The following is a 47,646-nucleotide window of genomic DNA, read 5'->3' on the forward strand; positions in this document are numbered from 1 at the left end:
CGTCTACAACATGTTCGGCGCGCTGAGTGCGGATTCGAGCCTGACCAACGTGGTCACCGAGGTGAAAACCCTGGTCGACAACGTGCAGCGCGCCAGCGAAGCCTTCGAACACTTCTTCAAGTAATCAACAGGGAAAATCCAATGACTCAGTCCATCTGGAGCAAGTTGTTCACCGCTCTGCGCGGCGGTGCCAATGAAGTCGGCGAAGCGATCGTCGACCAACAGGCCCTGCGCATCCTCGACCAGGAAATCCGTGACGCCGACAGCGCCCTGTCCAACGCCCGTCGCGAACTGGTCACCATCATGGCCAAGCACAAGCTGTCCGCCGACCGCGTGAGCGAGTACGACGCCAAGATCAAGGACCTGGAAGCCAAGGCTGTTTCGGCCCTGAACGCCGGCCGTGAAGATCTGGCGATGGAAGTCGCCGAAGCGATTTCGACCCTGACCAACGACCTGACCACCGAGAAGGCCCAGAGCGACGAATTCGGCACCTACGCCGAAAACATGCGCAAGGACATCAACAAGGCCGAAGCGCGGATCAAGAGCCTGCGCCAGCAAGTGGACATGGCCAAGGCCCGTGAAAGCGTGCAGAAAGCGCAGGTCAGCGCATCCATCGCCAGCGGCGGCGCCAATGGCAAGCTGGAAACAGCAGTCGGCACCTTGAACCGTCTGCAGGAAAAGCAAAAGCAACGCGCCGCCGAGCTGAACGCTCAGGACGAACTGGCCGATGCCACGACCGGCAACGATCTGGAACGCAAGCTGCGTGAAGCCGGCATCACGCCGAACGAGGGCAGCGCCAACGCGATCCTCGAACGACTGAAGCAGAAGTCGGCCCAGTAAGGGCACCCAGAGAAAAGAAGGGCACCGGGTGCCCTTCTTTTTTGCCTGCTCGTTTGTCACGAGGCCGGTACACTAGCGGCGTTTTGCCAACGAACACCTCCACCCGCTTCAAGGAATGTACCCATGGGATGGTTAAAGAACTTGCTGGGGAGCCCGGCTCCAATACCTGAAGCTGTCGGCGGCCCGCTTGGCCTGGCGCAGGGCAAAGGCATCCGGTTCGATACGACGCTCGGCCTGCTGCTCGATGGCAGCACCTCGGTACGAGTTCCCGATGCCCAGGCCATCTGGAGCGCCGGCTGGATCGACCTCGGCCAGTCGAACAAGCTGTATCGCTACTACCTGGACAACGAAGATTTCTGGCTGCAGGTCCACGTCACCGGCGACGATCAGATCGAATCGGTGACGCTGTTCAATTACGTCAGCTATGTCACGGTCAACAGTGACGCCGAGCTGCAGCGCCTGGCCGGCCCGAACAGCCTGATCGGCCTGCCGGCCTACACCCATGACGGCGTGTCCTACACCCGCGAATGGGGCACCGAACGCGGCCAGACCGAACTGGTCCCGCTCACCGAACAAGTGATCAATCCCGACGAGTCCTACACCATCGAGCACCATTCGATGCTGTACGCCCGGGAAACCGGCCTGACCGACCGTCGTGAGCTGCTGCTGTTCTCCGTCGAACAGGACGAAGAAGGCACCGTCAGCCTGAGCACATCGCTGGGCATCTCGCTGTACACCACCGATCTGAGCACCATTTAAAAGGAAGTTCCCCATGCTGGAAGTGCTGTCCGTTTCCCTGAACAAGGCCGCGCTGGTCGGTTTCGCCGCCTACCTGATCGGCGCCGTGCTGCTGTTCATGCTGTTTCAGTTCGTCTACACCCGCATCACGCCGCACAAGGAGTTCGAACTGATTCGCGGCGGCAACAACGCGGCTGCCATCGCTCTGTCGGGTGCGATCATCGGTTTCGCGATTCCGGCGAGCAACATCATCGCCCACTCGATCAACGTCCTCGATTTCGTCCTGTGGGCCGTGATTGCAGCGGCGGTGCAATTGCTGGCATTCCTGGCGACCGGCCTGGTGCTCAAAGGCACGTCCCAACGCATTGCCAACGGTGAAGTCGCCGCCGGTATCTACGTCGCTGCGGTGGCGATCAGCGTCGGCATGCTCAACGCTGCGTGCATGACACCGTCCTACTGACCGGCAGGAAGCCTGAGATGAAACGAAGCAAGTACGTTCAACTGTCCCTGGCGGCCTCGGTGGCGCTGGCGATTTCCGGCGAATTGGCCGCCGAGGAACAACAGCGCAACTTCCAGAGCGTGGAACAGTGCGTCGACGCCGAAGTCGCAGCCGACGCCTGCTCTAACGCCTACGTAGCGGCCCTGACCAAACATCGGCGCCTCACCCCTGTCTATGACGACAAAGAGAAGTGCGACGCGGACTTTGCCGCCGGCTGGTGTCAGAAAAATTCCGACGGCCGCTTCATACCGAAAATGAGTGGCTTCAAAGTGCCGCAGAATGTTGAGGCGCCACAGGATCTCGACGCACTCGCCAATGCCCAGATGCCGGCCGGTGAAGCCGCACCTGTGCAGACCACGCAGAGCACATCGCACAGTTCCGGTGGCTCAAGCAACGGCTGGCTCAGCGGATGGCTGATCGGCAATGCCATGAGCAATAACCGCTCGAACGATTCGCGGCCGGTCTACCGCGAGCGCGATACGCGTACGACGTACGAAACCTCGACACTGAACCGACGAATCGAATCGGCTCCGACAACTCGAAGCGATTCGGACTACACAAGCTCCCGGAGTAAACCGGTCAATGTGGCCTCTTCGACTTCCCGCGGCGGCTTCGGCAGCCAGTCCAGTGCGCGCAGCGGTTGGGGCGGCTGGGGCAGTTCGAGCAGCTGACCATGAAGAAGATCCATTGCGCCGAGCGCCACGACTGGAAACAGACTGCCGAAAGTCTCGGCTTCATGTTTCACACCATCGACGACCAACCCTACTGGGATGAACGCGCGTACTACCAGTTCACGCTCGCGCAGATCGAAAACGATCTGGAGGATCCGACCACCGAACTGCACGAGATGTGCATGGATCTGGTCGACCGTGTCGTGCACAGCGAGGAATTGCTCGATCGCCTGAGCATTCCACCGGCGTACTACGACATGGTCAGAACGTCCTGGCTGGAAGGCCATCCGCATCTGTACGGACGCATGGACTTCTCCTACAGCGGCAACGGCCCGGCGAAACTGCTTGAACTCAACTACGACACGCCCACCAGCCTGTACGAAGCGGCGGCGTTTCAGTGGGGCTGGCTGGAACAATGCATCGAGCGTGGGATGCTGCCGCGCCATGCCGACCAGTTCAACAGCATAGACACCCGTCTGCATGAGGCTTTTGCTCAGTTGAAGCTCAAGCGCCCGTTCTACTTTGCGTCGATGAAAGACTCGGTTGAGGACAGGGGCACCACGGACTATTTGCGACTGATCGCGGAAAAGGTCGGCATCGAATCACGGCACATCGATATCGAAGACATCGGTCTGACTGCCGAAGGGCGCTTCGTCGATCTTGAAGATCGCTGGATTCCTCACTTGTTCAAACTGCACGCCTGGGAGTTCATCTTCCATGAGCCGTTCGGCGCAGCCATTGCCGAATGCGACACGCAGTTTTTCGAGCCTGCCTGGAAATCCATCCTCTCCAACAAGGGCGCCCTGCCCCTGCTCTGGGAAATGCACAAGGGCCATCCGAATCTGCTGGCCGCTCATCGCGATCCGAACCCGGGCAGCGCAGTGCCGAAAGGCTGGGTACGCAAACCGTACTTCTCCCGGGAAGGTGCCAACATCGAGCTGCAAACTGCTGACGGTCTGATCGTCAAAGAGGATGGTCCCTACACGGATGCGCCCTTCATCCTGCAGGAATTTGCGCCGCTGCCGAAGTTCGATGACAGCTACACGCTGATTGGCTCCTGGGTGATCGGCGACCAGGCCGCAGGGATTGGCGTGCGGGAGGACAACAGTCTGATCACCAAGGATTCGAGCCGGTTCTTGCCGCATCTGATTCTTGACTGAAAAACCTGCGTACATGAAAAAGGCCCGTCGTGTTCAGCGACGGGCCTTTTTATTTAAAGCGGGTACAGCAGCGAATCAGAACGGGATATCGTCATCGAAGCTGTCGAAATCCGGAGCTGGCTGCGGCGCGGCCTGCTGTGGAGCCGGGGCCGGACGCTGCTGAGGAGCCGACTGCTGCGGACGCGGAGCCTGCTGGCGTGGCGCCTGCTGCTGGTAGTTGTTGCCACCGCCTTGTTGGTCGCCCTGTTGTGGACGGCCGCCCAGCAGTTGCATGGTGCCTTGCATGTCGACCACGATTTCGGTGGTGTAACGCTTGATGCCGTCTTTTTCCCACTCGCGGGTCTGCAGCTTGCCTTCGATGTACACCTGCGAACCCTTGCGCAGGTATTCGCCGGCGATTTCGGCAACCTTGCCGAACATCGAAACGCGGTGCCACTCGGTCTTCTCGACCTTCTGACCGGTCTGCTTGTCGGTCCACTGTTCGCTGGTTGCCAGACTCAGGTTGGTCACGGCGTTACCGTTAGGCAAGTAGCGAACTTCGGGATCCTGGCCGCAAGTGCCGACCAATATGACTTTGTTAACCCCACGGGCCATAACGTTCTCCTAGGCTTCGCAAGCAGCCTCGGCCGGGTTGTTCACCAGGCGTTCGAGGGTGTCGCGATCCACTAATTCTTTATCCAGTTTGATGTAAACAGCCGCTTCATCGGCGACTATCACTGCATCTGTTACCCCTACGAGGGCCCTGAGGCGCTCGACCAGACCCGCTTCGCGGATCGCCTCGGGCGACAACGGCAGGCGCAGGCTCGTCACGTAGGGTGGTTCGCGCATGGTAACAGCAAAGGCCAGCCAGATGGCAGCCAGCCCGGCACATCCGAGGAACACAACCGACAGACCGCCATGCTGGAACATCCAGCCGCCGAGAATCCCGCCGAGTGCCGAACCGAGGAACTGACTGGTGGAGTACACGCCCATGGCCGTGCCCTTGCCACCCGCCGGTGAAACCTTGCTGATCAGCGACGGCAACGAAGCTTCCAGCAGATTGAACGCGGTAAAGAACACCACCGTCCCGATCACCAGAGCCCGCAGGCTGTCACCGAACTGCCAGAAGAATAGCTCAGTGAGCATCAGCGTCATGACGGCGCCGAGCAAAACTCGTTTCATTTTGCGTTTCTTCTCGCCGTAGATGATGAACGGGATCATGGCGAAGAAAGAGATCAACAGTGCCGTAAGGTAGACCCACCAGTGCTGTTCCTTGGGCAGCCCGGCTTTTTCCACCAGGGCCAGGGGCAGCGCGACGAAGCTCGACATCAACATCGCATGTAACACAAAAATGCCCAGATCCAGGCGCAGCAGGTCCGGGTGCTTGAGCGTCGGCATCAACGCCTGACGTGCCACGCCGGACTCGCGATGGCTCAGCGGCCCGGTGGATTTCGGCACCATGAACAGCACGATCACGATCCCCACCAGCGCCATGCCGCCGGTGGCGAGGAACAGGCCGGAAAGACCGAACGCGCGAGTCAGCAACGGACCGACCACCATGGCCACCGCGAACGATAGGCCGATGGTCATGCCGATCATCGCCATGGCCTTGGTGCGGTGCTGTTCGCGGGTCAGGTCGGAAAGCAGTGCCATGACCGCTGCGGAAATCGCGCCGGCACCCTGCAGGATCCGGCCGGCAATCACGCCCCAGATCGAGTCGGCCTGAGCCGCCAGCACGCTGCCGAGGGCAAAGACGATCAGCCCCAGGTAAATCACCGGGCGACGGCCGATACGGTCGGAAATGATCCCGAACGGAATCTGGAAAATCGCCTGGGTCAGGCCGTAAGCGCCAATCGCCAGCCCGATGAGGGCCGGGGTCGCTCCCGCCAGATCCATGCCATAGGTCGCCAGTACCGGCAGCACCATGAACATGCCAAGCATACGGAAGGCGAACACCAGGGCCAGACCGCTCGCCGCGCGGGTCTCGCTGCCACTCATGCGTTCGCTGTGGGGATCGTGCATGGAAAAACCTCGTGTGAACCGGCGGCGATTCTACCAGTCCCATCGAAAGACGGGGTATATCGCGACGCTTTGCCACGTACAGATGAAACTCTCTTCATGTAAGGCGAAAAACCCTTCATTCGATAGTGTGCATCCATCCAGTATTTGGCCGTATACTCCTGTGTTTTCGACGCCCGCCGAGCGAGGCCATTTTGGACAAGATCCTGATTCGTGGGGCCCGCACCCACAACCTGAAGAACATCGACCTGACCCTGCCACGGGACAAACTGATCGTCATCACCGGCCTGTCCGGATCCGGCAAGTCGTCCCTGGCCTTCGACACGCTGTACGCCGAAGGTCAGCGCCGCTATGTCGAATCCCTGTCGGCCTATGCCCGACAGTTCCTGTCGATGATGGAAAAACCCGACGTCGATACCATCGAAGGTCTGTCGCCGGCCATCTCCATCGAACAGAAGTCGACCTCGCACAACCCGCGCTCCACGGTTGGCACCATCACCGAAATCTACGACTACCTGCGCCTGCTTTATGCACGCGTCGGTACGCCGCGTTGCCCGGATCACGACATCCCGCTGGAAGCCCAGACTGTCAGCCAGATGGTCGACCTGGTGCTGGCTCAGCCGGAAGGCAGCAAGCTGATGCTGCTGGCGCCGGTGATTCGCGAGCGCAAGGGCGAGCATCTGTCGGTGTTCGAAGAACTGCGCGCACAGGGCTTCGTCCGTGCCCGGGTCAACGGCCGGCTCTGCGAGCTGGACGAACTGCCGAAACTGGATAAACAGAAGAAGCACACGATTGAAGTCGTGGTCGATCGCTTCAAGGTACGCGCCGACCTGCAGCAGCGTCTGGCGGAATCCTTCGAGACCGCGCTGAAGCTGGCCGACGGAATCGCCCTGGTGGCGCCGATGGACGACGAGCCGGGCGAAGAAATGATCTTCTCCGCGCGTTTCGCCTGCCCTATCTGCGGCCATGCGATCAGCGAACTGGAACCCAAGCTGTTTTCCTTCAACAACCCGGCCGGCGCCTGCCCGAGCTGTGACGGTCTGGGCGTGAAGCAGTTTTTCGACATCAAGCGCCTGGTCAACGGCGAACTCACGCTGGCGGAGGGTGCGATTCGCGGCTGGGACCGGCGCAACGTCTATTACTTCCAGATGCTCGGCTCGCTGGCCGCGCATTACGGCTTCAGCCTGGAGCAACCGTTCAACGAACTGCCGGCCGATCAGCAGAAGCACATCCTGCACGGCAGCGGATCGCAGAACGTCGATTTCAAATACCTCAATGACCGGGGCGATATCGTCAAACGCTCGCACCCGTTCGAAGGCATTGTGCCGAACCTTGAGCGTCGCTACCGCGAAACCGAATCGGCCAGCGTGCGTGAAGAACTGGCGAAGTTCCTCAGCACCCAGTCGTGCCCGGATTGCCGTGGTACCCGTTTGCGGCGTGAGGCGCGGCATGTGTGGGTTGGCGAGAAAACCCTGCCGGCGGTAACCAACCTGCCGATCGGAGATGCCTGCGATTACTTCGGCGAACTGAAGATGACCGGTCGGCGCGGCGAAATCGCCGACAAAATCCTCAAGGAGATCCGCGAGCGTCTGCAATTCCTGGTCAACGTGGGCCTGGACTACCTGTCACTGGATCGCAGTGCCGACACATTGTCTGGCGGCGAGGCCCAGCGGATTCGACTGGCCAGCCAGATCGGCGCCGGCCTGGTCGGGGTTCTGTACATCCTCGATGAGCCGTCCATCGGCCTGCACCAGCGCGACAACGACCGTCTGCTCGGCACCCTCAAGCACCTGCGCGACATCGGCAACACGGTGATCGTGGTCGAGCACGACGAAGACGCGATCCGGCTGGCGGACTACGTGGTCGATATCGGCCCGGGCGCTGGGGTTCATGGCGGGCAGATCGTCGCCGAAGGCTCGCCGGCCGAAGTCATGGCGCACCCGGACTCGCTGACCGGCAAATACCTGTCGGGCCGGGTCAAGATCGAAGTGCCGGCCAAACGCACACCGCGCAACAAGAAGCAGGTGCTGTCGCTCAAGGGCGCGCGTGGCAACAACCTGCGCAATGTCGATCTGGAGATCCCGATCGGCTTGCTGACTTGCGTGACCGGTGTCTCTGGCTCCGGCAAGTCGACGCTGATCAACAACACGCTGTTTCCGCTCAGCGCCACAGCCCTCAATGGCGCGACGACACTGGAAGCGGCAGCCCACGACAGCATCAAAGGCCTGGAGCATCTGGACAAGGTCGTCGATATCGACCAGAGCCCGATCGGTCGTACACCGCGCTCCAACCCGGCGACCTACACCGGGCTGTTCACGCCGATTCGCGAACTGTTCGCCGGCGTGCCCGAGTCCCGCTCCCGTGGTTATGGCCCGGGGCGCTTCTCGTTCAACGTCAAAGGCGGTCGCTGCGAGGCTTGCCAGGGCGACGGCCTGATCAAGGTGGAAATGCACTTCCTGCCGGACATCTATGTACCGTGCGACGTGTGCAAGAGCAAACGCTACAACCGTGAAACCCTGGAGATCAAATACAAGGGCAAGAGCATCCACGAAACCCTCGAGATGACCATCGAGGAAGCGCGGGAGTTCTTCGACGCAGTGCCAGCGCTAGCGCGCAAGCTTCAAACACTGATGGATGTGGGCCTGTCGTACATCAAGCTGGGGCAGTCGGCGACTACGCTGTCTGGCGGTGAGGCGCAGCGGGTCAAGTTGTCTCGCGAGCTGTCCAAGCGCGATACCGGCAAGACCCTGTACATCCTCGATGAACCGACCACCGGTCTGCACTTCGCGGACATCCAGCAACTGCTCGACGTGCTGCATCGCCTGCGTGACCACGGCAACACCGTGGTGGTGATCGAGCACAACCTTGACGTGATCAAGACCGCCGACTGGCTGGTGGATCTCGGGCCTGAAGGTGGCTCGAAAGGCGGGCAGATCATCGCTACCGGCACGCCGGAGGAAGTGGCCGAGATGAAGCAATCTCACACTGGTCATTACCTCAAGCCGCTGCTGATTCGCGATCGGGCCTGATTGCCGGGCATGAAAAAGCCCCTGTCACTTCAACAGTGACAGGGGCTTTTTTGTAGCACCTGCGATCAGGACGCGTGGGATTGCAGGTAGTTCTGAATGCCGATCAGCTTGATCAGGCCCAGCTGCTTTTCAAGCCAGTAGGTATGATCTTCTTCAGTGTCGTGCAACTGAAGCTTGAGGATATCGCGGCTTACGTAATCGCCATTCTTTTCGCACAGCTCGATGCCTTTGCACAGTGCAGCACGTACCTTGTACTCAAGGCGCAGATCCGCTTCGAGCATGGTCTCCACCGTTGTACCGACGTCCAGATCGTCAGGACGCATGCGCGGCGTGCCTTCCAGCATCAGAATCCGGCGCATCAGCGCATCGGCATGACCGGCTTCTTCTTCCATCTCGTGGTTGATTCGTTCGTAGAGCTTGGTGAATCCCCAGTCCTCATACATCCGCGAGTGAACGAAATATTGGTCACGCGCGGCCAGTTCGCCGGTCAGCAACGTGTTGAGGTAATCGATAACGTCTGGGTGGCCTTGCATCGCCCTACATCTCCCTTCTTGAAAGTCTGTAGTTTGAACCAACATGACTGCAAGGTCACTTACTTCGCGCAATAAAAGCGAAGATATTCTGAGAAAAGCAGGCTAAATAACGCAAAAACCGCCCTAATGAGGGCGGTTCTGCTTCTCGTTTAGACTTCGTTAAGCTGTACGTTGAGCAGTTTTGCGATTGCTTCTCCGTACGCCGGGTCGGCCTTGTAGAAATGCTGCAACTGACGGTCGACGACATCACTCGACACACCCGCCATCGCGCCGGCGATGTTGCTGACCAGCAACGCTTTCTGTTCCTCGCTCATCAAGCGGAACAGCGCACCGGCGTGGCTGTAGTAGTCGGTGTCTTCGCGGTGATCGTAGCGATCAGCTGCACCGCTCAAGGCCAGTGCAGGCTCGGCGTAGTGTGGAGCTTGTTTCGGCGACTCTACGTAGCTGTTCGGCTCGTAGTTCGGGGCCGCGCCACCATTGCTGCCAAAAGCCATCGAACCGTCACGCTGGTAAGTGTTGACCGGACTGCGCGGCGCGTTCACCGGCAGTTGCTGGTGATTGGTGCCTACGCGGTAGCGGTGGGCATCGGCGTATGCGAATACACGCCCCTGCAGCATGCGATCCGGAGACAGACCTACGCCAGGCACCATGTTGCTCGGGCCGAACGCAGCTTGCTCGACTTCAGCAAAGTAGTTCAGCGGATTGCGATTCAACTCCAGCTCACCCACTTCGATCAGTGGAAACTCCTTCTGCGACCAGGTTTTGGTTACGTCGAACGGGTTCTCGTAGTGAGCAGCAGCCTGGGCCTCGGTCATGATCTGGATGCACACACTCCATTTCGGGAAGTCACCACGCTCGATGGCTTCGAACAAATCGCGCTGGGCGTAATCGGGATCTGTCCCCGCCAAACGTGCCGCGTCTGCCGGCGCGAGGTTTTTGATCCCTTGCTTGGTCTTGTAGTGCCACTTCACCCAGTGACGCTCGCCTTGAGCGTTGATAAGGCTGTAGGTGTGACTGCCGAAGCCGTGCATGTGGCGATAGCCGTCCGGGATCCCGCGATCAGAAAACAGAATGGTGACCTGGTGCAGCGCTTCAGGCGAATGCGACCAGAAGTCCCACATCATCTGTGCGCTTTTCAGGTTGCTTTGCGGCAGGCGTTTCTGTGTATGGATAAAATCAGGAAACTTCAGCGGATCGCGAATGAAGAACACCGGCGTGTTGTTGCCAACGATGTCCCAGTTGCCTTCTTCGGTGTAGAACTTCAGGGCAAAGCCACGAGGATCGCGCTCGGTGTCAGCCGAGCCACGCTCACCGCCCACCGTGGAGAATCGCAGGAAAGTCGGCGTCTGCTTACCCACAGCAGAGAACAGTTTGGCGCTCGTGTATTGCGTGATATCGCGAGTGACGGTGAAGGTACCGTAGGCGCCTGAACCCTTGGCATGCACACGGCGCTCAGGAATGTTTTCGCGGTTGAAGTGAGCAAGCTTCTCGATCAAATGAAAGTCATCGAGCAGCAACGGCCCGCGCGGCCCGGCGGAGCGAGAGTTCTGGTTATCGGCGACTGGCGCACCGCTGGCAGTCGTAAGCGTCTTGTTCTGGCTCATGCGATCTTTTTCCTCTGTCAGTCTTGAACTGCCGGCTAATCGGCTTGTCAGGGAGTATCAATCATCAATATGACAGCCACAAATTCATTAACTCATGGTCATCAATAGAGAATAACTAACGATAAAACCCAACACATAGTGCAGGCCCAAACAGGGTAGAAGCTTGTACGAACAGCGCATTTTCTTACAGGCACAAAAAACCGGGCACTAGGCCCGGTTCTCTGTTTCAGACTGACGTCTTACTCAGCGGATACAGCTTCACCGCCGACAGCACGATCAACCAGTTCGACGTACGCCATAGGCGCGTTGTCGCCAGCGCGGAAGCCGCACTTGAGGATGCGCAGGTAGCCACCCTCACGGGTAGCATAACGCTTGCCCAGGTCGTTGAAGAGCTTACCAACGATAGCTTTCGAACGAGTACGGTCGAAAGCCAGACGACGGTTAGCAACGCTGTCTGTCTTGGCCAAAGTGATCAGCGGCTCGGCAACGCGGCGCAGTTCTTTGGCTTTTGGCAGAGTAGTTTTGATCAGCTCGTGCTCGAACAGCGACACTGCCATGTTTTGGAACATGGCCTTGCGGTGCGAGCTGGTGCGGCTCAGGTGGCGACCACTTTTACGATGACGCATGGTTCATTCCTTACCAAACACTACGTTCGGTGATTACGACGATCAGGCAGTCGCCTTGTCGTCCTTCTTAAGACTTGCAGGCGGCCAGTTGTCGAGGCGCATGCCGAGGGACAGACCGCGGGAGGCCAGAACGTCCTTGATTTCAGTCAAGGATTTCTTGCCCAGGTTCGGAGTCTTCAACAGCTCTACTTCGGTGCGCTGAATCAGGTCACCGATGTAATAGATGTTTTCCGCCTTAAGGCAGTTAGCCGAACGTACAGTCAGTTCCAGATCGTCAACCGGGCGAAGCAGGATCGGATCGATCTCGTCTTCCTGCTCGACAACCACTGGCTCACTGTCACCTTTGAGGTCGACGAACGCAGCCAACTGCTGTTGCAGGATGGTTGCTGCACGACGGATAGCCTCTTCAGGATCCAGAGTACCGTTGGTTTCCAGATCAATAACCAGCTTGTCCAGGTTGGTACGCTGTTCGACACGGGCGTTTTCCACCACGTATGCGATACGGCGAACCGGGCTGAACGAAGAGTCAAGCTGCAAGCGACCGATGCTGCGGCTTTCGTCTTCATCGCTCTGACGCGAGTCTGCTGGCTCATAACCACGACCACGAGCTACGGTGAGCTTCATGTTCAGGGCGCCGTTAGACGCCAGGTTAGCGATTACGTGATCGGGATTAACGATCTCGACATCATGATCCAGCTGAATATCGGCAGCGGTAACCACCCCCGAACCCTTCTTCGACAAGGTCAGCGTAACTTCGTCACGGCCGTGCAGCTTGATAGCCAGACCTTTAAGGTTCAACAGGATTTCAATTACGTCTTCCTGTACACCTTCGATGGCGCTGTACTCGTGGAGCACACCGTCAATCTCGGCCTCGACTACTGCGCAGCCGGGCATTGAGGACAACAGGATGCGGCGCAGCGCGTTGCCCAGGGTGTGGCCGAAACCACGCTCGAGAGGCTCGAGAGTGATCTTGGCGCGGGTTGGACTGACAACCTGCACATCAATATGGCGGGGTGTCAGGAACTCATTTACCGAAATCTGCATGGATGCACCTATTTTCTAGCCCTTACTTGGAGTAGAGCTCGACAATCAGGCTTTCGTTGATGTCGGCGGACAGATCACTGCGAGCAGGAACGTTCTTGAAAACGCCCGACTTCTTCTCAGTGTCTACTTCTACCCACTCTACGCGGCCACGTTGAGCACACAGATCGAGAGCTTGGACAATGCGAAGTTGATTTTTTGCTTTCTCGCGAACAGCGACCACGTCACCAGCACGAACCTGGTACGAAGGAACGTTTACGGTCTGACCGTTAACGCTGATCGACTTGTGCGATACCAGCTGACGGGATTCGGCACGAGTCGAACCAAAGCCCATACGGTATACGACGTTGTCCAGACGGCATTCGAGCAGTTGCAGCAGGTTTTCACCGGTTGCACCTTTCTTGCCAGCCGCTTCTTTGTAGTAGCCGCTGAACTGACGCTCGAGAACGCCGTAGATACGACGGACCTTCTGCTTTTCACGCAGTTGGGTGCCGTAGTCGGACTGGCGACCGCGGCGTTGGCCGTGGATACCAGGTGCTGCTTCAATGTTGCACTTCGATTCGATCGCGCGCACGCCGCTCTTCAGGAAGAGATCGGTGCCTTCGCGACGAGCGAGTTTGCATTTTGGACCAATGTAACGAGCCATTCTTTACAATCTCCTGGATTACACGCGGCGCTTCTTCGGCGGACGGCACCCGTTGTGCGGGATTGGCGTCACGTCGGTGATGCTGGCGATCTTGTAGCCACAGCCGTTCAAAGCGCGGACTGCGGATTCACGACCTGGACCTGGGCCCTTGACGTTTACGTCGAGGTTTTTCAGGCCGTATTCCAGCGCAGCTTGACCAGCACGCTCAGCAGCTACTTGAGCAGCGAACGGGGTGGACTTGCGGGAACCGCGGAAACCCGAACCACCGGAGGTAGCCCAGGAAAGAGCGTTACCTTGACGGTCGGTAATGGTCACGATGGTGTTGTTAAAAGAGGCATGGATGTGGGCGATGCCATCAACCACTGTCTTTTTAACTTTTTTACGAGGACGAGCAGCAGGTTTTGCCATGATTAAATTCCTGTCGATTCGCTGGGGCGATTACTTGCGGATCGGCTTACGCGGACCTTTACGGGTACGCGCGTTGGTCTTGGTACGCTGACCGCGTACTGGCAGACCACGACGATGACGCAGACCGCGATAGCAACCGAGGTCCATCAAGCGCTTGATTTTCATGTTGATTTCGCGACGCAGGTCACCTTCAGTGGTGAACTTCGCCACTTCGCCACGCAGCTGTTCAATTTGCTCGTCGCTCAGATCCTTGATCTTTGCTGCTGGGTTTACCCCAGTCACTGCACAGATTTTCTGCGCAGTAGTGCGACCAACACCATAGATGTAGGTCAGCGAGATAACAGTATGCTTGTTATCTGGAATGTTAACGCCTGCAATACGGGCCATTCAGTGGGACTCCAATTGACAGCTACCTACGCCCCGGAAGCCAAGAAATAGGGCGCGAGATAATATCGCTGTAATAACAAATAATCAACCCGGCAGCGCACTAGCTGCCGGGCTTGAAGCACAATCACACTCAGCCTTGGCGCTGTTTGTGACGCGGTTCCGCGCTGCAAATTACTCGAACAACACCTTCGCGGCGAATAATCTTGCAGTTACGGCACAGCTTTTTCACCGATGCACGAACTTTCATCACCAACTCCTCGAACCTTATGGGTACTCAGCGCAACATGCCGCTGCCGTAACCCTTCAGGTTGGCTTTCTTCATCAGGGATTCGTACTGGTGCGAAACGAGGTGCGATTGTACTTGGGACATGAAGTCCATCACAACCACGACCACGATCAGCAACGAGGTCCCGCCAAGGTAGAACGGAACGTTTGCTGCAACCACCAGGAACTGGGGCAACAGGCACACGGCCGTCATGTAAAGAGCACCGAACATGGTCAAGCGAGTCAGAACGCCATCAATGTAGCGCGCAGACTGCTCACCTGGACGGATGCCCGGAATAAAGGCACCGGACTTCTTCAGGTTTTCCGCTACGTCTTTCGGATTGAACATCAACGCCGTATAGAAGAAGCAGAAGAAAATAATCCCTGCACTAAACAGCAGAATATTCAACGGCTGACCAGGAGCGATCGACTGCGAGATGTCCTGCAACCAGCCCATACCTTCAGACTGACCAAACCAGGCACCCAACGAAGCCGGAAACAGCAGAATGCTGCTCGCGAAAATAGCCGGAATAACGCCGGCCATGTTCACCTTCAGCGGCAAGTGGCTAGTCTGCGCAGCGAAAACCTTGCGGCCTTGCTGACGCTTGGCGTAGTGAACAGCGATACGACGCTGACCACGCTCAATGAACACCACGAAACCGATAATCGCTACTGCCAGCAAACCGATGGCAACCAAGGCGAAGATGTTGATATCACCCTGACGCGCAGACTCGAAAGACTGCCCGATTGCTCTCGGAAGACCGGCGACGATTCCCGAAAAAATCAACATCGAGATACCGTTGCCTACACCACGCTCAGTAATCTGCTCACCCAGCCACATCATGAACATCGCACCAGCCACAAACGTGGATACCGCGACGAAATGGAAGCCAAAGTCACCAGTGAACGCAACGCCCTGCCCCGCCAGACCAATGGACATGCCAATGGCCTGGACGAGAGCGAGGACGACGGTGCCGTAGCGGGTGTACTGGCTGATCTTGCGACGGCCAGCTTCACCTTCCTTCTTCAACTGCTCCAGCTGCGGGCTGACGGCGGTCATCAGCTGCATGATGATCGATGCCGAAATGTACGGCATGATCCCCAGTGCAAAGATGCTCATCCGCTCCAGCGCGCCGCCGGAAAACATGTTGAACAAGCTAAGAATGGTCCCCTCATTCTGTCGAAACAGGTCCGCGAGTCGGTCCGGGTTGATACCTGGAACCGGGATGTGTGCGCCTATTCGGTAGACGATAATCGCCAGGAACAGAAAACGCAGACGAGCCCAGAGTTCAGACATACCGCCTTTGCCGAGCGCAGAGAGAGCACCTTGCTTAGCCATTTATTCCTCGAACTTGCCGCCAGCTGCTTCGATAGCCGCACGCGCACCTTTGGTGGCGCCGATTCCCTTGCCGATAGTGACAGCGCGAGTCACTTCACCGGACAGCATGATTTTCACACGCTGTACGTTGACGTTGATCACGTTGGCATCTTTCAGGGACTGCACGGTGACGATGTCGCCTTCCACTTTAGCCAGCTCGGACAGACGCACTTCTGCGCGATCCATGGCTTTCAGGGAAACGAAACCGAACTTCGGCAGGCGACGATGCAGCGGCTGTTGACCGCCTTCAAAGCCTGGAGCAATGGTGCCACCGGAGCGGGAGGTTTGACCTTTGTGACCACGGCCACCAGTCTTACCCAAACCACTACCGATACCACGGCCCGGACGATGCTTTTCGCGACGGGAACCCGGCGCTGGACTCAGATCATTGAGTTTCATCGATTAACCCTCGACACGCAGCATGTAGTAAGCCTTGTTGATCATCCCGCGATTCTCGGGAGTATCCTGGACCTCTACAGTGTGACCGATGCGACGCAGACCCAGACCCTTAACGCACAGTTTGTGGTTAGGGATGCGGCCGGTCATGCTTTTGATCAGCGTAACTTTAACGGTAGCCATGATTACTTGATCTCCTCAACACGCAGGCCACGCTTGGCTGCAATGGATTCAGGAGACTGCATGGCTTTCAGACCCTTGAAAGTGGCGTGAACCACGTTTACAGGGTTAGTCGAGCCGTAGCACTTGGCCAGAACGTTCTGAACGCCAGCAACTTCGAGGACAGCACGCATAGCGCCGCCAGCGATGATACCGGTACCTTCAGAAGCAGGCTGCATGTACACCTTCGAAGCGCCGTGAGCGGACTTCATTGCGTACTGCAGGGTAGTGCCGTTCAGATCAACCTGGATCATGTTGCGGCGAGCAGCTTCCATTGCCTTCTGGATCGCAGCAGGCACTTCACGCGACTTGCCACGGCCGAAGCCAACACGGCCCTTACCATCACCAACCACGGTCAACGCAGTGAAAGTGAAGATACGGCCGCCTTTAACGGTTTTGGCTACGCGGTTAACTTGAACCAGCTTCTCGATGTAGCCTTCGTCGCGCTTTTGGTCGTTATTTGACATAACTTAGAACTCCAGCCCAGCTTCACGAGCAGCATCAGCCAGCGCTTTTACGCGGCCGTGGTACTTGAAGCCAGAGCGGTCGAAAGCCACCTGCGAGACGCCTGCGGCCTTAGCACGCGAAGCGACCAGCTGGCCAACCTTAGTGGCCGCGTCGATGTTGCCAGTGGCGCCATCACGCAGTTCTTTATCCAAAGTCGAGGCGCTTGCCAGGACTTTGTTGCCGTCGGCCGAAATGACCTGGGCGTAGATGTGCTGCGAAGAGCGGAACACGCAGAGACGCACGACTTCGAGTTCGTGCATTTTCAGGCGTGCTTTGCGAGCGCGACGCAGTCGAGTAACTTTTTTGTCGGTCATTTGCTATGCCCTACTTCTTCTTGGCTTCTTTACGACGGACGACTTCGTCCGCGTAGCGCACACCTTTGCCTTTGTACGGCTCTGGTGGACGGAAGTCGCGGATCTCGGCGGCCACTTGACCTACCAGCTGCTTGTCGATGCCCTTGATCAGGATATCGGTCTGGCTAGGAGTCTCAGCGGTGATGCCTTCCGGCAGTTCGTAATCCACTGGGTGCGAGAAGCCAAGAGCCAGGTTCAGCACCTGACCTTTTGCTTGCGCTTTGTAACCAACACCGACCAGCTGGAGCTTGCGCTCGAAGCCTTGGCTTACGCCCTGGACCATGTTGTTTACCAACGCACGAGTGGTACCGGCCATTGCGCGAGTCTGCTGATCGCCATTGCGAGCAGCAAAACGCAGCTCACCGGCTTCTTCAACGATCTCAACGGACGAATGGACGTTCAGTTCAAGAGTACCCTTGGCACCCTTCACCGAAAGCTGTTGGCCTGCGAATTTTACTTCGACACCGGCTGGCAGCTTAACGGGGTTCTTAGCGACGCGAGACATGCTTATCCCCCCTTAGAACACAGTGCAAAGAACTTCGCCGCCGACACCGGCAGCGCGCGCAGCACGATCAGTCATCACACCTTTGTTGGTGGAGACGATAGACACGCCGAGACCGCCACGTACTTTTGGCAGCTCTTCGACGGACTTGTACTGACGCAGGCCTGGACGGCTAACGCGCTTGACTTCTTCGATAACCGGACGGCCTTCGAAATATTTCAGCTCGATAGACAGCAGTGGCTTGGTTTCGCTGCTGATCTGATAACCCGCGATGTAACCTTCGTCCTTCAGGACTTTAGCTACAGCCACCTTCAACGTGGAAGAAGGCATGCTTACGACGGACTTTTCAGCCATCTGGGCATTACGGATTCGAGTTAGCATGTCCGCTAACGGGTCCTGCATACTCATGGGCTAGACGCTCCTAATACAGAAAAATTAGCCTTGCGGCTACTACTTGTCGCCGAGAAATTCCGGGCAGAAAAACACGGGCTCAGGCGAGCCGGTCATTCTAGACACACCCCAGAAATGAATCAAGCCCCAAAAGGGGCTTGATTCATGTTCAAGGCCACCGATGGTCAGGTTCTTGCGATCCCGACCATCGAGACTTTGACAGCAATTACCAGCTGGCTTTAACCAGACCTGGAACGTCACCACGCATTGCAGCTTCACGCAGTTTGTTACGGCCCAGGCCGAACTTGCGGTAAACGCCGTGCGGACGACCAGTCAGGCGGCAGCGGTTACGCATGCGCGAAGCGCTTGCGTCACGTGGCTGCTTCTGCAGAGCTACAGTAGCTTCCCAACGCGCTTCTGGACTTGCGTTCAGATCGACGATGATAGCTTTCAGCGCTGCACGCTTGGTGGCGTACTTGGCAACGGTGAGCTGACGCTTCAGCTCACGGTTTTTCATGCTCTTCTTGGCCATTTTCCTACTCCAATCAGTTGCGGAACGGGAATTTGAAAGCACGCAGCAGAGCGCGGCCTTCGTCATCGTTCTTGGCAGTGGTGGTCAGGGTAATGTCCAGACCGCGGAGAGCATCGATCTTGTCGTAGTCGATTTCCGGGAAAATGATCTGCTCTTTCACGCCCATGCTGTAGTTGCCACGACCATCGAAGGACTTGGCATTCAGGCCGCGGAAGTCGCGAACCCGAGGCAGGGAGATCGACAGCAGACGATCCAGGAACTCGTACATACGCTCACGGCGCAGGGTCACTTTGACGCCGATCGGCCAACCTTCACGGACTTTAAAGCCAGCGATGGATTTGCGAGCGTAGGTCACAACGACTTTCTGGCCGGTGATCTTTTCCAGGTCAGCAACAGCGTGCTCGATGACTTTTTTGTCGCCGATCGCTTCGCCCAGACCCATGTTCAGGGTGATTTTGGTAACGCGCGGAACTTCCATCACGTTCGAAAGCTTAAGTTCTTCCTTAAGTTTCGGAGCGATTTCCTTCCGGTAAATCTCTTTTAGTCGTGCCATGGTCTTCTACCTAGCAGTGTTCAAGCATCAACCGCTTTTTGGGTCGACTTGAAGACACGAATTTTTTTACCGTCTTCTACTTTGAAACCAACGCGGTCAGCCTTGTTGGTTTCGCCGTTGAAAATGGCGACGTTAGAAGCGTGCAGTGGCGCTTCTTTCTCGACGATACCGCCCTGTACGCCCGACATCGGGTTAGGCTTGGTATGACGCTTGACCAGGTTCAGACCACCAACAACCAGACGGTTATCAGCAAGAACCTTCAGCACCTTTCCGCGCTTACCTTTGTCTTTGCCGGCGATCACGATGATCTCGTCGTCACGACGAATCTTTTGCATGTCGGATCTCCTTACAGCACTTCTGGGGCGAGCGAGACGATCTTCATGAACTTCTCAGTACGAAGCTCACGGGTCACTGGCCCAAAGATACGGGTGCCGATCGGCTCTTGCTTGTTGTTCAGAAGAACAGCAGCGTTGCCATCAAAACGGATAATGGAGCCATCAGCACGACGTACGCCGTGACGAGTGCGGACTACAACAGCAGTCATCACTTGGCCTTTTTTCACCTTACCGCGAGGAATTGCTTCCTTCACGGTAACTTTGATGATGTCACCGATACCAGCGTAACGACGATGGGAGCCACCCAGCACCTTGATGCACATAACGCGGCGAGCGCCGCTGTTATCGGCCACATCGAGCATGGATTGAGTCTGAATCATATAATTTCTCCGACCCCTAGCCCTTAGACTTCCACAGCGCGTTCGAGAACATCAACCAGCGCCCAAGACTTGGTCTTGGCCATCGGACGAGTTTCACGAATAGTGACTTTGTCGCCGATGTGGCACTGATTGGTTTCGTCGTGCGCGTGCAGCTTAGTCGAACGCTTAACGTATTTACCGTAGATCGGGTGCTTAACGCGACGCTCGATCAGAACGGTGATGGTTTTGTCCATCTTGTCGCTGACAACACGGCCAGTCAGCGTACGGACAGTTTTTTCGGCTTCAGCCATGATCACTTACCTGCCTGCTGGTTGAGCACAGTCTTCACGCGAGCGATGTCACGCTTAACTTGCGAGAGCAGATGAGACTGCCCCAACTGGCCAGTTGCTTTCTGCATGCGCAGATTGAACTGGTCGCGCAGCAAGCCGAGCAGTTGCTCGTTCAGCTGCTGTGCGGATTTTTCACGAAGTTCATTCGCTTTCATCACATCACCGTCCGCTTAACAAAGGAGGTGGCGAGCGGCAGCTTTGCAGCAGCCAGGGCGAAAGCCTCACGCGCCAGCTCTTCAGAAACACCCTCGATTTCATACAGGACTTTGCCTGGCTGAATCTGGGCAACCCAGTATTCCACGTTACCCTTACCTTTACCCATACGAACCTCAAGAGGTTTCTTGGAGATCGGCTTGTCCGGGAATACACGGATCCAGATCTTGCCACCACGTTTTACGTGACGGGTCAGAGCACGACGCGCTGACTCGATCTGACGAGCGGTGAGACGACCACGAGCAACAGACTTCAGCGCGAACTCGCCGAAGCTGACTTTGCTACCGCGCAGTGCCAGACCACGGTTGTGGCCGGTCATCTGCTTGCGGAACTTCGTACGCTTTGGTTGCAACATTTGGCGTACCCCTTACTTAGCAGCTTTTTTACGAGGCGCTGGTGCTTGTGGTTTCAGTTCTTCTTGGCGACCACCAATTACTTCGCCTTTGAAGATCCAAACCTTTACACCGATCACACCGTAGGTGGTGTGAGCTTCGTAGGTGGCATAGTCGATATCGGCACGCAGGGTGTGCAGTGGCACACGACCTTCGCGATACCATTCAGTACGTGCGATTTCAGCACCGCCGAGACGACCGCTCACTTGGATTTTGATGCCTTTGGCACCAATGCGCATGGCGTTCTGTACGGCGCGCTTCATGGCGCGACGGAACATCACACGACGCTCCAGCTGCTGAGCTACGCTCTGGGCAACCAGCATACCGTCGAGTTCCGGCTTGCGGATCTCTTCGATATTGATGTGCACAGGCACACCCATTTGCTTGGTCAGGTCCTGACGCAGTTTCTCAACATCTTCACCTTTCTTCCCGATAACGATACCTGGACGAGCGGTGTGGATGGTGATGCGTGCAGTTTGGGCCGGACGATGGATATCGATACGGCTTACGGACGCGCTTTTTAGTTTGTCTTGGAGGTATTCACGCACCTTCAGATCAGCGAACAAGTAGTCCGCATAAGTCCGACCGTCTGCGTACCAGACGGAGGTGTGCTCCTTGACGATTCCCAGGCGAATGCCAATGGGATGTACTTTCTGACCCATCTCTTCGACTCCGTTACTTGTCAGCAACCTTGACAGTGATATGGCAAGACCGCTTGACGATGCGATCAGCACGGCCTTTGGCACGTGGCATGATGCGCTTCAGCGAACGCCCTTCGTTGACGAAAACGGTGCTGACCTTCAGGTCATCAACATCTGCGCCTTCGTTATGCTCGGCGTTGGCTACGGCCGACTCCAGCACTTTTTTCATGATCTCGGCGGCTTTCTTACTGCTGAAAGCCAACAGGTTGAGCGCTTCGCCCACCTTCTTCCCGCGGATCTGGTCGGCGACCAAGCGGGCTTTCTGGGCGGAGATTCGAGCGCCCGACAACTTAGCGGCTACTTCCATTTCCTTACCCCTTAACGCTTGGCTTTCTTGTCTGCCACGTGCCCGCGATAGTTGCGGGTACCGGCGAACTCGCCCAGTTTGTGGCCGACCATGTCTTCGTTAACGAGAACTGGGACGTGCTGACGACCGTTGTGTACTGCGATGGTCAGACCGACCATTTGTGGCAGGATCATCGAACGGCGCGACCAAGTCTTAATTGGTTTGCGATCGTTCTTTTCCGCCGCCACTTCGATCTTCTTCAGTAGGTGAAGATCAATAAAAGGACCTTTTTTCAGAGAACGTGGCACTGTCGTATCCCTCTATTTACTTGCGACGACGGACGATCATTTTGTCGGTACGCTTATTACCACGAGTCTTCGCGCCCTTAGTCGGGAAGCCCCATGGCGATACCGGATGACGACCACCAGAGGTACGACCTTCACCACCACCATGTGGGTGGTCAACCGGGTTCATGGCAACACCACGAACGGTTGGGCGAACGCCACGCCAGCGCTTGGCACCAGCTTTACCCAGCGAACGCAGGCTGTGCTCGGAGTTCGAGACTTCGCCCAGGGTCGCACGGCACTCAGCCAGTACTTTACGCATTTCACCGGAACGCAGACGCAGGGTAACGTACACACCTTCACGAGCGATCAGCTGAGCCGAAGCACCAGCGGAACGAGCGATCTGTGCGCCTTTACCTGGCTTCAGTTCGATGCCGTGTACGGTAGAACCGACTGGAATGTTGCGCAGTTGCAGAGCGTTGCCCGGCTTGATTGGAGCCAGAGCGCCTGCGATCAGCTGGTCGCCAGCACTCACGCCTTTAGGGGCGATGATGTAGCGGCGCTCGCCGTCTGCGTAGCACAGCAGTGCGATGTGAGCAGTACGGTTTGGATCGTATTCGATACGCTCGACAGTGGCGACGATGCCATCTTTGTCGTTGCGACGAAAATCGACCATACGGTAATGCTGCTTATGACCACCACCGACGTGACGAGTGGTAATGCGGCCATTGTTGTTACGACCACCAGACTTCGATTTTTTCTCGAGCAGCGGTGCGTGAGGAGCGCCTTTATGCAGCTCCTGGTTGACCACCTTGACCACAAAACGGCGGCCAGGGGAAGTCGGTTTGCATTTAACGATTGCCATGATGCACCCCTTCCTTACTCAGCACTGCTGCTGAAATCGAGATCTTGGCCTGGCTGAAGGGAGATAACTGCCTTCTTCCAGTCATTACGCTTGCCCAGACCGCGAGCGGTGCGCTTGCTCTTACCCAGAACGTTCAGGGTAGTAACACGCTCAACTTTCACGCTGAACAGGCTTTCGACGGCCTTCTTGATTTCCAGCTTGGTTGCATCGGTAGCAACCTTGAAAACGAACTGGCCTTTCTTGTCTGCCAGAACCGTAGCCTTCTCGGAAACGTGCGGGCCAAGCAGAACTTTAAATACGCGTTCCTGGTTCATCCCAGCAGCTCCTCGAATTTCTTCACGGCCGACACGGTGATCAACACCTTGTCGTATGCGATCAGACTAACTGGATCGGAACCTTGCACGTCACGTACATCTACGTGCGGCAGGTTACGAGCAGCCAGGTACAGGTTCTGATCAACAGCGTCGGACACGATCAGAACGTCGGTCAGGCTCATGTTGTTCAGTTTGCCCAGCAGGTCTTTGGTTTTCGGAGTTTCAACTGCGAAATCCTGAACCACAACCAGACGATCAGTACGCACCAGCTCAGCAAGGATGGAACGCATTGCTGCGCGGTACATCTTCTTGTTCAGCTTCTGGGAGTGATCCTGTGGACGAGCTGCGAAAGTGGTGCCGCCGCCGCGCCAGATTGGGCTACGGATAGTACCGGCACGAGCACGGCCAGTACCTTTCTGACGCCATGGGCGCTTACCGCCACCACGAACGTCGGAACGGGTCTTTTGCTGCTTGCTACCTTGACGGCCGCCAGCCATGTAGGCCACGACTGCTTGGTGAACCAGCGTCTCGTTGAACTCGCCGCCAAATGTCAGTTCGGAAACTTCGATCGCTTGAGCGTCATTTACATTTAATTGCATGTCAGCTTCCCCTTAACCGCGAGCCTTGGCTGCTGGACGTACAACCAGGTTGCCGCCAGTAGCGCCAGGAACAGCACCCTTGACCAACAACAGATTGCGTTCAGCGTCCACGCGCACTACTTCCAGGGACTGCACGGTCACGCGCTCAGCGCCCATATGACCGGACATTTTTTTGCCCTTGAATACACGACCAGGAGTCTGGCACTGGCCGATAGAGCCTGGGACGCGGTGGGATACGGAGTTACCGTGGGTGTTATCTTGCCCGCGGAAGTTCCAACGCTTGATCGTACCCTGGAAGCCTTTACCTTTGGACTGACCGGTTACATCAACCAGTTGACCAGCAGCGAAGATTTCAGCGTTGATCAGATCGCCGGCCTGGTACTCGCCTTCTTCAAGACGGAATTCCATTACGGTACGACCAGCGGCAACGTTCGCCTTGGCGAAGTGGCCAGCCTGAGCAGCTGTAACACGGGAAGCACGACGCTCGCCGACAGTGACTTGCACTGCACGATAGCCATCGGTTTCTTCAGTTTTGAACTGGGTGACGCGATTCGGCTCGATCTCAATGACCGTGACCGGAATGGAGACACCTTCTTCGGTGAAAATACGGGTCATACCCGCTTTACGACCGACTACACCAATAGTCATGTTGTAAACCTCATGAGTGTACGGGGCTTTCACCCGCTATGGCCGCCCATTTCAGAGCGTTACACGACCAAGACCGAGTCTTAGCCGAGGCTGATCTGCACTTCCACACCGGCCGCAAGATCAAGCTTCATAAGAGCATCAACGGTTTTATCCGTTGGCTGGACGATGTCCAGAACGCGCTTATGAGTGCGGATTTCGTACTGGTCACGCGCATCTTTGTTGACGTGCGGGGAAACCAGAACGGTGAACCGCTCTTTACGGGTAGGCAGTGGAATTGGACCACGCACTTGAGCACCAGTACGTTTCGCGGTTTCCACGATTTCCTGGGTTGATTGGTCGATCAGGCGATGGTCAAAAGCCTTCAACCTGATACGGATTTGCTGATTTTGCATTGGATTTCAGACTCCGGCTGCTATTCCCACCGGGCGCAATACGCCCGTTAAAAGGAGGCGCAATTCTATAGACGCCCCAGATAGGTGTCAACCCAATAAAAAAGCCCCCGCTAAGCGGGGGCTTTTTCAACTCATCAAAGTTATCTCAAAAAAGAGATTACTCGATGATTTTGGCTACGACGCCAGCGCCGACGGTACGACCGCCTTCACGGATAGCGAAACGCAGACCATCTTCCATCGCGATGGTTTTGATCAGGGTAACAGTCATCTGAATGTTGTCACCTGGCATTACCATTTCAACGCCTTCTGGCAGCTCGCAGTTACCAGTCACGTCAGTAGTACGGAAGTAGAACTGTGGACGGTAGCCTTTGAAGAACGGAGTGTGACGACCGCCTTCTTCCTTGCTCAGAACGTAAACTTCTGCGGTGAACTTGGTGTGAGGCTTAACCGAACCCGGCTTAACCAGAACCTGACCACGCTCAACGTCGTCACGCTTGGTACCACGCAGCAGAACGCCGCAGTTCTCGCCAGCACGACCTTCGTCCAGCAGCTTGCGGAACATCTCAACACCAGTGCAGGTGGTGGTGGTAGTGTCACGCAGACCAACGATTTCCAGCGGATCCTGTACGCGAACGATACCACGCTCGATACGACCAGTTACCACGGTACCGCGGCCCGAGATCGAGAACACGTCTTCGATTGGCATCAGGAACGGCTTGTCGATAGCACGCTCTGGCTCTGGGATGTAGCTGTCCAGAGTTTCCACCAGCTTCTTGACAGCAGTGGTGCCCATTTCGTTGTCGTCTTTACCTTCCAGCGCCATACGAGCCGAACCGATAATGATCGGAGTGTCGTCGCCTGGGAAGTCGTAGGTGGACAGCAGGTCGCGAACTTCCATTTCAACCAGTTCCAGCAGCTCTGCGTCGTCTACCAGGTCAGCCTTGTTCAGGAAAACCACGATGTACGGAACGCCTACCTGACGGGACAGCAGGATGTGCTCACGAGTTTGTGGCATCGGACCATCGGCAGCCGAGCAAACCAGGATCGCGCCGTCCATCTGGGCAGCACCGGTGATCATGTTCTTCACGTAGTCAGCGTGACCTGGGCAGTCAACGTGAGCGTAGTGACGAATGTTCGAGTTGTACTCAACGTGCGCGGTGTTGATGGTGATACCGCGAGCTTTTTCTTCTGGAGCGCTGTCGATCTTGTCGAATTCAACTACGGCCGAACCGAAAACTTCGGAGCAGACGCGAGTCAGAGCAGCGGTCAGAGTGGTTTTACCATGGTCAACGTGACCGATGGTGCCAACGTTTACGTGCGGTAGGGAACGATCAAATTTTTCTTTAGCCACGACAATTAACTCCTAGCCTAAAGGGGCTGAATCAGCCTTGTTTTTTGGTAACGGATTCGACGATGTGCGACGGAGCCGTATCGTATTTTTTGAATTCCATAGAGTAGCTTGCGCGACCCTGAGACATGGAACGAACGTCGGTCGCATAACCGAACATCTCACCCAGTGGAACCTCGGCACGGATAACCTTGCCGGACACTGTGTCTTCCATACCCTGGATCATGCCGCGACGACGGTTAAGGTCGCCCATCACGTCACCCATATAGTCTTCAGGCGTAACAACCTCTACCGCCATGATCGGCTCGAGCAACTCACCACCACCCTTCTGGGCCAGTTGCTTGGTCGCCATGGAAGCAGCCACTTTAAACGCCATCTCGTTGGAGTCGACGTCGTGGTAAGAACCATCGAACACGGTAGCCTTCAGGCCGATCAGCGGATAGCCGGCAACAACGCCGTTCTTCATCTGCTCTTCGATACCCTTCTGGATAGCCGGGATGTATTCCTTAGGAACCACACCACCTACTACTTCGTTCAGGAATTGCAGACCTTCCTGACCTTCGTCAGCAGGAGCAAAGCGAATCCAGCAGTGACCGAACTGGCCACGACCGCCGGACTGACGAACGAACTTGCCTTCGATTTCGCAGCTCTTCGTGATGCGCTCACGGTACGAAACTTGAGGCTTGCCGATGTTGGCTTCGACGTTGAACTCACGGCGCATCCGGTCAACCAGGATGTCCAAGTGCAGCTCGCCCATGCCGGAGATGATCGTTTGACCAGTCTCTTCATCAGTTTTAACACGGAAAGACGGGTCTTCCTGAGCCAGCTTGCCCAGAGCGATACCCATTTTTTCCTGGTCATCCTTGGTCTTAGGCTCTACGGCAACCGAAATAACCGGCTCCGGGAAGTCCATGCGAACCAGGATGATTGGCTTGTCAGCGTTGCAGAGGGTTTCACCAGTGGTGACGTCCTTCATGCCGATCAGGGCCGCGATGTCGCCAGCGCGCACTTCCTTGATCTCTTCACGGGCGTTTGCGTGCATTTGCACCATACGACCCACGCGCTCTTTCTTGCCTTTGACCGAGTTGATCACGCCGTCGCCGGAGTTCAACACGCCCGAGTAAACGCGGACGAAGGTCAGAGTACCCACGAAAGGGTCGGTAGCGATCTTGAACGCCAACGCCGCGAACGGCTCGTCGTCGCTTGCATGACGCTCCATCTCTTCTTCCTCGTTATCAGGGTTGGAACCCTTGATAGCAGGAATGTCGGTCGGAGCAGGCAGGAAGTCGATAACGGCGTCGAGAACCAAGGGAACACCCTTGTTCTTGAAGGACGAACCGCAAACAGCCAGAACGATTTCGCCAGCGATAGTACGCTGACGCAGAGCAGCCTTGATCTCGGCGATCGACAGCTCTTCACCTTCCAGGTACTTGTTCATCAGCTCTTCACTGGCTTCAGCCGCAGCTTCAACCATGTTGCTGCGCCATTCAGTGGCCAGCTCGAGCATGTCCGCAGGGATTTCCTTGCGAACCGGAACCATACCCTTGTCAGAGTCGTTCCAGTAAACAGCTTGCATGTTGATCAGGTCGATCTGGCCCTGGAAGTTGTCTTCCGAACCGATGGCCAGCTGAATCGGCACCGGAGTGTGACCCAGACGCTGTTTGATCTGACCGATCACGCGCAGGAAGTTGGCACCAGCACGGTCCATCTTGTTTACATAAACAAGACGTGGAACGCCGTATTTGTTGGCTTGACGCCATACGGTTTCCGACTGAGGCTCAACACCCGAAGTACCGCAGAACACAACGACAGCGCCGTCGAGTACGCGCAGGGAACGCTCTACTTCAATGGTGAAGTCTACGTGGCCCGGGGTATCGATTACGTTGAAGCGATGCTCGTGCGGGTACTGCTTCTCGGAACCTTTCCAGAAGGCGGTAATGGCAGCAGAAGTAATGGTAATACCACGCTCCTGCTCCTGAACCATCCAGTCTGTGGTCGCGGCGCCGTCATGCACCTCGCCCATTTTGTGACTTTTGCCAGTGTAAAAAAGGACGCGCTCGGTGGTGGTGGTTTTACCAGCATCCACGTGAGCGACGATACCGATGTTACGGTAGCGACTAATCGGAGTAGTACGAGCCATAAAGCCCTCGCAAAATTAGTGAAGCTAAAATTAGAAGCGGTAGTGCGAGAAAGCTTTGTTAGCTTCGGCCATACGGTGCACGTCTTCACGCTTCTTAACAGCAGCACCTTTACCTTCAGCAGCATCCAGCAGCTCGCCAGCCAAGCGCAGAGCCATAGACTTCTCGCCACGCTTGCGGGCGAAGTCTACCAACCAGCGCATTGCCAGAGCGTTACGACGGGACGGACGAACTTCGACCGGAACCTGGTAAGTAGCACCACCAACGCGGCGCGACTTCACTTCGACCAGCGGAGCGATGGCGTCGAGTGCTTTTTCGAAGAGTTCCAGGGGATCGGTGCCGGTCTTGCGAGCCGCAACGGTTTCCAGGGCACCATAAACGATACGCTCGGCAACGGCTTTCTTGCCGCTTTCCATAACGTGGTTCATGAATTTGGCGAGGATTTGGCTTCCGTATTTCGGATCGTCCAGAATCTCACGCTTTGCTGCTACGCGACGTCTTGGCATTGATAAGCCCTCAAACGGTCTTCAGGTTAGTTCGGGACAGATCCTTGAGGATTCGCGCCCGACCTTACTCTTATCGACTCAATAAAATGAAAATCTGCAAAACGGCCGATTACTTCGGACGCTTGGTACCGTACTTCGAACGACCCTGGTTACGGCCTTTAACGCCGGAAGTATCCAAGGAGCCGCGAACGGTGTGGTAACGAACACCTGGCAAGTCTTTTACACGACCGCCGCGGATCAGTACCACGCTGTGCTCTTGCAGGTTGTGGCCTTCACCACCGATGTACGAGGAAACCTCGAAACCGTTGGTCAGACGCACACGGCATACTTTACGCAGTGCCGAGTTAGGTTTTTTCGGCGTAGTGGTGTACACACGGGTGCACACGCCACGACGTTGCGGGCAGTTCTGCAGCGCAGGCACGTCGGATTTCTCGACGATACGCTTACGCGGCTGACGTACCAGCTGGTTGATAGTTGCCATCTACTAGCTCCACTGTTGTCTTGCGACGCTATTGTCTTGCAAGAAAAGCAAAATGGCAGGAACGGATTCCCGCCAAATTTAGGGGATCAAGAGTCTAAAGAGGATCTTGCCCCCAGTCAAGGCAAGGCCCCGACCTCCCCGCTCGTCGAACCTCGACAAATTGTCTCGATTCGATGAACGGTTAGATCAGGGCCTCAGCTCATTTTTCGCAGAACTCAGTTACCGCTCGAGTTCAGCGCTTCGGTCAGTGCAGCTTCCACTTCACTGGCGCTAACGCGCAACGGCTTGTCTGCATCACGGCGACGCTTGCGCTCGCTGTGATAAGCCAGACCGGTACCGGCCGGGATCAGACGACCCACAACCACGTTTTCTTTCAGGCCGCGCAGGTAATCGCGCTTGCCGGTTACGGCCGCTTCGGTCAGTACGCGGGTGGTTTCCTGGAAGGAAGCCGCCGAGATGAACGATTCGGTCGACAACGACGCCTTGGTGATACCCAGCAGAACGCGGGTGAACTTGGAGACAAACTTGTCTTCCGCGTTCAGACGCTCGTTTTCTACCAGAACGTGAGTCAGTTCCATCTGGTCGCCCTTGATGAAGCTGGAGTCGCCGGACTCGGAGATCTCAACTTTACGCAGCATCTGACGCAGGATGGTCTCGATGTGCTTGTCGTTGATCTTCACGCCCTGCAGACGGTAAACGTCCTGGATCTCGTTAACGATGTACTTGGCCAGCGCGCTCACACCCAGCAGACGCAGGATGTCGTGCGGATCGCTCGGACCGTCGGAGATAACTTCGCCGCGGTTTACCTGCTCGCCTTCGAACACGTTCAGGTGACGCCACTTCGGAATCAGCTCTTCGTACGGATCGCTACCGTCGTTCGGGGTGATGACCAGACGGCGCTTGCCCTTGGTCTCTTTACCGAACGCGATGGTGCCGCTGACTTCAGCCAGAATCGACGCTTCTTTCGGACGACGGGCTTCGAACAGGTCGGCAACACGCGGCAGACCACCGGTGATGTCACGGGTCTTCGAAGTTTCCTGCGGGATACGAGCGATAACATCACCGATCGCAATCTTCGCACCGTCCGCAACACCGACCAGGGCGTTGGCTGGCAGGAAGTACTGAGCGATAACGTCAGTGCCTGGCAGCAACAGATCCTTGCCGTTGTCATCGACCATCTTCACAGCAGGACGAATGTCCTTGCCGGCAGCCGGACGATCTTTCGGATCAAGTACTTCAATGTTGGTCATACCGGTCAATTCGTCAGTCTGACGCTTGATCGTGATGCCCTCTTCCATGCCCACGTAGGTCACGGTACCTTTCATTTCGGTAACGATCGGGTGAGTGTGCGGATCCCACTTGGCCACGATGGCGCCAGCGTCGACCTTGTCACCTTCTTTAACCGAAATCACAGCACCGTACGGCAGCTTGTAACGTTCGCGCTCACGACCGAAGTCGTCAGCAATCGCCAGCTCACCGGAACGGGACACGGCAACCAGGTTGCCATCCACACGCTCAACGTGCTTCAGGTTGTGCAGACGGACAGTACCGCCGTTCTTCACCTGAACACTGTCGGCTGCGGAAGTACGGCTTGCCGCACCACCGATGTGGAACGTACGCATCGTCAGCTGGGTACCCGGCTCACCGATGGACTGGGCAGCGATTACGCCGACCGACTCACCGATGTTCACCTGGTGACCACGAGCCAGGTCACGGCCGTAGCACTTGGCGCAGATTCCGTAGCGGGTTTCGCAGCTGATCGGCGAACGCACGATCACTTCATCGATGCTGTTCAGCTCGATGAATTCGACCCACTTCTCGTCTACCAGAGTGCCGGCAGGAACGATGACGTCCTCGGTACCTGGCTTGAATACGTCGCGGGCGATGACACGACCCAATACGCGTTCACCCAGCGGCTCTACAACGTCACCGCCTTCAATGTGCGGAGTCATTACCAGGCCATGCTCGGTGCCGCAATCGATCTCGGTCACGACCAGATCCTGCGCCACGTCTACCAGACGACGAGTCAGGTAACCGGAGTTCGCGGTTTTCAACGCGGTATCCGCCAGACCTTTACGAGCACCGTGAGTCGAGATGAAGTACTGGAGTACGCTCAGACCTTCACGGAAGTTCGCGGTAATTGGCGTTTCGATGATGGAACCGTCCGGCTTGGCCATCAGACCACGCATACCGGCCAGCTGACGAATCTGTGCTGCGGAACCCCGCGCACCCGAGTCGGCCATCATGTACATCGAGTTGAACGATTCCTGCTCGACTTCGTCGCCGTGACGGTCGATGACCTTCTCTTTCGAGAGGTTGGCCATCATCGCCTTGGAGACTTCGTCGTTCGCTTTCGACCAAAGGTCGATCACTTTGTTGTACTTCTCGCCCTGGGTTACCAGGCCGGACGCGTACTGGCTCTCGATCTCTTTCACTTCGTCGGTGGCAGCACCGATGATGCGGGCTTTTTCATCCGGGATAACGAAGTCGTTAACACCGATGGAAACGCCGGAAATGGTCGAATAGGCAAAACCGGTGTACATCAACTGGTCAGCGAAGATCACGGTCTCTTTCAGACCAACCACGCGGTAGCACTGGTTGATCAGCTTGGAGATCGCCTTTTTCTTCATCGGCAGGTTGACGACGTCGAACGACAGACCTTTTGGTACAACCTGGAACAGCAGCGCACGACCGACAGTAGTGTCGACGATGCGGGTGTTGTTTACGCTGTTGCCGTCACGATCGTTCACGGTTTCGTTGATACGAACCTTGATCTTGGCGTGCAGTGCGGCTTCGCCGGCACGGAACACACGGTCAACTTCCTGCAGATCCGCGAACACACGACCTTCGCCCTTGGCGTTGATCGCTTCACGAGTCATGTAGTACAGACCCAATACAACGTCCTGCGACGGAACGATGATTGGCTCACCGTTGGCTGGCGACAGAATGTTGTTGGTCGACATCATCAACGCACGCGCTTCGAGCTGGGCTTCCAGCGTCAGCGGTACGTGCACGGCCATTTGGTCGCCGTCGAAGTCAGCGTTGTACGCAGCACAGACCAGAGGGTGCAGCTGGATAGCCTTACCTTCGATCAGTACCGGTTCAAACGCCTGGATACCCAGACGGTGAAGGGTCGGTGCACGGTTGAGAAGAACCGGGTGTTCGCGAATCACTTCAGCGAGAACGTCCCAAACTTCCGGCAGCTCGCGCTCGACCATTTTCTTGGCCGCTTTGATGGTGGTCGCCAGACCACGCATTTCCAGCTTGCCGAAAATGAACGGTTTGAACAGCTCGAGAGCCATTTTCTTCGGCAGACCGCACTGGTGCAGACGCAGGGTCGGGCCTACGGTAATTACCGAACGACCGGAGTAGTCAACACGCTTACCGAGCAAGTTCTGACGGAAACGACCCTGCTTACCCTTGATCATGTCAGCCAGGGATTTCAGAGGACGTTTGTTGGAACCTGTGATAGCGCGGCCACGACGACCGTTGTCGAGCAGTGCGTCGACAGCTTCCTGCAACATACGCTTTTCGTTGCGCACGATGATGTCCGGAGCGGACAGATCCAGCAGGCGCTTCAAACGGTTGTTACGGTTGATCACTCGACGATACAGATCGTTGAGGTCGGAAGTCGCGAAACGACCGCCATCCAGCGGAACCAGTGGACGCAGATCCGGCGGCAGAACCGGCAGAACGGTCAGCACCATCCACTCTGGCAGGTTGCCGGAACCCTGGAAGGCTTCCATCAACTTCAGACGCTTGGACAGCTTCTTGATCTTGGTTTCGGAGTTGGTTTGCGGAATTTCTTCACGCAGACGGCCAATCTCGTGTTCCAGGTCGATAGCGTGCAGCAGTTCACGGACAGCTTCAGCACCCATGCGGGCGTCGAAATCGTCACCGAACTCTTCCAGCGCTTCGAAGTACTGCTCGTCGTTCAGCAGCTGACCTTTTTCAAGAGTGGTCATGCCTGGATCGATAACGACATAGCTCTCGAAGTAGAGAACGCGTTCGATATCACGCAGGGTCATGTCCATCAGCAGGCCGATACGGGACGGCAGCGATTTCAGGAACCAGATGTGGGCAACCGGCGAAGCCAGCTCGATGTGCGCCATGCGCTCACGACGAACCTTGGCCAGTGCAACTTCAACGCCGCACTTCTCGCAGATCACACCACGGTGCTTCAAGCGCTTGTACTTACCGCACAGGCACTCGTAATCCTTTACCGGGCCAAAGATCTTGGCGCAGAACAGACCGTCACGCTCGGGTTTGAACGTACGGTAGTTGATGGTTTCCGGCTTTTTAACTTCACCGAACGACCACGAGCGGATCATCTCAGGCGAGGCCAATCCGATACGGATGGCGTCGAACTCTTCGACTTGACCCTGGTTTTTCAGCAAATTCAGTAGGTCTTTCAAGGCCTTTCCTCCTGGCGGAGCAGAGAGCGGGCAATCCTGCCCCGCTCTCGATCGCGTCACGTGTTATTCGGTTTCCAGATCGATATCGATGCCGAGGGAACGAATTTCCTTGATCAACACGTTGAAGGACTCGGGCATGCCCGGCTCCATACGGTGATCGCCGTCCACGATGTTTTTGTACATCTTGGTACGGCCGTTCACATCGTCCGACTTCACTGTGAGCATTTCTTGCAGAGTGTAAGCAGCACCGTATGCTTCCAGTGCCCAGACCTCCATCTCCCCGAAACGCTGACCACCGAACTGCGCCTTACCACCCAGCGGCTGCTGGGTAACCAGGCTGTACGAACCGGTAGAACGCGCGTGCATCTTGTCGTCTACCAAGTGGTTCAGCTTCAGCATGTACATGTAGCCAACGGTAACTGGACGCTCAAACTTGTTGCCGGTACGGCCGTCGGTCAGCTGCATCTGGCCGCTTTCTGGCAGGTCTGCCAGTTTCAGCATGGCCTTGATTTCGCTTTCCTTGGCACCGTCGAACACTGGAGTGGCCATTGGAACACCGCCACGCAGGTTCTTCGCCAGATCCAGGATTTCCTGATCGGAGAAGCTGTCCAGATCTTCGTTACGACCGCCGATCTGGTTGTAGATCTCGTCCAAGAAGGTACGCAGTTCAGCGACTTTACGCTGCTCTTCGACCATCCGGTTGATCTTCTCGCCCAGACCTTTGGCCGCGAGGCCCAGGTGGGTTTCAAGGATCTGACCAACGTTCATACGCGAAGGTACGCCCAGCGGGTTGAGGACGACGTCGACCGGGGTGCCATTGGCATCGTGCGGCATGTCTTCAACCGGCATGATCACGGAGACCACACCTTTGTTACCGTGACGACCGGCCATCTTGTCGCCCGGCTGGATGCGACGACGGATTGCCAGGTAAACCTTGACGATCTTCAGCACGCCTGGCGCCAGGTCATCGCCCTGCTGCAGTTTGCGCTTCTTGTCTTCGAACTTGTCGTCCAGCAGACGGCGACGATCAACGATGTAGGCCTGAGCCTTCTCGAGCTGCTCGTTCAGAGCATCTTCAGCCATGCGCAGCTTGAACCACTGACCATGCTCAAGACCGTCGAGTACTTCGTCGGTGATGTCCTGACCTTTCTTCAGGCCTGCGCCGCCTTCAGCCTTGTGGCCAACCAGAGCGGAACGCAGACGTTCGAAGGTCGCGCCTTCAACGATGCGGAACTCTTCGTTCAGATCCTTGCGGATCTCGTCCAGCTGGGTCTTCTCGATCGACAGGGCACGAGCATCACGCTCAACGCCGTCACGAGTGAAGACCTGCACGTCGATGACAGTACCTTTGGTACCGGTAGGTACACGCAGGGAGGTGTCTTTAACGTCGCTGGCTTTTTCACCGAAGATCGCGCGCAGCAGTTTTTCTTCCGGAGTCAGCTGAGTCTCGCCTTTCGGAGTGACCTTACCTACCAGAATGTCGCCTGCGCCAACTTCAGCACCTACGTAAACGATACCGGCTTCGTCCAGCTTGTTCAGTGCAGCTTCACCCACGTTCGGGATATCCGCAGTGATTTCCTCTGGCCCAAGCTTGGTGTCACGAGCCACACAGGTCAGTTCCTGGATGTGGATCGTGGTGAAGCGGTCTTCCTGAACCACGCGCTCGGACAGGCAGATGGAGTCTTCGAAGTTGAAGCCGTTCCATGCCATGAAGGCGATGCGCATGTTCTGACCCAGAGCCAGTTCACCCATGTCGGTGGACGGGCCGTCGGCCATGATGTCGCTACGCTGAACGCGATCACCCTTGCTCACCAGCGGACGCTGGTTGATGCAGGTGTTCTGGTTCGAGCGGGTGTATTTGGTCAGGTTGTAGATGTCGACACCGGCTTCACCGGTTTCAACTTCGTCGTCGGCAACACGGACCACGATACGGCTGGCATCGACAGAGTCGATCACGCCGCCACGACGAGCCACGACGCAAACGCCGGAGTCGCGAGCCACGTTACGCTCCATGCCGGTACCTACCAGCGGCTTGTCGGCACGCAGCGTTGGTACAGCCTGACGCTGCATGTTCGAACCCATCAACGCACGGTTGGCGTCGTCGTGCTCGAGGAACGGAATCAGCGACGCTGCAACCGAAACTACCTGCTTCGGCGAAACGTCCATCAGGGTGACTTCTTCAGGCGCCTTGACGGTGAATTCGTTCAGGTGACGTACAGCTACCAGTTCGTCGATCAGGACTTTCTGGTCGTTCATGGTCGCCGAAGCCTGCGCGATCACGTGATCGGCTTCTTCAATAGCGGACAGGAACACGATCTCGTCGGTAACCACACCCTCTTTCACCACACGGTACGGGCTCTCGAGGAAGCCATACTGGTTGGTGCGAGCGTAAGCTGCCAGGGAGTTGATCAGACCGATGTTCGGACCTTCCGGCGTTTCGATCGGGCAAACACGACCGTAGTGAGTCGGGTGTACGTCACGAACTTCGAAGCCCGCGCGCTCACGAGTCAGACCACCAGGGCCGAGTGCGGAGACACGACGCTTGTGGGTAATCTCGGACAGCGGGTTGTTCTGGTCCATGAACTGCGACAGCTGGCTGGAACCGAAGAACTCTTTCACCGCCGCAGCCACTGGCTTGGCGTTGATCAGGTCTTGCGGCATCAGGCCTTCGCTTTCAGCCATCGACAGACGCTCTTTGACCGCACGCTCAACACGTACCAGGCCAACGCGGAACTGGTTCTCGGCCATTTCGCCTACGCAGCGAACACGACGGTTACCCAGGTGGTCGATGTCGTCGACAATGCCTTTACCGTTACGGATGTCGACCAGAGTCTTCAGTACCGCGACGATGTCTTCCTTGCACAGCACGCCCGAACCTTCGATCTCGGTACGACCGATACGACGGTTGAACTTCATCCGGCCGACCGCAGACAGGTCATAGCGCTCAGGACTGAAGAACAGGTTGTTGAACAGGGTTTCGGCAGCGTCTTTGGTTGGCGGCTCGCCTGGACGCATCATGCGATAGATTTCGACCAGCGCTTCCAACTGGTTGCTGGTGGAGTCGATCTTCAGAGTGTCAGAGACGAACGGACCGCAGTCGATATCGTTGGTGTACAGCGTTTCGATGCGAACGACACCAGCCTTGGCGACTTTAGCCAGGACTTCGGCCGTCAGCTCGGTGTTGCACTCTGCCAGGATTTCGCCGGTTGCCGGATGCACGATGACCTTGGCGGTGGTGCGGCCCAGGACGTAGTCCAGAGGCACGTCCAGCTCTTTGATCCCGGCTTTTTCCAGCTGGTTGATGTGACGGGCAGTGATACGACGACCCTGCTCGACAATTACCTTGCCTTTGTCGTCCTGAATATCGAGGACTGCAACTTCACCACGCAGGCGCTGAGGCACCAGTTCCAGGCTCAGGGTCTCGCCCTTAACGTGGAATACGTTGGTGGTATAGAACGCGTCCAGCACTTCTTCGGTGGTATAGCCGAGCGCGCGCAGCAGAACCGAGGCCGGCAGCTTGCGACGACGGTCGATACGTACGAATACGCAGTCCTTCGGGTCAAACTCGAAGTCCAGCCACGAACCGCGGTAAGGAATGATGCGTGCGGAGTACAGCAGTTTGCCGGAGCTGTGCGTCTTGCCACGGTCGTGGTCGAAGAACACGCCCGGAGAGCGGTGCAACTGGGAAACGATCACACGCTCGGTACCGTTGATTACGAAGGTACCGTTCTCAGTCATCAGGGGGATTTCACCCATGTAGACTTCTTGCTCTTTGATGTCCTTGATCGCTTTGTTCGACGATTCTTTGTCGAAAATGATCAGGCGCACTTTTACCCGCAAAGGTACGGCGAAAGTTACACCGCGCAATACGCATTCTTTGACATCAAATGCCGGTTCGCCCAGGCGATAACCGACGTACTCCAGCGCAGCATTGCCGGAGTAGCTGATGATCGGGAAAACGGATTTGAAGGCCGCATGCAGGCCCACGTCGCGGAACTGATCTTTAGTCGCTCCCGCTTGCAAGAATTCACGATACGAATCCAGCTGGATGGCCAGGAGGTAAGGCACATCCATGACGTCCGGCAACTTGCTAAAGTCCTTGCGGATACGTTTTTTCTCAGTATATGAGTAAGCCATCAGCGTTCCCCAGCTTGGTCACCTGCTTGTTTGGCCCCTCCCGACGGGAGCAGCCAGAAAATCGTGCAAACCCCATGGTTTGCGCCATCACATCGGATGGTTACAGCTCGTTATCGGCACCGACCGAGTCGGCTGCCAATAACGGAAAAAGGCCGGTGGCAAGAGCCACCAGCCATCAGCCTGTCGCTTGACGCTCGGGCTGGAGGAGCAAAGTCGATGCTTACTTCAGCTCGACTTTAGCGCCTGCTTCTTCCAGCTTCTTCTTAGCGTCTTCAGCAGCTTCTTTCGAAACGCCTTCAGCTACAACCTGAGGAGCGCCGTCGACTTTCTCTTTGGCTTCTTTCAGGCCCAGACCGGTCAGTTCACGAACTGCCTTGATCACGTTTACTTTCTTCTCGCCGGCTTCAACCAGAACAACGTTGAACTCGGTTTGCTCTTCAACAACAGCGGCAGCAGCAGCTGGACCAGCAGCAGCAACAGCAGCGGTCACGCCGAAGGTTTCTTCCATTGCTTTGATCAGCTCAACAACTTCCAGAACGGTTTTCTGGCCGATTGCTTCGATGATTTGTTCGTTAGTCAGAGACATGACTCAATTCCTGATTTGGTGGACAGCCTGTACGGCCGTCGAAATAAACAAAAATACGCGAGATTGGAAACGCTCAGCCTCAGGCTGCAGCTGCTTCTTTCTGATCGCGAATTGCCGCCAGAGTACGAGCCAGCTTGCTGGTAGCGCCTTGAATCACGCTCATCAGTTTCGCAATAGCTTCGTCGCGAGTTGGCAGGCTTGCCAGCACGTCGATCTCATTCGCTGCGAGGAACTTGCCCTCGAACGAAGCTGCCTTGATCTCGAACTTATCCTGACCCTTGGCAAATTCCTTGAACAGACGAGCAGCAGCGCCCGGGTGTTCGTTGGAGAATGCGATCAGGGTCGGGCCGGTGAACGCGTCGTTCAGCACTTCATACGAAGTGCCGGCAACAGCGCGCTTGAGCAGGGTGTTACGTACAACACGTACGTAAACGCCAGCTTCACGAGCCTCTTTACGGAGTCCGGTCATTGCGCCTACTGTTACGCCACGGGCATCAACCACGACAGCGGACAGAGCGACTTTGGCAGCCTCGTTGACTTCAGCGACGATGGCCTTCTTGTCTTCGAGATTAATTGCCACGGGTTCAACTCCTGCTTGTTACCGTTTCATTCGATCGAAACCGAATGTCGTTTTGGTGTCTGATTCGGTAAGGAACCGGGAGCACCATCTGCGTAGGCTTGAGGTTTAAGACTTGCGTCGCCTACGGTCTTGGATAGCCCCCGCCAGGCAGGGACCCCAATCTTTCAATTGGCGCAGTCAACTGCGCCAATTTTTGTCTTACGCGTCCAGCGAGCTTTGGTCGATAACCAGACCTGGGCCCATGGTGGTGCTCAGGGTAACGCGCTTGACGTAGATACCTTTCGAGGAAGCTGGCTTGATACGCTTTAGATCAGCGATCAGGGCTTCAACGTTTTCCTTCAGCTTGACGGCATCGAAGCCGATCTTGCCAACGGAAGTGTGGATGATACCGTTTTTGTCGGTGCGATAACGAACCTGACCAGCCTTGGCGTTTTTAACCGCGGTGGCTACATCTGGAGTAACGGTACCAACTTTCGGGTTAGGCATCAGACCACGCGGACCGAGGATCTGACCCAGTTGACCCACAACGCGCATGGCATCCGGTGATGCGATCACTACGTCATAGTTCAGGTCGCCGCCTTTCATTTCGGCAGCCAGTTCGTCCATACCTACGCGGTCAGCGCCGGCAGCCAGAGCGGCCTCGGCAGCTGGACCCTGGGTGAACACAGCAACGCGAACGGTCTTGCCAGTGCCGTGTGGCAGCACAGTAGCGCTACGAACGACCTGGTCGGATTTACGCGGGTCTACGCCCAGGTTAACGGCCACATCGAACGACTCGACGAACTTGGCAGCTGGCAGCGAAGCCAGCAGAGTTGCGGCCTCTTCGAAGTTGTAGGACTTGCCCGCTTCGATCTTTTCAGCGATAGCCTTTTGGCGCTTGGTCAGCTTAGCCATTACACACCCTCCACGTTAAGGCCCATGCTACGAGCAGAACCGGCGATAGTGCGCACGGCTGCATCCATATCAGCTGCAGTCAGATCCGCGTTTTTGGTTTTCGCGATTTCTTCCAGCTGAGCACGGGTAACAGTGCCAACCTTAACGGTGTTCGGACGAGCGGAACCGCTGGTCAGACCGGCCGCTTTCTTCAGCAGAACCGAAGCAGGGGTGGATTTGGTTTCGAAAGTGAAGCTACGGTCGCTGTAGACAGTGATGATCACTGGAGTCGGCAGACCAGCTTCCAGACCCTGGGTACGGGCGTTGAAAGCCTTGCAGAATTCCATGATGTTCACGCCGTGCTGACCCAGAGCAGGACCAACAGGTGGGCTTGGGTTAGCCTGAGCGGCCTTCACTTGCAGCTTGATGTAAGCGGTAATCTTCTTGGCCATGAGGCACTCCAATTACGGGTTCGAACGCCTCGAAAGGCTCCCCGGTTACTTGCGCGTTTATCCCAGTGACGACAAAACCCCACAGCCTAGGGCTGCGGGGTTGGGATGCTTGTCCAGTTAGACCTTTTCGACCTGACTGAACTCCAACTCTACCGGAGTAGAGCGACCGAAAATGAGCACTGCCACTTGGATCCGGCTCTTTTCGTAGTTAACTTCTTCAACAACACCGTTAAAGTCCGCGAAAGGACCGTCATTGACACGAACGGTTTCACCTGGCTCGAACAACGTCTTCGGCTTCGGCTTGTCGCTACCGTCAGCAACGCGACGCAGAATCGCCTCTGCTTCTTTATCAGTGATTGGCGCAGGTTTGTCAGCAGTACCGCCGATAAAACCCATCACCCGAGGAGTATCCTTGACCAAGTGCCAAGTACCCTCATTCATATCCATCTGTACCAGCACATACCCAGGGAAGAACTTGCGTTCGCTTTTGCGCTTCTGGCCATTACGCATTTCAACCACTTCTTCAGTGGGAACCAGAATTTCGCCGAAGCCATCTTCCATGCCAGCCAGCTTTACACGCTCGATCAGCGAGCGCATGACATGCTTCTCGTAACCCGAGTAAGCATGCACAACGTACCAACGCTTAGCCACGGGACACCCTTAGCCGACAATCAAGGAAACAAGCCAGCCGAGCAGGGAATCAAGACCCCACAACAGCAACGCCATAACCAGAACAACAGCCACTACAATCAGAGTGGTCTGCGTGGTTTCTTGGCGAGTTGGCCATACGACTTTACGAATTTCGGTACGAGCTTCCTTAACCAGTACAAAGAAAGACTTGCCCTTGGCAGTCTGCAGGCCTAAAAAGGCAGCTACAGCAGCAATGACAAGCAAAGCGAGTACTCGGTACAGGATCGGCGAAGCAGAGTAATACTGATTGCCTACAACGCCAACCACCACCAAAGCGACTACTACAAGCCACTTGAGCAGATCGAAGCGAGAGCCTTGAGCTTCAGCCTTAGGAGTCATCTATGAAGATCCTGTGAAAAGAAAGCCAGACACACCGAGTGAATCTGGCAGGTCAGGAGGGAATCGAACCCCCAACCTACGGTTTTGGAGACCGTCGCTCTGCCAATTGAGCTACTGACCTAAAACAAAATCAGGCCGACCATTATGCCGGCCCGAAAAATACATTACAACTACTTACTCGATGATTTTGGCTACGACGCCAGCGCCGACGGTACGACCGCCTTCACGGATAGCGAAACGCAGACCATCTTCCATCGCGATGGTTTTAATCAGGGTAACAGTCATCTGAATGTTGTCACCTGGCATTACCATTTCAACGCCTTCTGGCAGCTCGCAGTTACCAGTCACGTCAGTAGTACGGAAGTAGAACTGTGGACGATAGCCTTTGAAGAACGGAGTGTGACGACCGCCTTCTTCCTTGCTCAGAACGTAAACTTCTGCGGTGAACTTGGTGTGAGGCTTAACCGAACCCGGCTTAACCAGAACCTGACCACGCTCAACGTCGTCACGCTTGGTACCACGCAGCAGAACGCCGCAGTTCTCGCCAGCACGACCTTCGTCCAGCAGCTTGCGGAACATCTCAACACCAGTGCAGGTGGTGGTGGTAGTGTCACGCAGACCAACGATTTCCAGCGGATCCTGTACGCGAACGATACCACGCTCGATACGACCAGTTACCACGGTACCGCGGCCCGAGATCGAGAACACGTCTTCGATTGGCATCAGGAACGGCTTGTCGATAGCACGCTCTGGCTCTGGGATGTAGCTGTCCAGAGTTTCCACCAGCTTCTTGACAGCAGTGGTGCCCATTTCGTTGTCGTCTTTACCTTCCAGCGCCATACGAGCCGAACCGATAATGATCGGAGTGTCGTCGCCTGGGAAGTCGTAGGTGGACAGCAGGTCGCGAACTTCCATTTCAACCAGTTCCAGCAGCTCTGCGTCGTCTACCAGGTCAGCCTTGTTCAGGAAAACCACGATGTACGGAACGCCTACCTGACGGGACAGCAGGATGTGCTCACGAGTTTGTGGCATCGGACCATCGGCAGCCGAGCAAACCAGGATCGCGCCGTCCATCTGGGCAGCACCGGTGATCATGTTCTTCACGTAGTCAGCGTGACCTGGGCAGTCAACGTGAGCGTAGTGACGAATGTTCGAGTTGTACTCAACGTGCGCGGTGTTGATGGTGATACCGCGAGCTTTTTCTTCTGGAGCGCTGTCGATCTTGTCGAATTCAACTACGGCCGAACCGAAAACTTCGGAGCAGACGCGAGTCAGAGCAGCGGTCAGAGTGGTTTTACCATGGTCAACGTGACCGATAGTGCCGACGTTGACGTGCGGTAGGGAACGATCAAATTTTTCCTTAGCCATCGATATCACCCCTCACAGAAGAAATAAGCAACCAACCCTAGCCATTAAAACAAAGGCAGATATTTTCATATCTGCCTTGTCATATGGAGCTCTTGAGCGGACTTGAACCGCTGACCTCACCCTTACCAAGGGTGTGCTCTACCAACTGAGCTACAAGAGCGTAACACTTTGCACAACCTGCAAACTTGGAGCGGGTAGCGGGAATCGAACCCGCATCATCAGCTTGGAAGGCTGAGGTTCTACCACTAAACTATACCCGCGGAGCCTGCAGCTCACGCTAAAATCTGGTGGAGGGAGAAGGATTCGAACCTTCGAAGTCGTAGACGTCAGATTTACAGTCTGATCCCTTTGGCCGCTCGGGAACCCCTCCTAATCAGGCCGGCATTTTATACTACGCCAAACCCTTGTCAAGCATTTTCTCATTTAAAAACCTGAGGTTAGCTGCTTTGACGTCGCCCTGCTGCTTCAACCTTTTCAGGTCTTCGCTGTGGAGCGGGCGCCATTCTATGCAAACTATTCCGCAGGTGCAACCCCCTCGCACAGCATTATTTTGTGTTTTAACTCATTGAATTCCTTGGAAAGGTTTTGCAACTGAGCATCGCCCAGGAAATGCTGGGTTTCAGGCGTGATTCGGAACCAATATGCATTGCTGGAAAGGTCTTTCGGCAAGGGCTGAGCTTTCACCCCAAGCTCACTCAGGCGCTGTTCCAGTGCCTGTGCAGTTTCAGGACGACCCGAACCGCCTATATATAGACACTGCCCATCAGCCTTCGCACCTCGCGAGGCATCACCAGCCTCACTCAGCAAACGGATATCCTGCTGCGAACCACGATAAAGACTGAGAGGCGTGACGTCCTTTGCACGCAACGGAGCCTCCTGCTGATGCCAGACGTAATAAAACACATTGAGTACCAGAAGCAGGAGAAACAACCAACGCATACAAACCTCAGGACAAAGGACATGCCATAGCCAAACCTACGAACACCAAATCGGAAACGACCCGAGCCTCAGGCGCGACATCAGACACCAACTCGGCATCACCACCTGTGATGAAGACACTAAAGCTTTCACCCCAGTAGGAGCGCGCCATCTCCAACTGCGTCAACACGAATCCTCTGAGCATCAACGAACAGCCACGCTCCACTGCCTCGACTGTATTGCGCCCAGGAGCGTGACTCGTCAATGCCCGTTCCGCCGCCAGATCGCCATAGCGAATCTTTCGAGTATGCGTACGCAATTGATTGCGCATTAGCGGCATGCCAGGACCAATGAAGCCTCCCAGGTGCTCACCGTCCGACGAGATGAAATCAGCAGTCACCGCTGTCCCGAAATCGAGAACCAGGCAAGCCCCACCAGCCAGATGAAAACCACCGAGCATCGCCAACCAACGATCAAGGCCAAGACGTTCGTAGTCTTCGTAACCATTTTTGACGCCGGACATTTCGCGAGCAGGCGTCGCACAGACAACGGAAATATCGAACTCACGCTTGAGAAAACCAATCAGCAAATTGGTCTCATCTTCAGTTCTCACACTGACAAGGCGGCATTTGCCGAGAGACAATTTATCGAGCGAACGAAGGCCGCTGACCAATGCCTCATCGGAGTCGACCACCCCTTCCGCGACCAAGGCACCCGCTTCGCCATCCAGCACCCGCCACTTGATAAAACTGTTTCCGCAATCAAGCTCAAGAATCATCACGCAACCTCAAGCTGAGCTCACCACCACTAAAGACTTTCTCCACGCCATCCACCTTCAGCCGTAGCGCACCTTGATTATCGATCCCCAGCACCACGCCATCTATCTGGTTGACACCCGCCGTGAGAGAAACCGGCAGTCCCTGCCATAAGTGATTCGCTTCCCACTCCGCCTGAAGCGCAGAGAAACCCCCTGACTGATGACGCTGCAGATAAAGCTGCAACTGCTTGCTCAGCTCAACCACCAGAATATTGCGATCACAACTTTTTCCCGACTCAAGCCGTATCGAGGTCCACTGCTGATCAACCTCGTCAGTAGCTTGCATGTTCACGTTAATGCCAACACCCAGCACTACATGACACACGTCCGCCGGGTCTCCGACCAGCTCCAGCAAGATCCCGGCGATTTTTTTTCGCCCAGCCAAAACGTCATTGGGCCACTTCAACCCCGCACCTGGCACCCCAAGCACGCGAAGGGCTTGCATGACCGCGAGACCGACAACAAGACTTAGCCCTTCAAGCTGACGCATCCCACCATCAATGCGCAATACGAGACTGTAATAGAGGTTCTCGGCAAACGGACTTACCCATTTTCGCCCCCTACGACCACGTCCGGAGATTTGCCGTTCAGCCAGTACCAGAAAGGGCGCCATTTGACCCCGATCAACGGCACGCAGCGACTCTGCGTTAGTAGAGTCGATAGAGTCGAAGACACTCACAGGCCAGCCGGCAAGACTTTCCTCTATCTTGAGCGAGTCAAGCAACTCCAGTGGCGAGGCCAACTGGTAGCCCCGCCCCCGGATTTTATGTATGGATAGCCCAAGCTCAGCCTCCAAGTGCTGAAGCTGCTTCCACACTGCACTTCGACTAATTCCCAGGGCAACTCCCAGAGCCTGACCGGAATGGAATCGCCCATCCTTCAGAAGGTTCAACAACGTCAGCATGCAGGTCTCGCCTCGGAATGAGGCCCGAATAATAGCCATGCACCGAGCCGTTGCATAGAATTCAAACAACCCACTTTCCTGCGGGCAAAACAAAACCCCAACTGCTTTCGCAATTGGGGTTTCGGAATTTAATCTTGACGATGACCTACTCTCACATGGGGAAACCCCACACTACCATCGGCGATGCATCGTTTCACTTCTGAGTTCGGGATGGGATCAGGTGGTTCCAACGCTCTATGGTCGTCAAGAAATTCGGGTACTGACTCGTGGCCGGCTGGCCTCGCTTCAGCAAATTGGGTATGGGATAGTTTTCGGTGTTTTGTGAGCATCGAACTTTCGGTTCATTGCGTCTTCACACACCGCAATCTGATGCTCTTTCGAGTAGTCAAATTGCTTGGGTGTTATATGGTCAAGCCTCACGGGCAATTAGTATTGGTTAGCTCAACGCCTCACAGCGCTTACACACCCAACCTATCAACGTCGTAGTCTTCGACGGCCCTTCAGGGAACTCAAGGTTCCAGTGAGATCTCATCTTGAGGCAAGTTTCCCGCTTAGATGCTTTCAGCGGTTATCTTTTCCGAACATAGCTACCCGGCAATGCCACTGGCGTGACAACCGGAACACCAGAGGTTCGTCCACTCCGGTCCTCTCGTACTAGGAGCAGCCCCTCTCAAATCTCAAACGTCCACGGCAGATAGGGACCGAACTGTCTCACGACGTTCTAAACCCAGCTCGCGTACCACTTTAAATGGCGAACAGCCATACCCTTGGGACCGGCTTCAGCCCCAGGATGTGATGAGCCGACATCGAGGTGCCAAACACCGCCGTCGATATGAACTCTTGGGCGGTATCAGCCTGTTATCCCCGGAGTACCTTTTATCCGTTGAGCGATGGCCCTTCCATACAGAACCACCGGATCACTAAGACCTACTTTCGTACCTGCTCGACGTGTCTGTCTCGCAGTCAAGCGCGCTTTTGCCTTTATACTCTACGACCGATTTCCGACCGGTCTGAGCGCACCTTCGTACTCCTCCGTTACTCTTTAGGAGGAGACCGCCCCAGTCAAACTACCCACCATACACTGTCCTCGATCCGGATAACGGACCTGAGTTAGAACCTCAAAGTTGCCAGGGTGGTATTTCAAGGATGGCTCCACGCGAACTGGCGTCCACGCTTCAAAGCCTCCCACCTATCCTACACAAGCAAATTCAAAGTCCAGTGCAAAGCTATAGTAAAGGTTCACGGGGTCTTTCCGTCTAGCCGCGGATACACTGCATCTTCACAGCGATTTCAATTTCACTGAGTCTCGGGTGGAGACAGCGCCGCCATCGTTACGCCATTCGTGCAGGTCGGAACTTACCCGACAAGGAATTTCGCTACCTTAGGACCGTTATAGTTACGGCCGCCGTTTACCGGGGCTTCGATCAAGAGCTTCGCGTTAGCTAACCCCATCAATTAACCTTCCGGCACCGGGCAGGCGTCACACCCTATACGTCCACTTTCGTGTTTGCAGAGTGCTGTGTTTTTAATAAACAGTCGCAGCGGCCTGGTATCTTCGACCGGCATGGGCTTACGGAGCAAGTCCTTCACCCTCACCGGCGCACCTTCTCCCGAAGTTACGGTGCCATTTTGCCTAGTTCCTTCACCCGAGTTCTCTCAAGCGCCTTGGTATTCTCTACCCAACCACCTGTGTCGGTTTGGGGTACGGTTCCTGGTTATCTGAAGCTTAGAAGCTTTTCTTGGAAGCATGGCATCAACCACTTCGTCGCCTAAAGGCAACTCGTCATCAGCTCTCGGCCTTAAGATCCCGGATTTACCTAAGATCTCAGCCTACCACCTTAAACTTGGACAACCAACGCCAAGCTGGCCTAGCCTTCTCCGTCCCTCCATCGCAATAACCAGAAGTACAGGAATATTAACCTGTTTTCCATCGACTACGCTTTTCAGCCTCGCCTTAGGGACCGACTAACCCTGCGTCGATTAACGTTGCGCAGGAAACCTTGGTCTTTCGGCGTGGGTGTTTTTCACACCCATTGTCGTTACTCATGTCAGCATTCGCACTTCTGATACCTCCAGCAAGCT

At 56.1% G+C, this 47,646-nt stretch carries 55 protein-coding genes, 4 tRNA genes and 2 rRNA genes (2 of these 61 running past the window's edge); 7 read left to right on the forward strand and 54 right to left on the reverse strand.

Going from position 1 to position 47,646, the window contains the following annotated elements; all coding sequences use genetic code 11:
- The 6 genes from NH234_RS26630 to NH234_RS26655 form a co-directional block, all read left to right on the forward strand.
- Window positions 1-124: the final stretch of a YjfI family protein gene (locus NH234_RS26630; RefSeq protein ID WP_085712342.1), read on the forward strand. It extends 545 nt beyond the left edge of the window; only the last 124 of its 669 coding nucleotides appear in the window; its start codon lies off the left edge, out of view; the stop codon is at window positions 122-124.
- 17 nt (window positions 125-141) lie between these two features.
- Complete coding sequence (locus NH234_RS26635) at window positions 142-840, forward strand: PspA/IM30 family protein (protein WP_085733009.1); 699 nt, start codon at window positions 142-144, stop codon at window positions 838-840.
- A 123-nt stretch (window positions 841-963) separates the two neighbouring features.
- On the forward strand, window positions 964-1,599 hold the full coding sequence (locus NH234_RS26640) for a DUF2491 family protein (RefSeq protein WP_085733010.1): 636 nt from the start codon (window positions 964-966) through the stop codon (window positions 1,597-1,599).
- Between the two features lie 13 nt (window positions 1,600-1,612).
- Window positions 1,613-2,038, forward strand: a complete 426-nt coding sequence (locus tag NH234_RS26645; protein WP_085712345.1) for a DUF350 domain-containing protein — start codon at window positions 1,613-1,615, stop codon at window positions 2,036-2,038.
- Window positions 2,039-2,055: 17 nt separating this feature from the next.
- Complete coding sequence (locus NH234_RS26650; protein ID WP_085733011.1) at window positions 2,056-2,748, forward strand: DUF1190 domain-containing protein; 693 nt, start codon at window positions 2,056-2,058, stop codon at window positions 2,746-2,748.
- Window positions 2,749-2,750: 2 nt separating this feature from the next.
- Window positions 2,751-3,908: a glutathionylspermidine synthase family protein gene (locus NH234_RS26655; protein WP_367254859.1), complete on the forward strand. Its 1,158-nt coding sequence runs from the start codon at window positions 2,751-2,753 to the stop codon at window positions 3,906-3,908.
- Window positions 3,909-3,983: 75 nt separating this feature from the next.
- Here the strand turns inward: NH234_RS26655 and NH234_RS26660 are convergent, their stop codons facing one another.
- Window positions 3,984-4,502 carry a single-stranded DNA-binding protein gene (locus NH234_RS26660; protein ID WP_007966163.1) on the reverse strand — a complete coding sequence of 173 codons (519 nt, stop codon included), beginning with the start codon at window positions 4,500-4,502 and terminating at the stop codon, window positions 3,984-3,986.
- A gap of 9 nt (window positions 4,503-4,511) precedes the next feature.
- Window positions 4,512-5,909, reverse strand: a complete 1,398-nt coding sequence (locus NH234_RS26665; protein WP_085733013.1) for an MFS transporter — start codon at window positions 5,907-5,909, stop codon at window positions 4,512-4,514.
- Between the two features lie 191 nt (window positions 5,910-6,100).
- Between NH234_RS26665 and uvrA the strand changes: the two genes are divergently transcribed.
- Window positions 6,101-8,935: an excinuclease ABC subunit UvrA gene (gene uvrA / locus NH234_RS26670; protein ID WP_367254863.1), complete on the forward strand. Its 2,835-nt coding sequence runs from the start codon at window positions 6,101-6,103 to the stop codon at window positions 8,933-8,935.
- A 65-nt stretch (window positions 8,936-9,000) separates the two neighbouring features.
- Here uvrA and bfr read toward each other — a convergent pair whose 3' ends face one another.
- From bfr to NH234_RS26930, 52 genes are all read right to left on the reverse strand, one after another.
- Entirely contained in the window at window positions 9,001-9,468 is a 468-nt protein-coding gene (gene bfr, locus NH234_RS26675) for a bacterioferritin (protein WP_007955633.1), read from the reverse strand.
- A 149-nt stretch (window positions 9,469-9,617) separates the two neighbouring features.
- On the reverse strand, window positions 9,618-11,072 hold the full coding sequence (locus NH234_RS26680; protein WP_085733016.1) for a catalase: 1,455 nt from the start codon (window positions 11,070-11,072) through the stop codon (window positions 9,618-9,620).
- Window positions 11,073-11,311: 239 nt separating this feature from the next.
- Complete coding sequence (gene rplQ, locus NH234_RS26685; protein ID WP_007955635.1) at window positions 11,312-11,698, reverse strand: 50S ribosomal protein L17; 387 nt, start codon at window positions 11,696-11,698, stop codon at window positions 11,312-11,314.
- A 42-nt stretch (window positions 11,699-11,740) separates the two neighbouring features.
- Window positions 11,741-12,742 (reverse strand): DNA-directed RNA polymerase subunit alpha, encoded by a 1,002-nt coding sequence (gene rpoA / locus NH234_RS26690; protein ID WP_003186012.1) that lies wholly within the window; start codon window positions 12,740-12,742, stop codon window positions 11,741-11,743.
- A gap of 22 nt (window positions 12,743-12,764) precedes the next feature.
- On the reverse strand, window positions 12,765-13,385 hold the full coding sequence (rpsD, locus tag NH234_RS26695; RefSeq protein WP_003176404.1) for a 30S ribosomal protein S4: 621 nt from the start codon (window positions 13,383-13,385) through the stop codon (window positions 12,765-12,767).
- 18 nt (window positions 13,386-13,403) lie between these two features.
- Window positions 13,404-13,793, reverse strand: a complete 390-nt coding sequence (gene rpsK, locus NH234_RS26700; protein ID WP_002555466.1) for a 30S ribosomal protein S11 — start codon at window positions 13,791-13,793, stop codon at window positions 13,404-13,406.
- 30 nt (window positions 13,794-13,823) lie between these two features.
- Entirely contained in the window at window positions 13,824-14,180 is a 357-nt protein-coding gene (rpsM, locus tag NH234_RS26705; RefSeq protein ID WP_003186020.1) for a 30S ribosomal protein S13, read from the reverse strand.
- Between the two features lie 130 nt (window positions 14,181-14,310).
- Window positions 14,311-14,427 carry a 50S ribosomal protein L36 gene (gene rpmJ, locus NH234_RS26710; RefSeq protein WP_002555468.1) on the reverse strand — a complete coding sequence of 39 codons (117 nt, stop codon included), beginning with the start codon at window positions 14,425-14,427 and terminating at the stop codon, window positions 14,311-14,313.
- Window positions 14,428-14,454: 27 nt separating this feature from the next.
- The gene (gene secY / locus NH234_RS26715) at window positions 14,455-15,783 is read right to left on the reverse strand and encodes a preprotein translocase subunit SecY (protein WP_003228718.1); all 1,329 of its coding nucleotides are present in this window, start codon (window positions 15,781-15,783) and stop codon (window positions 14,455-14,457) included.
- Complete coding sequence (rplO, locus tag NH234_RS26720) at window positions 15,784-16,221, reverse strand: 50S ribosomal protein L15 (protein WP_003228720.1); 438 nt, start codon at window positions 16,219-16,221, stop codon at window positions 15,784-15,786. It abuts the gene before it with no gap.
- Between the two features lie 3 nt (window positions 16,222-16,224).
- Window positions 16,225-16,401 carry a 50S ribosomal protein L30 gene (gene rpmD, locus NH234_RS26725; protein ID WP_003176408.1) on the reverse strand — a complete coding sequence of 59 codons (177 nt, stop codon included), beginning with the start codon at window positions 16,399-16,401 and terminating at the stop codon, window positions 16,225-16,227.
- Between the two features lie 2 nt (window positions 16,402-16,403).
- Complete coding sequence (gene rpsE, locus NH234_RS26730) at window positions 16,404-16,904, reverse strand: 30S ribosomal protein S5 (RefSeq protein WP_007955637.1); 501 nt, start codon at window positions 16,902-16,904, stop codon at window positions 16,404-16,406.
- A gap of 3 nt (window positions 16,905-16,907) precedes the next feature.
- Window positions 16,908-17,258, reverse strand: coding sequence for a 50S ribosomal protein L18 (rplR, locus tag NH234_RS26735; protein WP_010443919.1), 351 nt, complete (start codon window positions 17,256-17,258; stop codon window positions 16,908-16,910).
- A 10-nt stretch (window positions 17,259-17,268) separates the two neighbouring features.
- Window positions 17,269-17,802 (reverse strand): 50S ribosomal protein L6, encoded by a 534-nt coding sequence (gene rplF, locus NH234_RS26740; RefSeq protein WP_065259511.1) that lies wholly within the window; start codon window positions 17,800-17,802, stop codon window positions 17,269-17,271.
- Between the two features lie 12 nt (window positions 17,803-17,814).
- A complete protein-coding gene (rpsH, locus tag NH234_RS26745; protein WP_011336171.1) occupies window positions 17,815-18,207 on the reverse strand; it encodes a 30S ribosomal protein S8 in 393 nt (130 codons plus the stop codon).
- Window positions 18,208-18,415: 208 nt separating this feature from the next.
- Entirely contained in the window at window positions 18,416-18,721 is a 306-nt protein-coding gene (gene rpsN / locus NH234_RS26750) for a 30S ribosomal protein S14 (protein WP_003228726.1), read from the reverse strand.
- 13 nt (window positions 18,722-18,734) lie between these two features.
- Window positions 18,735-19,274, reverse strand: coding sequence for a 50S ribosomal protein L5 (rplE, locus tag NH234_RS26755; RefSeq protein WP_003210069.1), 540 nt, complete (start codon window positions 19,272-19,274; stop codon window positions 18,735-18,737).
- Between the two features lie 20 nt (window positions 19,275-19,294).
- Complete coding sequence (gene rplX, locus NH234_RS26760) at window positions 19,295-19,609, reverse strand: 50S ribosomal protein L24 (RefSeq protein ID WP_003186046.1); 315 nt, start codon at window positions 19,607-19,609, stop codon at window positions 19,295-19,297.
- 11 nt (window positions 19,610-19,620) lie between these two features.
- Entirely contained in the window at window positions 19,621-19,989 is a 369-nt protein-coding gene (gene rplN, locus NH234_RS26765; RefSeq protein ID WP_002555479.1) for a 50S ribosomal protein L14, read from the reverse strand.
- Window positions 19,990-20,012: 23 nt separating this feature from the next.
- On the reverse strand, window positions 20,013-20,279 hold the full coding sequence (gene rpsQ / locus NH234_RS26770; protein ID WP_003194644.1) for a 30S ribosomal protein S17: 267 nt from the start codon (window positions 20,277-20,279) through the stop codon (window positions 20,013-20,015).
- A gap of 2 nt (window positions 20,280-20,281) precedes the next feature.
- The gene (rpmC, locus tag NH234_RS26775; protein ID WP_002555481.1) at window positions 20,282-20,473 is read right to left on the reverse strand and encodes a 50S ribosomal protein L29; all 192 of its coding nucleotides are present in this window, start codon (window positions 20,471-20,473) and stop codon (window positions 20,282-20,284) included.
- Entirely contained in the window at window positions 20,473-20,886 is a 414-nt protein-coding gene (gene rplP / locus NH234_RS26780; RefSeq protein WP_003228729.1) for a 50S ribosomal protein L16, read from the reverse strand. The genes rpmC and rplP overlap by 1 nt, the downstream gene beginning before the upstream one ends.
- A 12-nt stretch (window positions 20,887-20,898) precedes the next feature.
- The gene (gene rpsC / locus NH234_RS26785) at window positions 20,899-21,585 is read right to left on the reverse strand and encodes a 30S ribosomal protein S3 (protein ID WP_027982006.1); all 687 of its coding nucleotides are present in this window, start codon (window positions 21,583-21,585) and stop codon (window positions 20,899-20,901) included.
- Between the two features lie 13 nt (window positions 21,586-21,598).
- Window positions 21,599-21,931 (reverse strand): 50S ribosomal protein L22, encoded by a 333-nt coding sequence (rplV, locus tag NH234_RS26790; RefSeq protein ID WP_003103908.1) that lies wholly within the window; start codon window positions 21,929-21,931, stop codon window positions 21,599-21,601.
- A gap of 11 nt (window positions 21,932-21,942) precedes the next feature.
- Complete coding sequence (gene rpsS, locus NH234_RS26795; RefSeq protein WP_011336172.1) at window positions 21,943-22,218, reverse strand: 30S ribosomal protein S19; 276 nt, start codon at window positions 22,216-22,218, stop codon at window positions 21,943-21,945.
- Between the two features lie 16 nt (window positions 22,219-22,234).
- Entirely contained in the window at window positions 22,235-23,059 is an 825-nt protein-coding gene (gene rplB, locus NH234_RS26800) for a 50S ribosomal protein L2 (RefSeq protein WP_367254872.1), read from the reverse strand.
- Window positions 23,060-23,073: 14 nt separating this feature from the next.
- Entirely contained in the window at window positions 23,074-23,373 is a 300-nt protein-coding gene (gene rplW, locus NH234_RS26805; protein ID WP_002555488.1) for a 50S ribosomal protein L23, read from the reverse strand.
- Window positions 23,370-23,972: a 50S ribosomal protein L4 gene (gene rplD, locus NH234_RS26810; protein WP_003228735.1), complete on the reverse strand. Its 603-nt coding sequence runs from the start codon at window positions 23,970-23,972 to the stop codon at window positions 23,370-23,372. The genes rplW and rplD overlap by 4 nt, the downstream gene beginning before the upstream one ends.
- Before the next feature lie 12 nt (window positions 23,973-23,984).
- Window positions 23,985-24,620 carry a 50S ribosomal protein L3 gene (rplC, locus tag NH234_RS26815; protein WP_007955641.1) on the reverse strand — a complete coding sequence of 212 codons (636 nt, stop codon included), beginning with the start codon at window positions 24,618-24,620 and terminating at the stop codon, window positions 23,985-23,987.
- An 80-nt stretch (window positions 24,621-24,700) separates the two neighbouring features.
- Window positions 24,701-25,012: a 30S ribosomal protein S10 gene (gene rpsJ / locus NH234_RS26820; RefSeq protein ID WP_003186070.1), complete on the reverse strand. Its 312-nt coding sequence runs from the start codon at window positions 25,010-25,012 to the stop codon at window positions 24,701-24,703.
- A 157-nt stretch (window positions 25,013-25,169) separates the two neighbouring features.
- Complete coding sequence (tuf, locus tag NH234_RS26825; protein WP_028614144.1) at window positions 25,170-26,363, reverse strand: elongation factor Tu; 1,194 nt, start codon at window positions 26,361-26,363, stop codon at window positions 25,170-25,172.
- Between the two features lie 31 nt (window positions 26,364-26,394).
- Window positions 26,395-28,500, reverse strand: a complete 2,106-nt coding sequence (gene fusA, locus NH234_RS26830; RefSeq protein WP_367254877.1) for an elongation factor G — start codon at window positions 28,498-28,500, stop codon at window positions 26,395-26,397.
- Between the two features lie 30 nt (window positions 28,501-28,530).
- Window positions 28,531-29,004 (reverse strand): 30S ribosomal protein S7, encoded by a 474-nt coding sequence (gene rpsG / locus NH234_RS26835; protein WP_007957592.1) that lies wholly within the window; start codon window positions 29,002-29,004, stop codon window positions 28,531-28,533.
- A 109-nt stretch (window positions 29,005-29,113) separates the two neighbouring features.
- Window positions 29,114-29,485: a 30S ribosomal protein S12 gene (gene rpsL, locus NH234_RS26840; RefSeq protein ID WP_003186084.1), complete on the reverse strand. Its 372-nt coding sequence runs from the start codon at window positions 29,483-29,485 to the stop codon at window positions 29,114-29,116.
- A 215-nt stretch (window positions 29,486-29,700) separates the two neighbouring features.
- Window positions 29,701-33,900: a DNA-directed RNA polymerase subunit beta' gene (gene rpoC / locus NH234_RS26845; protein WP_085712352.1), complete on the reverse strand. Its 4,200-nt coding sequence runs from the start codon at window positions 33,898-33,900 to the stop codon at window positions 29,701-29,703.
- 63 nt (window positions 33,901-33,963) lie between these two features.
- A complete protein-coding gene (gene rpoB / locus NH234_RS26850) occupies window positions 33,964-38,037 on the reverse strand; it encodes a DNA-directed RNA polymerase subunit beta (RefSeq protein ID WP_367254880.1) in 4,074 nt (1,357 codons plus the stop codon).
- 220 nt (window positions 38,038-38,257) lie between these two features.
- The gene (rplL, locus tag NH234_RS26855; RefSeq protein WP_007957596.1) at window positions 38,258-38,623 is read right to left on the reverse strand and encodes a 50S ribosomal protein L7/L12; all 366 of its coding nucleotides are present in this window, start codon (window positions 38,621-38,623) and stop codon (window positions 38,258-38,260) included.
- Window positions 38,624-38,702: 79 nt separating this feature from the next.
- A complete protein-coding gene (rplJ, locus tag NH234_RS26860; RefSeq protein WP_011336174.1) occupies window positions 38,703-39,203 on the reverse strand; it encodes a 50S ribosomal protein L10 in 501 nt (166 codons plus the stop codon).
- Window positions 39,204-39,401: 198 nt separating this feature from the next.
- The gene (gene rplA / locus NH234_RS26865; RefSeq protein WP_011336175.1) at window positions 39,402-40,097 is read right to left on the reverse strand and encodes a 50S ribosomal protein L1; all 696 of its coding nucleotides are present in this window, start codon (window positions 40,095-40,097) and stop codon (window positions 39,402-39,404) included.
- Entirely contained in the window at window positions 40,097-40,528 is a 432-nt protein-coding gene (rplK, locus tag NH234_RS26870) for a 50S ribosomal protein L11 (RefSeq protein WP_003228756.1), read from the reverse strand. The genes rplA and rplK overlap by 1 nt, the downstream gene beginning before the upstream one ends.
- Before the next feature lie 117 nt (window positions 40,529-40,645).
- Complete coding sequence (gene nusG / locus NH234_RS26875) at window positions 40,646-41,179, reverse strand: transcription termination/antitermination protein NusG (RefSeq protein WP_007957598.1); 534 nt, start codon at window positions 41,177-41,179, stop codon at window positions 40,646-40,648.
- Window positions 41,180-41,188: 9 nt separating this feature from the next.
- A complete protein-coding gene (secE, locus tag NH234_RS26880; RefSeq protein WP_085733018.1) occupies window positions 41,189-41,557 on the reverse strand; it encodes a preprotein translocase subunit SecE in 369 nt (122 codons plus the stop codon).
- Between the two features lie 45 nt (window positions 41,558-41,602).
- Window positions 41,603-41,678, reverse strand: a tRNA-Trp gene (locus NH234_RS26885).
- Between the two features lie 53 nt (window positions 41,679-41,731).
- On the reverse strand, window positions 41,732-42,925 hold the full coding sequence (gene tuf / locus NH234_RS26890) for an elongation factor Tu (protein WP_028614144.1): 1,194 nt from the start codon (window positions 42,923-42,925) through the stop codon (window positions 41,732-41,734).
- An 84-nt stretch (window positions 42,926-43,009) separates the two neighbouring features.
- A tRNA-Thr gene (locus NH234_RS26895) sits at window positions 43,010-43,085 on the reverse strand.
- A gap of 26 nt (window positions 43,086-43,111) precedes the next feature.
- A tRNA-Gly gene (locus NH234_RS26900) sits at window positions 43,112-43,185 on the reverse strand.
- A gap of 25 nt (window positions 43,186-43,210) precedes the next feature.
- Window positions 43,211-43,295 (reverse strand) — tRNA-Tyr (locus tag NH234_RS26905).
- Window positions 43,296-43,438: 143 nt separating this feature from the next.
- Window positions 43,439-43,864 (reverse strand): hypothetical protein, encoded by a 426-nt coding sequence (locus tag NH234_RS26910; protein WP_085733019.1) that lies wholly within the window; start codon window positions 43,862-43,864, stop codon window positions 43,439-43,441.
- A 7-nt stretch (window positions 43,865-43,871) separates the two neighbouring features.
- Entirely contained in the window at window positions 43,872-44,621 is a 750-nt protein-coding gene (locus NH234_RS26915; protein ID WP_085733020.1) for a pantothenate kinase, read from the reverse strand.
- Window positions 44,611-45,564 carry a bifunctional biotin--[acetyl-CoA-carboxylase] ligase/biotin operon repressor BirA gene (gene birA, locus NH234_RS26920; protein WP_367254884.1) on the reverse strand — a complete coding sequence of 318 codons (954 nt, stop codon included), beginning with the start codon at window positions 45,562-45,564 and terminating at the stop codon, window positions 44,611-44,613. Before birA ends, NH234_RS26915 begins: the two co-directional genes overlap by 11 nt.
- 132 nt (window positions 45,565-45,696) lie before the next feature.
- A 5S ribosomal RNA gene (rrf, locus tag NH234_RS26925) occupies window positions 45,697-45,812 on the reverse strand.
- Between the two features lie 157 nt (window positions 45,813-45,969).
- Window positions 45,970-47,646 (reverse strand): 23S ribosomal RNA (locus NH234_RS26930) (it continues 1,214 nt past the right edge of the window).

It is taken from the genome of Pseudomonas sp. stari2, from assembly GCF_040760005.1.
GTDB lineage: Bacteria > Pseudomonadota > Gammaproteobacteria > Pseudomonadales > Pseudomonadaceae > Aquipseudomonas.

Excerpts from the sequence above, each read along its gene's own strand:
- secE (WP_085733018.1), bottom strand. The coding sequence starts at position 41,557 with ATGACTCCTAAGGCTGAAGCTCAAGGCTCTCGCTTCGATCTGCTCAAG.
- NH234_RS26650 (WP_085733011.1), top strand. The coding sequence starts at position 2,056 with ATGAAACGAAGCAAGTACGTTCAACTGTCCCTGGCGGCCTCGGTGGCG.
- rpsL (WP_003186084.1), bottom strand. The coding sequence starts at position 29,485 with ATGGCAACTATCAACCAGCTGGTACGTCAGCCGCGTAAGCGTATCGTC.
- rplV (WP_003103908.1), bottom strand. The coding sequence starts at position 21,931 with ATGGAAGTAGCCGCTAAGTTGTCGGGCGCTCGAATCTCCGCCCAGAAA.
- rpsC (WP_027982006.1), bottom strand. The coding sequence starts at position 21,585 with ATGGGTCAGAAAGTACATCCCATTGGCATTCGCCTGGGAATCGTCAAG.
- NH234_RS26660 (WP_007966163.1), bottom strand. The coding sequence starts at position 4,502 with ATGGCCCGTGGGGTTAACAAAGTCATATTGGTCGGCACTTGCGGCCAG.
- rplN (WP_002555479.1), bottom strand. The coding sequence starts at position 19,989 with ATGATTCAGACTCAATCCATGCTCGATGTGGCCGATAACAGCGGCGCT.
- bfr (WP_007955633.1), bottom strand. The coding sequence starts at position 9,468 with ATGCAAGGCCACCCAGACGTTATCGATTACCTCAACACGTTGCTGACC.
- NH234_RS26910 (WP_085733019.1), bottom strand. The coding sequence starts at position 43,864 with ATGCGTTGGTTGTTTCTCCTGCTTCTGGTACTCAATGTGTTTTATTAC.
- rplL (WP_007957596.1), bottom strand. The coding sequence starts at position 38,623 with ATGTCTCTGACTAACGAACAAATCATCGAAGCAATCGGCCAGAAAACC.
- rpsQ (WP_003194644.1), bottom strand. The coding sequence starts at position 20,279 with ATGGCTGAAGCCGAAAAAACTGTCCGTACGCTGACTGGCCGTGTTGTC.
- rpmD (WP_003176408.1), bottom strand. The coding sequence starts at position 16,401 with ATGGCTACCGTTAAAGTTACGCTGATCAAAAGCATGACCGGCCGCATC.
- rpmC (WP_002555481.1), bottom strand. The coding sequence starts at position 20,473 with ATGAAAGCGAATGAACTTCGTGAAAAATCCGCACAGCAGCTGAACGAG.
- NH234_RS26645 (WP_085712345.1), top strand. The coding sequence starts at position 1,613 with ATGCTGGAAGTGCTGTCCGTTTCCCTGAACAAGGCCGCGCTGGTCGGT.
- rpsN (WP_003228726.1), bottom strand. The coding sequence starts at position 18,721 with ATGGCCAAGAAGAGCATGAAAAACCGTGAGCTGAAGCGTCAGCTCACC.
- rplC (WP_007955641.1), bottom strand. The coding sequence starts at position 24,620 with ATGACTATTGGTGTAGTCGGTCGTAAAGCGGGTATGACCCGTATTTTC.
- NH234_RS26915 (WP_085733020.1), bottom strand. The coding sequence starts at position 44,621 with ATGATTCTTGAGCTTGATTGCGGAAACAGTTTTATCAAGTGGCGGGTG.
- rpoB (WP_367254880.1), bottom strand. The coding sequence starts at position 38,037 with ATGGCTTACTCATATACTGAGAAAAAACGTATCCGCAAGGACTTTAGC.
- rplO (WP_003228720.1), bottom strand. The coding sequence starts at position 16,221 with ATGAAACTCAATGATCTGAGTCCAGCGCCGGGTTCCCGTCGCGAAAAG.
- rplE (WP_003210069.1), bottom strand. The coding sequence starts at position 19,274 with ATGGCACGACTAAAAGAGATTTACCGGAAGGAAATCGCTCCGAAACTT.
- rpsK (WP_002555466.1), bottom strand. The coding sequence starts at position 13,793 with ATGGCAAAACCTGCTGCTCGTCCTCGTAAAAAAGTTAAAAAGACAGTG.
- NH234_RS26680 (WP_085733016.1), bottom strand. The coding sequence starts at position 11,072 with ATGAGCCAGAACAAGACGCTTACGACTGCCAGCGGTGCGCCAGTCGCC.
- rpsM (WP_003186020.1), bottom strand. The coding sequence starts at position 14,180 with ATGGCCCGTATTGCAGGCGTTAACATTCCAGATAACAAGCATACTGTT.
- rplW (WP_002555488.1), bottom strand. The coding sequence starts at position 23,373 with ATGAACCAGGAACGCGTATTTAAAGTTCTGCTTGGCCCGCACGTTTCC.
- rplD (WP_003228735.1), bottom strand. The coding sequence starts at position 23,972 with ATGCAATTAAATGTAAATGACGCTCAAGCGATCGAAGTTTCCGAACTG.
- tuf (WP_028614144.1), bottom strand. The coding sequence starts at position 42,925 with ATGGCTAAGGAAAAATTTGATCGTTCCCTACCGCACGTCAACGTCGGC.
- rplK (WP_003228756.1), bottom strand. The coding sequence starts at position 40,528 with ATGGCCAAGAAGATTACCGCTTACATCAAGCTGCAAGTGAAGGCCGCT.
- rplF (WP_065259511.1), bottom strand. The coding sequence starts at position 17,802 with ATGTCTCGCGTCGCTAAGAACCCCGTTAAGCTGCCAGCCGGTGTCGAA.
- rpsJ (WP_003186070.1), bottom strand. The coding sequence starts at position 25,012 with ATGCAAAATCAGCAAATCCGTATCAGGTTGAAGGCTTTTGACCATCGC.
- rpsE (WP_007955637.1), bottom strand. The coding sequence starts at position 16,904 with ATGTCAAATAACGACCAAAAGCGCGACGAAGGCTACATCGAGAAGCTG.
- rpoA (WP_003186012.1), bottom strand. The coding sequence starts at position 12,742 with ATGCAGATTTCGGTAAATGAGTTCCTGACACCCCGCCATATTGATGTG.
- rpsH (WP_011336171.1), bottom strand. The coding sequence starts at position 18,207 with ATGAGTATGCAGGACCCGTTAGCGGACATGCTAACTCGAATCCGTAAT.
- NH234_RS26635 (WP_085733009.1), top strand. The coding sequence starts at position 142 with ATGACTCAGTCCATCTGGAGCAAGTTGTTCACCGCTCTGCGCGGCGGT.
- NH234_RS26665 (WP_085733013.1), bottom strand. The coding sequence starts at position 5,909 with ATGCACGATCCCCACAGCGAACGCATGAGTGGCAGCGAGACCCGCGCG.
- rplX (WP_003186046.1), bottom strand. The coding sequence starts at position 19,609 with ATGCAAAAGATTCGTCGTGACGACGAGATCATCGTGATCGCCGGCAAA.
- NH234_RS26640 (WP_085733010.1), top strand. The coding sequence starts at position 964 with ATGGGATGGTTAAAGAACTTGCTGGGGAGCCCGGCTCCAATACCTGAA.
- NH234_RS26655 (WP_367254859.1), top strand. The coding sequence starts at position 2,751 with ATGAAGAAGATCCATTGCGCCGAGCGCCACGACTGGAAACAGACTGCC.
- birA (WP_367254884.1), bottom strand. The coding sequence starts at position 45,564 with ATGCTGACGTTGTTGAACCTTCTGAAGGATGGGCGATTCCATTCCGGT.
- rplR (WP_010443919.1), bottom strand. The coding sequence starts at position 17,258 with ATGACCGACAAAAAAGTTACTCGACTGCGTCGCGCTCGCAAAGCACGC.
- rpsG (WP_007957592.1), bottom strand. The coding sequence starts at position 29,004 with ATGCCAAGACGTCGCGTAGCAGCAAAGCGTGAGATTCTGGACGATCCG.
- rplA (WP_011336175.1), bottom strand. The coding sequence starts at position 40,097 with ATGGCTAAGCTGACCAAGCGCCAAAAGGCTATCGCTGAAAAGATCGAA.
- secY (WP_003228718.1), bottom strand. The coding sequence starts at position 15,783 with ATGGCTAAGCAAGGTGCTCTCTCTGCGCTCGGCAAAGGCGGTATGTCT.
- rplB (WP_367254872.1), bottom strand. The coding sequence starts at position 23,059 with ATGGCAATCGTTAAATGCAAACCGACTTCCCCTGGCCGCCGTTTTGTG.
- fusA (WP_367254877.1), bottom strand. The coding sequence starts at position 28,500 with ATGGCTCGTACTACTCCGATTAGTCGCTACCGTAACATCGGTATCGTC.
- rpsD (WP_003176404.1), bottom strand. The coding sequence starts at position 13,385 with ATGGCTCGTTACATTGGTCCAAAATGCAAACTCGCTCGTCGCGAAGGC.
- rplQ (WP_007955635.1), bottom strand. The coding sequence starts at position 11,698 with ATGCGTCATCGTAAAAGTGGTCGCCACCTGAGCCGCACCAGCTCGCAC.
- rpmJ (WP_002555468.1), bottom strand. The coding sequence starts at position 14,427 with ATGAAAGTTCGTGCATCGGTGAAAAAGCTGTGCCGTAACTGCAAGATT.
- rplP (WP_003228729.1), bottom strand. The coding sequence starts at position 20,886 with ATGTTGCAACCAAAGCGTACGAAGTTCCGCAAGCAGATGACCGGCCAC.